This is a genomic window from Candidatus Hadarchaeales archaeon, from assembly GCA_038823825.1.
Classification (GTDB): domain Archaea; phylum Hadarchaeota; class Hadarchaeia; order Hadarchaeales; family Hadarchaeaceae; genus JAVZGN01.
The window spans coordinates 169,816-225,711 of record JAWBCC010000002.1 but is presented as its reverse complement, the minus strand read 5'-3'; the positions used below and the strand labels follow the sequence as shown (position 1 = coordinate 225,711).

Below are 55,896 nucleotides of genomic sequence, written 5' to 3'. Positions count from 1 at the left end.
AAAGCCATTTTTTTGGCGAAGCCTCGAGCGTTGTCAAACCGAAATATCCGGCTGAATCCGTAGGTTTGAGAGCACAAGCGGCTCTGCATAGGAAAGCCTTGAGCCCAGAAACCGTCTCGAGCGGGTCTGTGACAAAAACATCGAACTTCCGTCTCAAATCTTTTGGAAGAGGCTCCGCGACATCATGATGTATAAACTCCACCGACTTTACCCCATCCTCACGCAAAGCCTTCCGCATGAATTCTCCCAATCTCTCATCAATATCCAACACAACGATTCTCTCTGGGAGTCCCGTCAGGGCCAGGGCCAAGCTCACAAGGTCGTCATCTCCGATCAGGATTATTGACTTTCCCTCCACGTCACCATACATATCCATCAAAGCAATTCGGGCTAGAACATCCTCGGGGCGCATATATCCTTGGAAAAACTTGACCTCCGGTTTAGGCCTATCCCTGAGCAACCGTTTAAATCTTTTCTCTATAAAAACATGATTTTTTGGAAGAACACGTCTTCCATCACATTTCGGGCACACAATCGAGCTAAAACCATCTGCCCCAATTTTTTCCTTGAGATATATATACTTCCCATCCGTCGAGATCTTCCCCTCGTCATAGAGTCTGTTTATATCAGAGATGAAGTCTCGCAGAGTCCAATGATACGACGCGAGAAGCTCCCAAAGAGTCTTCTTACCTCCCGCCAGCTCTCGCAGAATTTTCTTTTCTCTCGAGTAGCTTCTCATACTCAAGCCTCCCTATGATCTTCATCTTCACCTTTTTCGGAGAAAACTCCTTTCTCAACAACTCGAGCGTCTCCTTTGCTTTCCGATTTTTCCCACATGTAAAGATATCCACAGCCATGTAGCAAACTTCTGGCCAAGTGTGAATCGCCAGATGCGATTCCATCAAAAGATAAACGCAGGTGACTCCATACGGCTTAAACTGATGATATGCCGAAGAAACCACGTTTAAACCGCTTTTCTTCACTACTCTCTCTACTATCGGCTTCAATTGCTTTATTGTTGCAATTTTCTCCTCTTTCACCCCTAAGAATTCGGCGATAATGTGGAGCCCCATGCCCACCACCCCACATTACCGCTTTCACGCCATCACGCCAAAATTATTTTATTTTCGCGAAACTTAAAAAGATTTTCTCAATAAACCAAAAAAGAAAGAAAAACTAGAATATTTCCTGACCTATTCTGATAATTTTTGCCCATAAGCGACATCTGTGGCTTTCAACATTTGTGTTTGGAAAAACAGGATATGCAAAGCCTTTTTCCGCATCCAGAGCAAGTTGTTATTTTCTCCGGATCCTTCACGTTTTTCCCGCAAGCAGAGCACTTCGGCACCCTCCTCACCCCATATTTTTCTCCGCAGAAAATCTAAAATAAAAAGCTAATATGATTTGAGCGACGGGCCACACCGACTCGGCTGGAGGTGACTCTTCCTCGACAAGCAAAAGAGTCTCGGCTTTTAAATTCTCCTCATCGTCTCGGCTCGCCGCTCTATTAGCGTGACCGCCCCAATAATAATTAAACACGAACGGGCTTATATAGCTGCCGGAGAAAAGTCAAACGATGGGATCCGTGGAATCGCAAGTTGGAAGGGAAGAAGTAATCGTCCAATCCGTCCAGAGGTGGTTAAACAATCCCCTTTCCAGATTTGCCCTACGATTCGTTTGCGGCAAAAGTAGAAAAGGTGGTAGTAGGCTGGACAAGGCTATCAGAGCATACATTGGTGAGAAAACAGACGCAGACATCCGCGACAGGCTGGCATCGATTGTTGTAAAAACCGTCATAAAGAGAGGAGCCACAGCTTTCGGATATCCGGAGGAAGAGCTCAAAAAACATCTCAGAGACCCCGTGATAAGACGGGGGATGGTGAACGTTCTCGAGGGAATAGCGAAATTTGGAGCAGAGCGCCCCTTCACATCTGCTTCCCCGTTTCTTGTCGTTTGGAACTACACGCGCGCCTGTAACCTCTGGTGTAAGCACTGCTATGAGAACGCGGGAGGAGGTCAAGCGAGCGATGAGCTGACGACAGAGGAAGCAAAACGAGTGATCGATCAGTTTGAGGAAGCCGGAGTCGTTGCCATAGCATTTTCCGGTGGAGAACCACTCGTTCGCAAGGATATCTGGGAGGTAGCTGGCTACGCGAAGGAAAAGGGATTTTTCGTCTCTATGGCAACGAACGGAACTCTGATAACGCCGGACGTTGCAAAAAAAGTCAAAGAAATCTTTGACTACGTGGAGATTTCGCTTGATGGGATAGAGAAGACCCACGACGAGTTCCGCGGAATTCCAGGCGTTTGGAGGAAGACATGCGAGGGTATAAAAAATTGTGTGGCGGAGGGCATTGACACCTGCGTAGCTATCACGGCAACGAAAATGAACTATCGGGAGATCCCCCAGCTCGTTGATTTCGCAGAAAAGGAGCTGGGCGTGAAAAGGGTGATAATATTTAACTATGTCCCGGTTGGCAGAGGAAAAGAAATCGTGGAGCAGGACCTCGAACCGGAAGAAAGGGAAGAACTCCTAAAGTTCCTCTACCTGAAGATGATAAACAGCAATGGTGGACTCATTTGCTACTCAACCGCACCACAGTACTCCGTCGTCTCTCTAAAATTTGCTTGCGGACTCTACGGAAATGTTGTTTCAGCATATGGAGGGATCGTCGCAACCCACTTCACATCAGAAGGACTCTTACAAGCTCTGCGCGGAAAAACCGAAAGCCTCGCAGACTTCCTCGGAGGATGTGGAGCAGGGAGACTTTACTGCGGGCTAGAGCCGAACGGAGATATTACCCCTTGTGTTTTCATGCCAATCAAGCTTGGAAACATAAAAACTGACGATTTGAAGGAGATTTGGGAAAAATCCGAAGTCTTGTGGAAACTCAGGAATAGAAATGCCCTTTTAGGATGTGGAAACTGCGAGTATAGGTTTGTCTGCGGTGGATGTCGGGCAAGAGCGTACGGATATTACGGAGACGTTAGCGGGCCCGATCCGGGATGCGTATATAATCTGTACTACTGGAATTCGTTAAAGAGCGAGACGAGCAAACAAAAGGAAACCGCTCAGGGATGAAAAATGGAGGAAATCGCGAAAGGAGAACTTTGTGGCGACCGCGTGATCGTTGCGGATAACCTCGCGGCAAACAGGATATATCAGAAGGGATTCTTCGGAAAACTTCTTGGAGATGGAAAATTACAGCTCGCGCCTGTTGAAACCCTATTCCTCGTTGAGAAGGGAAAGCTCGAAGTTTACGAACGCGGAGAGAAGTTAGATTTCAATCAGCTGATGGCTAAATTTTCGAAAAAAGACAAACTACTTCCACTTAAGTACGCGGCATACTCAGACTTGCGCGGCAGAGGATACATAGTAAGAACAGGCTTAAAGTTTGGAGCACACTTCAGAGTTTATGAGAAAGGAGAAAAACCGCCGGAATCTCACTCGAAATTCTTGGTGAGAGTAGTCCCGGAGCACGCCAGGTTTAGTGTAAGCGATATCTCTGGCGACGTCAGAGTGGCGCAAAGCGTGCGTAAAAAAATATTATATGCCATCGTCGATGATGAGGGAGACGTAACATACTATTCGTTAAACAGGGAGCGGCTCTGAATGCCGGTCAGAATCGATCCTTGGCAGGCCACACTTCCGGAGAACTATGCGAGGCTAATGGAGGAGTTTGGAATATCCCCATTTGAGGAACTCCTTCCAGATATCCCAAACCCAATGACTATAATGAGGAGAAAGATAATTTTCGGCCACAGAGATTTTCGAAGAATTTTGGAAAAAATCTTACGCGGAGAAGAGTTCGCGGTCATGACGGGTCTGATGCCGAGCGGAAAGATGCACCTCGGCCACAAAATGGTGATAGATCAGCTCATCTGGTACTCGAAGATAAAAGGTTCAAAGATATTTCTCTGTGTCGCCGATTTAGAGGCATATTCTGCGAGAGATCTATCGCTTGAGGAAGCTAGAAAAATAGCGATCGAAGAATATCTGGCCAACTACGATGCTTTAGGACTTGATCTCTCGAGATGCCGCGTTTACTTTCAGTCAACGGATGAGCATGTCAAGAAACTCGCCTTCCTCCTCTCCAAAAAAGTCAACTTCAGCGAGTTAAGGGCGATCTACGGATTTTCCGGAGAATCCAGCCTTTCCTCGATATACTATCCGATCATCGACGTGGCGGACATCCTTCACCCCCAACTACCCGAATTCTGCGGACCGATACCGACGGTCATTCCGGTCGGAATCGATCAAGACCCACACATAAGACTGGCGAGAGATATAGCAAATAGATTCCAGAGAGATTTTGGATTCATTCCTCCATCAGCAACCTATCACAAACTCTTGCCGGGGCTGATCGAGGAGAAAATGTCAAGCAGTAAACCAGAAAGCGCTGTGTTTCTCACAGACGACGACGAAACCGTGAGGAGAAAGATCATGAATGCGTTCACCGGTGGAAAGCCAACGGCCAGAGAACAAAGAGAAAAAGGAGGAAATCCGGACATATGTAGAGTTTTCGATCTATATTTCTATCACTTGATACCCAGCGATGAGAAACTTCTTGAAATCAGAGAGATGTGCATGAACGGGAAAATGATCTGCGGGGAATGCAAGCAGATGGCTATAGAACTCCTCCTCGACTTTCTGAAGGAGCACAGAAAGAGATATGCGAGTTCTCTTGAACGTGTTGCCAAACTGATCGAAAACATCGAATGAAAGGGATAAAATCTGGAAAATCGAAATTTAAGTGCGCGATGAGGAACTTGGCTTGTCTGATCCAGATGATGAAGATCTTGAGTTCTGAGCGCTTTCTTCAAACCTGTGAAGATACTTCTTCCTGAGTTCTGGGTCTATCCTTTTGAGTTCGCTCTCAGGCAATAGGCGAAGGAGTTCCCAGCCGAGATCTAGAGTCACTTCGATCGGTCTGTTCTCATAAACTCCCTGATTAACGAATTTCCTCTCGAAGTTATCCGCAAACTGAAGATATTTTCTATCTCTGTCCGTCAAGGCTTCCTCCCCGACAATTGCCACGAAAGATCTTATGTCTCTTCCTTCCGCGTAGGCCGCGTATAGCTGACTTGAGAGATCTGCGTGATCTTCTCTTGTTTTACCCTTACCAATTCCATCCTTCATCAACCTCGAAAGAGAGGGAAGAACGTTTATTGGGGGGTATATCCCTTTATGGTGAAGTTCTCTGTCAAAAACTATTTGGCCCTCCGTGATGTATCCAGTCAGATCTGGGATTGGATGGGTTATGTCATCACCAGGCATCGTGAGGATGGGGAGCTGGGTCACAGAACCTTTTCTTCCTCTTATCCTTCCTGCCCTTTCGTAAATTGACGCCAAGTCTGTGTACATATACCCTGGATACCCCCTTCTCCCAGGGACCTCATGCCTTGCCGCGGAAATTTCACGAAGAGCCTCACAATAGTTTGTGATGTTTGTAAGAATCACTAAAACATGCATTTGTTGCTTGAAAGCAAGATATTCTGCGGCGGTCAAAGCAAGTCTCGGTGTTAAAATACGCTCAATCGCCGGATCATTCGCTAAATTCAGAAAAACCACAGATCTCTCGAGACTAGTTTGGAGCTCTTTGATGAAGAAGGCTGCCTCTTCATGAGTGATCCCTATCCCGCAGAAAACTACGGCGAATCTCTCTTCCTCTCCCAAAACTCTGGCCTGCCTGGCTATCTGCGCTGCAAGTTGGTTGTGCGGTAAACCGGAACCCGAAAAAATTGGCAACTTTTGTCCTCTGACCAGAGTGTTCATCCCGTCTATTGCGGAGATTCCGGTTTGAATGAATTCGCTCGGATATTCGCGTGAGGCCGGATTCATGGGTGGAGCGTAGACATCCCACACATCCTCAGCGATTGGCCTCGGGCCACCGTCTATCGGGTCTCCTCTTCCGTTAAAGATTCTTCCCAAGAGTTCGAGACCCACACCGAGTTTAATCGTTTCCCCTGTAAATCTCACCCTCGTTTTAACCGTGTCTATTCCGGAGGTTCCTTCGTAAACCTGAACAACTGCTCTGTCACTGTATGAATCGAGAACCTGTCCGCGTTTCACCTCACCAGATGGCGTTACGATCTCAACGACTTCTCCGTAAGCCGCGCCCTTGATTCCCTCTACGACTATCAGAGGACCGGAAACTTCCCTGACGGTTGCATACTCAATGCTTCTCAAGATTTCACACCCTCAAACAGACTGTTGAACTGCTCTTTAACTTCTCTTTCAATCTTCCTGAACTCTGTCTCCCATTTGTCAATCGGTATCCTCTTCATATCTGCGATTCTCAAACGCACGGGAAGAGATGATATTTTTTCCAACGGAATTCCGCGTGAAACCGCATCAAGGCTCAAACGATGGAACATGAGAATTATTTTGAACATTCCGATTTGCTTCTCCGGCATACAGAAGCTGTCTACTTCGTGAAAAGCGAATTGTTGAAGGAAATCCTCCCTCAACATTCTTGCAGACTCGAGAAGAGCTCTATCGTGTTCGGGCAGAGCGTCCGGGCCAACAAGCCTAACGATCTCTTGGAGTTCCGCCTCCTTCTGAAGAAGCGCCATTGCTTCCTCTCTCATGACTCTCCAATCCTCCCCGAAGTTTTTCTTCCACCAGTCTGCCACTTGGTCAACATAGAAAGAATAGCTCCTCAGCCAATGAACAGCGGGGAAGTGCCTCCTGTCGGCAAGAGAAGCGTCCAGAGCCCAAAGAACCTTTACGATTCTGAGCGTATTCTGGGTGACTGGCTCGGAGAAGTCACCACCAGGCGGGGAAACCGCGCCGAGAACCGTGACAGAGCCCTCTATATCGGAGAGTGTTATCACGCGTCCGGCTCTCTCGTAGAATTCTGCAAGACGGGAAGCCAGATAAGCTGGATATCCCTCTTCTCCAGGCATTTCCTCAAGCCTACCTGATATCTCCCTCATCGCCTCCGCCCATCGTGAGGTCGAGTCTGCCATCAGAACAACATCGTAGCCCATGTCTCGGAAATATTCGGCTATCGTTATTCCGGTATACACGCTTGCCTCTCTAGCGGCGACCGGCATGTTTGAGGTGTTCGCAACAAGAATCGTCCGCTCCATTAGAGATCTCCCGCTTCTCGGATCTTTCAGTTTTGGAAAGTGAACTAAAACATCACACATCTCGTTTCCCCTCTCACCACAACCAACGTAAACAACTATGTCGGCGGCGGCCCACTTCGCCACTTGATGAAGAAACACAGTTTTGCCCGTCCCAAAACCTCCTGGAACCGCAACGGTGCCTCCCTTGGCTACGGGGAAGAAAATGTCTGCAACTCTCTGACCAGTTATCAACGGTTCTTCCGGTTCGAGTTTCTTCTTGTAGGGTCTCGGTCTCCTGACTGGCCATTTTTGCATCATTTTAAGCTCTGTCTCCCCTTCTGTTGTCTTCAAAATGCAAATGGGCTCTTCCACGCTAAAACGTCCATCATATATCTCCCTGACGGTGCCGCTTATCCCGGGTGGAACGAGAATTCTGTGCTCAACGATTTCTGTTTCCTTTACGGTTCCGATTATAAAACCCTCTTTTATTTCTTGACCTTTTTTCACTTTAGGCACGAATTCCCATTTCTTATCCCGCGGAAGAGCTGGAGCTGAAACTCCCCGAACGATGAAATCTCCGACCTGGGATTTGATGACCTCCAGCGGTCTTTGTATGCCGTCGTATATTGAACTAGCGAGTCCAGGACCCAGTTCTACCGAGAGCGGTGAGCCGGTTCCTTCAACCTTTTCACCCGGTCGGATGCCGGTAGTCTCCTCATAAACCTGAATAACCGCCTTTCCGCCCTGAAGACCGATTATTTCTCCTATCAAACCCTCCTCACCCACCCTGACCATTTCATACATCTTTGAACCTTCCATGCCTTCTGCGATGACAACTGGTCCGGTTATTCTGAGGATTTTTCCCATCATGTTCACCCTGATTTATCAAATCTTAATATTCGAGGGACGCATTATATAGGGTTGAGGTAGAAATGGAATACCTCGAAAAAATTTTGAAAGCTGAGAAAGAAGCCAGAGAATTAGTGGAAGAAGCAGAGGTCGAGGCAAAAAAAATCGTTGAAGAGGCGAGAAAGCGAGCTGATGAAATCCGACAAAACGCTCATAGAGAAGTCAAAAAAGCTGAAGAAAACTTGAGGAAAAAATATGAAAAAGAAGTGGAAGAAGAAGTTTCGAAAATCAAAAAAGATTTTGAACGAGAGTTGAAAAAACTCAGAGAGATTGCTGAAAAAAGAAGCGAGGAAATAGCAGAGCTCATCGTAAAGGAAATTTTGGAGGGCTTGAATGCTTAGGCCAAAAAGAATGAGCAAACTCTTCGCGATTTACCCCGCAAGATATCACAATAGGGTGATCTTGGAGCTCCACGAAAGAGGAATCGTGGAGCTTAAGGAAACAGAAGATAAAAGACTTGCAAAGAAAATCGCACAGGAAGAAATAGAAAAGTTGAGAGATCTCGCCAAAAGGCTGTCCAAATTGAGGGAATTCTTGGGAGAGATTTCCGCAAAAAAGATGTCGATCAGGAATGAAAGTTTTGACTACGTGATAAAAAGAGCGGAAAAAATACTTGGAAGAATTGAACCTATTACCTCTGAACTTGCCGAAAGACTGGAGAGAATTGAGAGCAAAAAAGAGGAGATTTTAAACATTATCGAAAAGTTAAAGTTGCTTGGTGAGATATGCCCGGAGTGTGACCTGAGTCTTTTGCGCTCCACAGAATACTTCAGAGCTTTCTTTGGAAGAATCCCGGAGGAAAAACTGAAATCCTTTGGGGAGGATTTGCGTGAAACTTTCGCCGGTAAAATCTTTATCTTGGCTTCAAAAGCCGGAGAAAGGAGAAACGTTCTTGTTCTTGTCCCCTCTGAAGAGTCCCAAAAACTTCTTCCGATCTTTTACAGGCACGAGTTCGAGCTAATCGAAATCCCACCACTCGAGGGTAAAATAGACGAAAACTTGAAGAGACTCGAAGAGGAGCTTGAAAAGTTAAATGACGAAAAAGAGAAACTTGAACGCACGAAACAAACCTTGGCTAAAAAATCTTCTCCGGAAATCTGCGCGGTCGAGGAAATGGTTGTGAACGTCTTGGAAAGAGCAGAAACAAACAATTTACTCGGATTCACAGAAGCAACGGTTGTGATGGAGGGATGGATTCCTCGCGGAAAAATACGGATGCTTGAAAAAACCTTAAAAACGGCGACGGATGGCATATGTATCCTGAGAGAAGAAGAAAGTCAAGAAGCACCTACCGAGCTAGAAAATCCAAAAATCGTCAAAGATTTCGAACTTCTTACAGAAATGTACGGCGTCCCAAGATATGATGAGGTGGATCCTACACCATTCCTCTCCCTAACTTTTCCGATATTTTTCGCAATAACCCTATCAGATGCAGGCTATGGACTCGCGCTTGCAGCTTTCTTACTTTCTGGCGTCTGGATAGCCAAAATCTTTCCAACAAACGTTCGCCGGATGCTTGCAGTCTGCAGTCTAACAGGAGTGATCGTTGGGATTTTCGTTGGAGGGTGTTTTGGATTTGGAGGCGGATTTTGGGTGAATCCGATTGAGAATCCGATACCTTTTCTAAAACTCGTTGTTCTTATCGGGATTCTACACATACTGTTTGGACTGGGAATTGCCGGTGTGATCAAAGATCTCCTCAGAAAAGATTGGAGATCTCTACTCTTTGAGCGGATTTCGAGGGTTTTGATTGTTCTCGGTTTTTTCGGCTTAGCTTTCTGCATTATCGGTGTAAGTTTCCGAGATTTGGGGATTGCATACACTTTTCCAAAGATAGAAATGTTCGAGGCGTTCAATCCGTTTGCCACGTCACCTAAACCCGTCGGAATTTTGAGAGCTATTTTCTACTGTGGGGTCCTGTTAGGTGTTGTAGGGGCTCTGCTAAAGGGAGAAACCATTCGATCAAAAATCGGAGAAGCCATTAACACAGTCTACGGAATAACGAGCTTTGTTGCGGATGTAGCATCCTACACCCGACTAATGGCACTCGCAATAGCAAGTGGTGTTATAGCATTTTCCATAAATTTCATAGTTTCGGTCTTCTGGGGATGGATGGTTACCCCTTTCGCTAATAGTTTTCCGAACATCCTAGTCGCTGCAATTTCCGCCTGTCTTCTGGCATTCATCTTCTTCGTTGCTCATTGTTTTAATATATTCATAAATACGTTGGGTGGTTTCATACACACAATGCGTTTACATTTCATGGAATTTTTCGGGAAATTTTATGAAGGCGATGGAAGAAAGTTTTCCCCCTTCAAGGCAAAAAGGAAATACACAAAACTAAAAAAAGGGAAGTGAATAGTAAAAGAAGGTGGGATAACAGTGGTAAATGACTTGGCTTTGGTGGTGCTTGCCGCTGGACTTGCTGTAGCAATTCCTGGGATAATGTCTGCAATAGGAGTAGCGATGGCTGGAATGGCCGCAGCTGCAGCCACTGCCGAAGATCCCAAAAAATTCTCCAAGCTTTTCATTCTAGAGGTCTTACCCGGAACCCAAGGCATATATGGATTCATCGCGGGATTTATGATACTCATTTTTACCGGAGTTTTGGGCACTGGTTTAAAGGCCGGAGTTGTCGGATTCGCTATCCTGGCCGCTGCACTCCCGGCGATATTGCAAGGTTTCACAGCGATATTTCAGGGAAAAGTCGCGACTGCAAGCGTGGCAGCGGTCGCAAAAAAACCTGAGGTGTTCACGGCGGGTATGATGTACACAGTGATGGTAGAACTCTACGCGATTCTGGGTTTGCTGGCAACAATTTTGATGCTGACGAGCAAAGCGATAATTCCCTAAGTCTCCTCGGAGGTGTGGCAAACGGAGAAAAAAGATATCGAAAGCGTAGTGAAGGATATTTTAGACCAAGCCAAGAAGAAGGCAAACGAGATAATCGAAAAAGCAGAAAAGGAAGCCGAAGCCATTTTGAGCACGGCGAAAATCCAAACTGAGAAGGAGAAAATTGCAAAGCTGAGAAAAGCCGAAGAAGAGGGAAAGTCTCTAAAAGAAAAAATGATTGCTGAGGAGAAATTCAAAGCAAGAATGAACTTTTTCTCGGAAAGGGAAAAAATAATTGACGAAATTTTCAAACAAATCGTGAAAAAAATGGAAAAACTTTGTGAAAGATCGGAATATCAAAAATGGCTTTTAGAGATCTCCATAAAATCCTGCGCGGATTTCGAAGATGGGAGCGTCGTTTTACGCGCCAATCGACGAGATCTAAAATTCCTCAACACTAAAGTTGGTGAAATCTCTAAAAAGAGTGGAAAAGCTGTGATGCTCGGGAATCCAATCCAAGCAATAGGCGGCATAAGAATAGAATCCGAAAATGGAAAAGTTGCGGTTGATCAAACGATTGAAAGCATAATTGAACGAAACAGAGAAAAAATCAGAATGAAGATCGCTCAACTCTTAAGAGGGTAGGCATGAACATTTTGATTTTACTCATCCTCTCAGCTGCGGGCATATTGGTTTTTCTGATATGGTTCGGCAGATGGGTAAGCAAGATTATGTCATATGCTTTCTGCAACACGGTTGTGAGCAGCAGAGAAACGACTCTCCTGACGGGAGAAAAGCTCATCGAGTTCGTCAGAGCTCCGGATGTTACAAATGTAGTCAAACAACTCGAGGAAATTGGACGTAAAATCACATTAGAACCAGACGGTAGCTTAGATTGGTTGAAGACCGAAAAGGAAATGCACGAGAATGTCTGCAGGGAGTTTTCGGAGATATTGGAGATTATACCAAGATCTACAAAACCAATCATCAAGAGACTTTTGGGCTATCGAGCCATGCTGAACTTAAAAACTGTGATTCTCGGGATACACGATGGAATCCCAAAAGAGGAGATAGTGACTCGACTTTTGCCATGTCCGACAGAGAATCTTCAAAGGTTCGAATTGCTCGCTTCAGCGCAATCGATCGAGAGCCTTTTGGAGTTTCTGAAAGGAGAAGAATACTACGATCTTATTGTTAAGGCTATGGATGATTATGGACGATATGGCGTCGTGGCACTCATCTCGGCAGTCGAGAAGCATTACTGGGACTCTCTTTGGAAAACCGTTAACCAGACAAAGGAGGACAGGAAGCTTTTACGCGAGATTTTTGGATTTTGGATAGATTCCATCAACCTCGTCATTTCCCTTAGGATGAAGAGATCCGGGCTTTCATATTATGAGATCGAAAGGTATCTGATTTTGCCTAGCCATGAACTCACACCGGAGATGTTCAGAGCAGTTGTGCTAGCCGAAGATTTGAAATCGGCTATACATGCGATAAGAATAACCGCTGTTGGTGAGACTCTTCAAAAACAGCTTGAGAGAATAAGAGATGTGGAAGATGTGGAGAAAATTCTAAAAAGTGCACTCATAACTAAAACCAAGTGGATGGCGATGAAAAACTTCTTCTCGATATGCCCAATCATTGTGTATATCCTTATGAAAGAAAGAGAGCTGGAGAATCTTCGTGTGCTACTTAGGATGAAGAGCGCCGGATTTACGCAGGATGAAATAAACAAGATTCTCGCCACAGAGGCGATGATGTGAGGCAAAAGGTTGGCGTAATCGGAGATCTCGAAACTATTATCGGCTTCGGATTGGCTGGGGTTGGGGAACTCTACACAGCTGGAACTATGGAGGAAAACCTAGCAAATCTGAAGAAAATGATGGAAGACCCCGAGATGGGGATAATATTCGTTACCGCCTCTGTGGCCGAAGAACTCGAACTAGACAGGATGAAAAAAGAAGTTTTCCCAATAGTAATTCCTATACCGGACAGCAAGGGTAGAAAACCAAAAGTTGATCTCACAGAAAAAGCCGTCACCAGAACACTTGGAACTAAGGTTGTGATAAGGAGGGAGGAATGAAATGGCAATGCCTTCAGCGACTTCTCAAACTAGAATGGAATTGATAAATCTCAGAAAAAAGCTTGTCTTGGCCCAGAGAGGAAAAGATTTGCTTCAGGAGAAGATGGATGCACTAGTCATGGAATTCTTCTACATCGCAAGAGAGGTAACGTATGCAAAAAAAGTTGCATTTAAAAGCCTAGAAGAAGCTCACAGACTGCTTACCGTTTGTCTTGGTGTTAACGGTACTTTAGAAACACTTCAGCATATGAGGGAGGTGAGGAAAGATTTCAAGGTAGAAATCTCAAGCAAGTTGATCATGGGTGTGGAAACTCCGCTCGTAACCGTTCATGCGAGGGAGAAAAAGGTTACAGAGAGAGGTTATGGGCTCTACACGAGTAATCCGTTGCTCGACAAAGTTGCAGAAAAGTTTGAAGAGACCTTAAAGTATCTCTGCAAGCTTGCAGAGCTAGAATCTTCCCTTCTAGCGATCGCAGAGGAGCTTGAAAAGACAAAAAGAAGAGTAAACGCGCTCGAACACGTCATAATTCCCGAAGTAAGGGAGACTATAAGAATGATAGAGATGAAACTCGGCGAGATTGAAAGAGATAACTTTGTCAGATTGAAAAGAATGAAAACCCTGAGGGAGAGAAGATGAATGAAGAGCTCGTAAAAGTAGAGTTAAACAGGCTCAACATGCACTTGCCAAGAAACAGAATCTCGCTAATGGATGCTCTCCGCAGCGAAAACCCATTTGTCATAACCAAAAGCGGGAAAATCCATTCATTTGACAGGAAAGAGTTAGAGGAGCTGGCGAAGTTGGTTGATGATAAAGAGGCTGAGAAGCTCATGCTTCCCATATTGATCGAGATAAATCCTAGTTTGGGGAGAGGGACAGCAAGGATTTCTGGGAGCCTGGAGTCCAAGGTTATCAGCAGTATCTTGAAGAGGGAACCTGCAAATGAATTGTTAATCTACCGTCCGGAAATCGCGGAGCTGAGAAGAAGATTTCCGACCACAACTTGTTACGTCTTCATAAGCGGGATAACATGAGAAAAAATCTGGCAATTCTAATGATTATTTTATATCCGGTCTGTATACTTCTTTTAGCCGCCGGGTTCTTAGCCTTCGTGCTTTCGATACTAAAAGTCGGAGTTTTGGAAATCTCCTGCGTGGTGTGGTGGTTTCTCTTTGCAGGTCTCCTTCTTCTTTTCCATGCCGGCAGAAAGATCCTGCAAAAATTAGAGTTAGAGTTTATTTTCATTGCTTTCTTGGTGATCACGGGAATATTTGGTGTTTTAAGTCTTCTCCTTCTTTAAAGTCGTTGCCCGCTCAATCATTGAGGCTAAAACTGGAAGTCCGAATGTGGATAAAATTATCAGCCAGAGAAGGCACGAAATGGAAAAAGGTAGGAGAAATCTAAAACCAGATAAAGAAACTACTATCAATGCTAGTGAGATGATCAGAGCCCAGAGATAAACCGGAGCTAAGGCTTTTTCTTTCCTCCACCCGATCTGAACTCCCTCTGCTAGTTTGAAGCCTCCAAGCATCTCGAAGAGTATTTGCAGCGAACATGTAATCGAAAGAGAAACTATTATCACTCCTGCAATCAGCGACTCTGGAGTGAGGCGCATTCCTAGGAGTGAGAAGAGACCCAGCGATATTATGAGCATGCAGAAATTGAAGATGAAAAATATTGATGTCAACCTTAGAGATCTCGAGAGAAAGAGAACGACAAGAGAAAACAGCGCAATTGGAGCAAAACATGCAAAGAAGTATTTATTGGGAGTAAGGACTTTCTCCTCTTCAACAGTTCCGATAGAGGAAAGATGGACAACGGCTGGCAGAGGATTCAGAAGTATGTGTCTGAGGTCTACTGCCTTCGACATCCCGGCCGGGACTGGTAGATTTATTCCCGAACCTTCGGCGACGCCATTCTCTGCTAAGGAGCTACTAACCGGGACTCCGATCAAGAAACCCAGAGCCCTCCTCAGCCATTCATCCGACGTTTCACCATTCCTTCTCTCCAAAAACTCGATCCGGTAAGATGATGGAATCCTCATCAGAAATTCGTCCGAGAATTCCTCTCTGCTCCCCAAAAGAATGACTCTCACCTTTTCACCAAAGTGACTGACTAGATAATCCGCAAGGTTGTCGCTCATCCAATCCTTTGGACTTGGAAAAGCTTGAACCCTTATCGCAACTTTTGAGGTATTTTCCACGAAAAATCCGCTCTCATTGTCAAAGAAAAATTCCTCCAAGTCGGTCAAGTCTTCGGGGTCGAAAATCACAATTCCATCGTGTGGTCTATCAAGGAAAAAGAAAATGTATGAATATCGTCTGCCAATTACGAAGGAGTTAAAGTTCTTTCTGCCATCTGATGTGAAGTAAACTGGAATCAAACCGACACTGCCTTCATGAGACGTCTTGCCGAATCCCAAAATGTCCGCAGGTGTGGCCGCTAGGTCTTCATCCACGAATATTTCGAGCCTTCCCCTTGCTGTGAGCAACTCTGGCTTTATTTCTCTGCTAGTCTCGATCAATATGAGATTATCACCTGCCCATCTGATCCTTTCTCCGAGAAGACCGTATGGATCTAAACGGCGCTCCAAAATCTTGATGATTCTTTCCGTTAACCTTTCTGATTTCCCACTTTTGATCTCTAGAATTTCTCCGTTAGGCAGCATGTTCCTGAGCTGTGTGGAGGTAACGGCAGACCCCACTTCAAAGGTTATCGTGTTGTTCTCCTGGTTCATTGAAATCAGTGAAACTCCCCACTGTTTTGAGAGTTCCTTCGAAATCTTGTCCCACACGCTCTTCAAATTGTTGTCATAAGAACGGAATGTCACAATCGAAGTTTCTGACTCGAGAATAATCAAAAAGTAGGATTTTGTGCCAACCCCTGATTGAAGACCTCTCACCTGCGGCGAGAGCCCCGTCCATGGTCGCCAGACTGGAAGCAGAAAGACAAAAACCACCAGCGAAAAGATGAGAAGATTTCTAGAAGCTGACATAATAAGTCACGGCCTCCTTTGGAGCCGGCTGGAAAAGCAGGCCGCCGGCGAGCCAGTACAGGTTCACTATCCCCACCACGACTCCGAGAACCAGAGCAATGAGAGAGTTTCCAAGAGTACCGACCATCAAGGAAAGCGTGGAGAGAGATGCTGCTGCTGCGATTATTCCGGCAAAGAATATAAGAGCCGAAATCTTCAGCTTGCGCATCCCTTCTTGAGATTTGATAGGATTAAGGAGGAAAATTCCCGACGTGAGAGGAAAGAGAACAGCTATCAACACAGAGGTGAGCAGCACCTCTGGATCTATGGGAATCCAGAGCGAGAGAATCCCAACAGTTTCGATAAACGTCAATAAGGACACCAGCGGAAAAAGAATGATCGTTCTTTTCCTTCTGCTCACAATGAAGGCTACTATTCCGGTTAAAATGAAGGAAACTATTCCACAAATCAGCACTCGACCAAAAGATAAAGAGAACACTGCTGAAACTGGAAAGATCTCTACAGAACCGACTCCCAAGTCGGAGAATGACTGCCGTAGGGTCTCCGCTAAGTTTTCAGAATATGGCTTTGAAATCTCGAGAAGCAGGAAATTTTCAGATTTAAGCAAAACTTTGGGACTTCCTGCAACGGACTTGACCATAGATAATAGTTCATCCATTGAAGCCCCTTCCGGCTCAACAACGCGGATTATCGTCTTCTGTGAGAAATCTCCTCCGAAATTTAGCGGAGCGACTGGTGTTACCGCTAAGCAACAGATAGCCAAGACCGCCAAGATTATCCCTATGAGCGATGTGAGCTTCATTCGCCTCCCTCACCTTTTTTATGCTCGCCATATATAACAACACGATGGGGAGAATGTTTTCTCTGGGAGAATATATCATCCTTCTGGATGAAAAAGACCGGAAATACCTAGTAAAGCTCGAAAACAGAAAGTTCAGCACAGATCTTGGGATTCTCGATTTGGGGGAGATCGTGGGGAAAGAGCCTGGCGTAAGAGTCAGAACACACCTGAACAAGGAATTTATTGCTCTGCGCCCCTCAAGGGTTGACTTCTTAGAGAAGATAAGAAGAGCTCCGCAGATCATTCTCACAAAGGACGCCGCACAGATAGTTGGAATGACCGGCATAGGACCGGGCAGTATCGTGGTTGACTGCGGAACGGGTTCCGGCGCCCTTGCGATATTCTTAGGATCTCTTGTGAAGCCAGATGGACACGTCTACTCTTATGAGAATCGTGAAGAGTTCGTTAATCTGGCCCGGAGAAATGTGGAAATCGCCGGATTGAGCGAAATCGTGACCGTGAAGCTAAAGGATGTCATAACTGATGGGATCGACGAACGGGGTGTGGATCTTGTTACGATTGACATGGGCGGACCCGAGCTCGTGGTTCCAAAAGCGGAAGAAGCTTTAAAGGTGGGAGGATACATCGCGATTTTCTCGCCTTGCATAGAACCAGTCCAAAAAGTTTACGAAGCTCTTCGGTCGAATGGATTCCGCGAGATGAAAACAGTCGAATGTTTGGTCAGAAACATTGAAGTTCGTCCAGGTGCTACCCGTCCAAGCACGAGAGTTATCGGGCATACGGGTTATATAACTGTGGCTAGAAAAGTCTAAAGCACTCGCCTTACCTTATAACCGTAATATATGACGCCGTCTTCTCCCTCTTCCCTCATTTTTCTAAAAACCACTTCGACTTCGTCTCCTATACGGACTTCAGAGGGATCACAATCTGTAACCTGTGCGGTTATTCTTGGTCCATCTTCGAGCTCCACAATCGCAAGCACGTAAGGGACTTGATCCTCAAAACCTTCTGCGGCGCTGTAAACGACTGTATAACTCAGGATTTTTCCTCTTCTGCTGAGCTTATATGGTTCCAGCTTACCCGTTCTCCTGCAATATGGACATATCGAACGAGGTGGGAAAATTACCTTATTGCAGTTGAGACATTTGACACCAATCAGATTGTACCTGCTAGGAATTTCTCTCCAAAATCTAGCTACTGCCATCAGTCACCCCTCCTCAGTATGTGAACCACAGCTGTTCCCCCAGATCCTCCAACGTTATGTGTCAAGGCAATTTCCGCACCATCTACTTGTCTTTTTCCAGCTTCTCCTCTAAGCTGTAGAACTGCTTCAACTATTTGGGCAACACCTGTAGCCCCCACTGGATGTCCCTTTCCCTTCAGACCACCGCTCGGGTTTACCGGTATTTTCCCTCCAATCTGCGTGACTCCTTCCTCCGTGAATTTTCCACCTTCTCCTTTCTTACAGAAGCCGAGATCTTCGATCGCCATTATTTCCGCAATTGTAAAGCAGTCGTGGACTTCGGCCAAATCGACATCCTCGGGCTCTATTCCGGCCATTTTGTACGCCATTCTCGCCGCCTCCGTCGTGGCTTTCAGACCAGTGAGAGACTCCCTACTGTGTAGGGATATCCTGTCACTGCTCTGACCACTTCCGGCAACGACTATCGGAATATCCGTAAACTCGCGGGCTCTCTCAAGGGGCGCAAGAATCACGCAGGCTGCGCCATCCGTTATCGGGGAACAATCGAGAAGTTTCAGAGGAGTGGCGACTGGAGGAGATTTCAGCACGGCCTCTACACTTACTTTTGTATGATATTGAGCACACGGGTTTAAACATGCGTTGGCGTGATTTTTTACAGCCACCATTGCCATTTGCTCTTCTGTTGTTCCGAACTCATACATGTGACGTCTGGCCATCAAAGCGTAAAGGGCGGGAAAGGTTACACCTTGATACACCTCCCACTCCTGATCCGCTGCTGTGGCAAGCGCTCCAACAACTTCGGCGGTCAGCAAATCCGTCATTTTCTCTATACCTGCGGCAACAACGAAGTCATGGAATCCGGACGCGACGGCCATAACAGCCTGCCTAAAGGCAAGACCACCTGACGCGCATGCCGCCTCAACCCTTGTGGAGGGAATCGGACAAAGACCGGCATGATCCGCGACAAGAGATGCTATGTGTTCTTGCTGGATAAACTGACCTCCAGACATGTTTCCGACATAAATCCCGTCTATGAGCTTTCCATCTATTCCGGCGTCCTCGATAGCCCTTATGCCGGCCTCAAGCATCATTTCACGGAATGAAACATCCCAAAGCTCGCCAAACTTCGTCAGTCCAACACCGATTACCGCAACCTTTCTCATCTCAGCAGCAACCTCCTGAACTTTAAATACATAGCATAGCTCACATATTTCTTTCTTTCGAGATAATATGCAACGCTTGGCGCAAGCTCTCTCTTCCTATCGATCGCGTCCGTAACAACGATGCTGAACGCATCGCTTCCGGCTCCGGATCCGAAAGAAACAACAAGAATTCTCTCGCCCGGCTTTGCTTGATCTAGAACCGCCGCCAGCCCCAGCATTGAGGCCCCAGAGTAAGTGTTACCTATTTTAGGGGTCAGAAGACCAGGCATAACTTGTTTTTTATCAAAACCTAGCTCCTCTGCCGCCTGAAGTGGGAACTTTCCGTTCGGCTGATGGAAGACAGCGTAAGTGAAATCTTGAGGTGTGAGCTTAAGACTGCGGAGGAGTCCGTTCGCCGCCGAAATAACATGTTTGAAATATGCGGGTCTTCCTGTAAATCTGCCGGCATGTCTCGGGTATGGTCTCATGTTCCTACGCCAAAAATCCGGTGTATCAGTTGTAAACGAGAAAGTCCCTTCAAAGACTGCTATAGTTTCCCCGTTAGCTGGTCCTATGATGAACGCTGCCCCTCCTGCTGCAGCAGTGTACTCAAGAGCATCACCCGGAGCTCCTTGCGCAGTGTCCGCACCAATAGCCATACCATATTTTATGATGCTGCTCTTCACCAAGCCTATGCACGCTTGCATCGCTGCTGTCCCGGCCTTACATGCGAATTCCCAATCGGCGGCAGTTAAGTTTGGAGTAGCCTCTATCGCCTCTGCGACGATTGTCGCCGTTGGCTTCACCGCATAAGGATGCGATTCAGAACCCACATAAATCGCACCTATTTCTCTTGGATTTATCCCGGCTCTGGCGACAGCATTTCTAGCAGCCTCAACCGCAATTGTTGCCGTGTCTTCGTCTGGCCCGGGAACCGATTTTTCTTCAAGCAAAAGACTTCTCTTTATTTGAGACGCGTCTGCACCCCAGACGCTCGCGATTTCCTCCACCTTTATGCGATAGCGCGGTATGTAGACTCCATAGCCCGTTATTCCCACTCCTAGATGGCTCATCGGTTAAGGTAAAAAACTCACGGCTTTTAAAATTTTGCCTGTTGACGTTTGCCCTTTCGACACTTGTCGACTATTTCAGGCTTCTGAATGCTTTTATCAAATCTTCCGTGGTTGACAGACGGGAAACTACGAGAGGAATTCTTAGAGTCTGCGCTATCCTGATGGCAAGCTCGTCGGGCTGTTTGAGAGATCCGTGAAGAACGATGAGACTTGGAGTTATGCCGATAACCTTCACCGCGACCATTGGAGACCGTCCGGTTGAGACTTGTGTGAAAGCGAGTGCTCGCTCTGTGCTCAATCCATATAGATAACGGAACTCGTCCGGTGAAAGCGAGAGAATCGCCTGTATGCTGTCGATTACCGTATGTCCGAATATCTTCTGTCCAAGCAGATCTTCATTCGCAAAAACTTCTCCTTTCACTGCCTCAACAATCTCACGCGCCTCGATCGGCTTAGAATACTCCTTTATCTCTAGAACCACATTCGATGAAAATCTCCCTTTGAAGAGGTGGGAGAGACTCTTTAACATCACGTTTCCTCTTTCCTCGTCTATGGCAAAGAAAGCCTCCACGATTTTCCTTATCATTGGAAGACCTGGAGATTTTCTGCGGCCAGACTCGTAGTCGCTTATGACGGAGGGTGTGATTCCTAACCTTTTAGCCAGCTCGGCTTGCCCAATCCCAAACCTTTCCCTCCAAGTGCGCAGACTATTCGGAAGATCTGGGGAAAAGGCGATTTCACCCAGGACCCACTTCATTGCGCGCTCTTTCAGCTCATCTACTTCCATCACATTCACGTTCTCGTCAAAAGTTTAAAGAGGTCTGCCTTAGTTATTATCCCAACTATTTTATCCCTCTCCGCCGTTAGTACCGCTGGGCTGTGTTCAAGAAGAGAAATAACAGAAGTGACTGGAACAGATGAATCAACAATTGGGAATGGCTCACCCATTATAGAAGAAATCCTTTTGCTCAGGATTGAAAGGGGATTGGAACTCGAAGAGAGAAGCCTGAGAACAATCCCCTCCGATATCGAGCCTAGTTGCTTCCCTTTTTCGATCACGGGAAGCTGAGAAATTCCCTTCTTTTCCATCAGCTTTATTGCCTTACTCACTCTATCGGATGGTCTAACGGAGATTACGGGAATCGTTGCTATTTCTTTCGCCGATTTAGAAACCCCGCTGCTGACAGACTCAAGAGCCCGTGCAATTTTTTGAAGGGCTGAAAATTTTGGATCCGCTTTCCCTCCTTCTATCTTCGCTATGTATGCCTGAGAAACTCCGGCAAGTCTAGCCAGCTCTAGTTGAGTTATCCTGAGTTTTTTCCTCATCCGTTTTATCTCTTCTGGTGTTAGAATCGGCATATTCTCCCCAGTTATTTTTGTAATAAGATTTAATAAGGGCAAAAAAAGAAAAGACGGGGGGCATGAGCGCGAGAAACATAATAGTTGAGGAATTCAAACAGGAGCCACTTGAGGAACAAAAGCTGGAAATCGTGGAGAGAAAAGGAATCGGTCATCCGGACACGATTTGTGATGCCATACTCGATAGAGTATCTGTCGAGCTGAGCAGAGAATACCTCAGAAGATTTAACACAATCCTTCATCACAACGCTGACAAGTCTCTCCTAGTTGCTGGAGAGGTGGAGACAAGATTTGGAGGGGGAACCATCAAGCGGCCAATGCTCTTGATATTCGGAGATAGAGCCACGGATAGAGTAGGAGATGAGATCATACCGGTCAAAGAAATCGCAATAGAAGCCGCCAAGAAATGGATAAAAGAAAATCTGAGATTTGTTGATCCAGAAAAACACATCAGATATCAAGTCGAGTTCAAACCTGGTTCCGCTGCTCTGACTGACATATTCAGAAGGGGCGGTGAGGTTCTGAGCGCAAACGACACCTCTGCGGCGGTTGGTTACGCCCCTATGACTAGAACGGAAAAGATAGTCCTCGAAGTCGAACGCTTCATGAATTCTAAAAAATTCAAGAAAGAGTTTCCCGAGGTTGGAGAAGATATAAAGGTTATGGGGTTCAGAATAAACAACAACCTTTCCCTGACTATAGGGGCCGCCTTCGTTGACAGATTCATCGAAATCGAACAAGAGTATTTCAGGAGAAAAGAGGAGGTTTTCGAAGAAGTTAAAAAATTTGTGACAGAAAAAACTGATCTCAAGTTCGACATCAAACTTAACACACTGGACGTGCCTGGAAGGGGCGTCGACGGGATATATCTAACAGTCTTAGGAACCAGCGCGGATGGAGCAGACTCGGGGCAAGTCGGCAGGGGAAACAGACCAAATGGTGTGATTCCGTTAAACCGACACGTTGGATCAGAGGCAGCGGCCGGCAAAAATCCTGTTAGCCATGTCGGAAAGATTTACAACATACTTACCCACAAAATCGCTGGGGAGATATATGAGAAGATTAACGGATTGAAAGAGGTTTACGTCTGGCTGGTGAGCCAAATTGGAAAACCAATCAACCTGCCAGCGCTTGCAGCCGCCAGGGTAATCCCGGATAGAGGAGTCTCCATCTCAGACATCAGAGAGAAAATCGTTGACGTCATCGAGTCAGAGCTCGACAATATAAAAGAGTTCTGCATGGAGCTGGCTGAAGGTAAATACTCCGTGTGCTGATTTTTCTTCACAAACTCAGATAATTTAGGGTGCTAGATGAGCGAGATTGGATGCTTTGAGATCATACAACGAGATGGGCTGGCAAGGATAGGCAAATTTTACACTAGACATGGGAAGGTCGTGACACCTTCCCTCATGCCTGTCATAAATCCCATCGACATCTTTCTGTCTCCCTCTGAGATGGTAAAATGTGGAGCAGAGATTTTCATAACAAATGCCTATCTCATGAAAAAACATTACGGAGAGAAAGCCGCAGAGTTGGGTGTTCACAAAGTAATCGGTTACGATGGACCGATAATGACGGACAGCGGGGGCTATCAGATTTTGAGATATGGCGTCATCGATACAACACAGGAAGAGATCGTCAGATATCAGGAGGCGATTGGAAGCGACATCGCAACAATTCTAGACGTTCCGACCGGTGCAAATGCGACGAGAAGAATGGCTGAGGAAACCGTGAAAATCACAATTGAAAGAGCCGAACAATTGATGAAAATCAAGAGCCGAGACGACATTCTTTGGTGTTGTCCCGTTCAGGGTGGACTCTTTACAGATCTCGTGAGGGAGTGTGCAAGGAAAATGGCAGATCTCGACTTCGCTGTGTATGCCATTGGCAGTCCGGTCGAACTGCTCGAAACCTACAGATTTGCTGAGGTTGTTGAACTGACGATGAATGCGAAGATGAACCTTCCCTTCGGTAAACCGGTGCATCTTTTTGGCGTGGGACATCCAATGGTTCTCGGACTGGCAGTGGCGATGGGCTGTGATTTGTTTGATTCTGCAGCCTATGCGCTCTATGCCCGCGATGATAGATATCTGACAGAGAACGGAACCATTAGAGTTGAAAATCTAGAGCATTTGCCCTGCAGCTGCCCGGCGTGTTCAGATTTAAACGCTCGAGATTTGAAAGAAATGGAGAAAAATGATAGAATGCTTTTTTTAACTCGTCACAATCTGTATGTGACTTTTGAGGAGATAAAAAGAATAAGACAGGCAATTGCAGAGGGTTGGCTTTTTGACCTCATCCAGCAGAGATGTCGTGCGCATCCAAAACTACTTGAAGGATTGAGAAAATTTTTGAAATACAAAGATTTCGTGGAGAGATTTGACCCAGCCACAAAAAAATCCGCATTTTTCTACCTCGGTTCCGAATCGGCACACAGACCAGAAGTTGTCAGACATCATATGAGAATCAAAAGGATTTCTCCACCACCAGCAAAGGTTCTTGTGCTGCTACCATTCTACTTGACTGAAAAATTTGAGAGAGATGAGCTTGAGGAACCAAGTTATGTTGTCAAAATCCTTCCCCCGTTTGGTCCGGTGCCAGAGGATCTGGAGGAAATCTTTCCCCTCATGCAAAACGAGATTCCGCCAGAGGTGGATGCAGAGGGTCTCGAGATCGCAATGACGGCTGTTAAAGAGTTTTTAAAAAGGCATGCCGGAAATTACGAAAAAATCATACTTTTCGACGATGGAAAGTGGGGGGATGTCCTTAAAAAAGCGTGTGAAATCGTCGGTGAAAAGCTTAAAGTCTTGAATTACTCCGAATCCGTTGCCTAGTTTGGATCAAAACAAACTTTTTAAGTCTTGGAAGAAAACCTTAAGAAAGAGCCCATGAATGATGATGGTGAAACCTGAAGGAGGTGCGAAAATGGCAAAACCCATCCACGTAAAGTTTGAGGTACCGCAAGACCTAGCGGAGAAGACTTACATATTAGTCGAAAGAGCACGGGAGAATGGAAAAATCAAAAGGGGAACAAATGAGGTTACAAAAGCGGTGGAGAGAAAGCAGCCAAAACTTGTGATAATAGCGGAGGATGTTGACCCACCGGAAATCGTTGCCCACTTACCACCATTGTGCGAGGAAAAGAACATCCCGTATACCTACGTTCCTAACAAGAAAGACCTTGGAACTGCCGCCGGGTTACAAGTGGCAGCCGCTTCCGTTGCTGTGTTGGAGCCTGGAGACGATAGTCTTCTCCGCGAAATCTTGGAAAAAATCAAAGAGATCAAGAAGTGATTGCGATGCCGGAGGAGGAGGGACCCGGCTATCCGGCCGAGGTCATCGAGATAAGGGGTAGAACTGGTGTCACTGGTGAGATTCTACAAGTGAAATGCAGGATCCTTGAGGGGAGAGATAAAGGAAGGATTATAATAAGAAATGTGAAGGGGCCCGTGCAGATCGGAGACATTCTGATTTTAAGAGAAACGGAGAGAGAAGCTAGAGAGATAAAGGTGCCGTGAAATGCCTATTATCAGAAAATGCAGCTTCTGCGGCGGGAAACTCGAACCAGGGACTGGAGTGATGTTCGTCAAAAATGATGGAATGGTGCTCTTTTTCTGCTCAAGCAAATGTGAAAGAAATCATAAATTGGGGAGAAAGCCTCAGAAAGTTAGATGGACGGAGAAATCGATAAAGGCTCGTGGGAAACAATAACTAAACCACACAATCAAGCCGATTTTCAAAATAAATATTCCTTTAACATAATGTTAATTCGGAAGAGATGGAGTGGACATGTCTGATAGTAAAGCCAGATGGTGTCATGCGTGGCTTGGTTGAGGAAGTCAAAAGAAGAATTGAAAAAAGTGGGCTCAAAATCGTGAAGGAAAAGAGAATGCGTCTGACGCGGGAGAAAGCTGAGGCTCTTTATGAGGTTCACCGTGGAAAGGACTTTTTCGGGCCTCTTATCAACTTCATGATTTCTGGAGACATCGTTGCGATGATCGTTGAAGGGGAAAACGCCATCCAGATTGTTCGTCAGCTAGTCGGTCCAACCAACCCATCAAACGCGCCAAAAGGAACCATAAGGGGCGACTTCGGGACCTCAACAAGAGAAAACGTTGTCCACGCTTCCGAATCCCCAGAGTCCGCGAGATACGAAATATCCCTTCTTTTTCCGGAAAATCCAAAGTTATGAGGACATAGAAACTAGTATTTTTTTGGGTATGCATGCCACAAATAAGACAGCCAATCATAGCAGTACTCGGCCATGTTGACCATGGAAAAACCACACTTCTGGACAGGATAAGGGGAACTTCTGTGGCTGCCAGAGAGGCCGGAGCTATAACGCAACACGTGGGGGCAACGGAGGTTCCAGCAGATGTCGTGAAAAAAATCTGCGAACCTCTACTCAAAAAGTTTAAGATCGACCTGAAACTGCCAGGAGTCCTTTTTGTAGACACTCCCGGACATGAAGCTTTCACAAATCTCAGAAAGCGTGGAGGAGCTTTAGCCGATCTCGTGACGCTCGTCATCGACATCAGAGAAGGCTTTATGCCACAAACCCTTGAGTCCATAACTATCCTGAAAAGTTACAAAACCCCTTTTCTTGTGGCGGCAAACAAAATCGACCTGATTCCTGGATGGCAACCTTTTAATACTCCTTGTTTTCTTGAAAGCTGTTCTAAGCAGACGACACGCGCGTTGCAGGTTTTGGACGAGAAAATCTACGAAATCGTTGGAAAGCTTCAAGAGCTCGGATTCGAGTCGGAACGGTTTGATAGAATCACGGATTTTCGAAGACAAGTTTGTATAGTTCCCGTGAGCGCAAAGACTGGAGAAGGAATAGCCGAGCTACTGGCGCTTCTCTTCGGGCTGGCTCAAAGGTTTTTGGAAGAGCATCTCAGACTGGAGGTCTCCGGGAATGCGCGAGGAACCGTTCTCGAAGTGAAGGAGGAAATCGGGCTTGGAAAAACGCTTGATGTTATTCTCTATGACGGCAGTCTGCGGGTTGGCGACTGGTTTTTAGTTGGTGGCGTGGGCAGACCGATAATCTCAAGGGTTCGGGCAATTCTCAGACCGAAACCTCTCGACGAGATCCGAGATCCGGAAGACAAGTTTAGAAGTGTGAAGGAGGTTCACGCGGCGGCTGGTATAAAAATCGCGGCTCCTGGTCTGGAAGATGCCATTGCAGGTGTGCCCTTTGTTGGACTGTCTACGCCTCAAGAAGCCGAAAAAGTCTGGAAAGAGATCGAACAGGAAATAGAAAAAATAAGGATAAGAAAGGACACCGTTGGATTGGTCGTTAAAGCGGATGCGCTTGGATCTCTGGAAGCAATTGAAAATGTTTTGGGTCAGAAAAACGTTCCAATAAGAATTGCCGATATAGGAGAAGTCTCGAGAAGGGATGTAATCGAAGCATCATCAGTTCAACAGACCCATCCGCTGTTCGGAGTAATTCTGGCTTTTAATGTGAGAGTTCTCGAGGAAGCGAGAGAAGCCGCGCTCAACCTTGGTGTTGATATCATCGAAGAAAACGTGATTTATCGTCTGATTGAGAAGTACGATGAGTGGTGTGCTAAGAAAAAAGAGGAAATAAAAAGAAAACAACTGGAGGGTTTTGTCAGACCCGCCAAGTTCGTTGTTAAAGCTGGCTATGTTTTTAGAAGGAGCGAACCGGCGATCGTTGGGATTTCCGTTCTCGGTGGAGTTCTTCTGCCGAAATCTCCGGTTATGCGCCAAGATGGTAAACATGTTGGAAGGATAAAAGAGCTCCAGAAGGAAAAACAGCAGCTCTCTGAAGCGAAGATGGGGGATGAGCTGGCAGTTTCCATCGAAGGGGGAATCGTTGGACGAAACTTCGATGAGGGTGACGTGCTATATACAGAAATACCTGCAGAACAAGTTCTCAGGCTAAAAAGTGATCTGAAGGACCTTCTCTCAGGCGACGAATTGGCTGTTCTGGAAGAGATAATCGCGATAAAGCAGAAAATAGACAAAACTTACGGCGTGATGTAATAAATATAAAAACTTGGAGGTTCAAGAACGGAGAGAAGCTATGAAAATCGTCATATCTGATCCAAAAACTGGCAAGAGCTACCAGATTGAGCTTGGAGAGGCGGAGAGCAAAAAGTTGATCGGAATGAAGATAGGTGATAAAATAGACGGGAATCTGCTTGGTTTACCAGGTTATGAGTTGCAGATTACCGGTGGCTCCGACAAAGACGGGTTCCCGATGAGACGAGATGTTACGGGAGCTGGGAGAAAAAAAGTTTTGCTCTCGGGCCCGCCAGGATTTCGACCTAAGAAAAAAGGTGAAAGAAGAAGGAAATATGTCCGAGGGAACCAGATCTCTGAGGCAATCGTCCAAGTGAACACAAAAATCACAAAATATGGAGAGAAACCCTTGGACGAAATATTCAAACCAAAAGAGGGATAACATCTTGCTTTTTTGGATAGCTCAAGCGTATTGTTAAAGGGGAAGGTAAATGCCGCAGGCTAAGGTAAACATAGGGATGGTTGGACACATAGACCATGGCAAAACAACGCTGACGGAGGCGCTCACAGGAATATGGACGGATACTCACAGTGAAGAGTTGAAGAGGGGAATAACGATAAAGCTCGGATACGCGGATACCATTTTCTACTTTTGTCTGGCCTGTGAGCGGTATTCTACGAGCAAAATCTGCCCATATTGCGGGAAAAAGACTGTTGAGAAACGTAGAGTTTCCTTCGTTGACGCTCCAGGTCACGAGATGTTGATGGCGACGATGCTATCTGGAGCCGCGATAGTTGACGGAGCGGTTTTGGTGATCGCTGCAAACGAGAAATGTCCTCAACCACAGACCAAAGAACATCTCATGGCTCTGAAAATTATAGGAGTAAAAAATGTAGTTGTGGCACAGAACAAAATCGAGCTTGTGCCAAAAGAAAAGGTCATAGAGAATTACCAGCAAATAAGAAAATTCCTAGACGAGATGGGATATTCGGAAGCCCCAGTAATTCCAGTTTCCGCCATACACAAGGCGAATATCGATAAGCTCATTGAGGCAATAGAAAAATATATACCAACTCCACAGCGAGACCCAACTAAGCCTCCGCTGATGTTTGTGGCAAGATCATTTGATGTCAACAAACCTGGTACACCACCGGAGAAATTGGTTGGTGGGATTGTCGGAGGAAGTCTTACCCAAGGAAAGCTAAAAATTGGAGACGAAATAAAGATCGCCCCAGGTATTGAAATAACCAAGAGTGGAAAAACATACTGGCAGCCGCTTGAGACAAATGTCGTAAGTCTTCAGGCGATGGGTGAACCACTTGAAGAAGCGGGGCCTGGTGGGCTTATTGGAGTTGGAACCGATTTGGATCCTTCACTGACAAAAGCTGATGCTTTGGTGGGGTCTGTCCTTGGATCTCGCGAACACTTGCCTGAAGTTTTGGATAAAATCGAATTCGAAGTCAAGTTGCTTGAAAGAGTTGTTGGGTTGTCGGAGGAGATGGAGGTCAAACCACTGACGATGAACGAGCCTTTGATGGTGAACATCGGAACTGCCACTAGGAGTGGTATAATAACACACATCAAAGGAGAAAGGATCACCGTCAGTCTGAAATATCCGGTATGCGCGGAAAGAGGATGGAGAGTAGCAATCAGCAGAAGAGTTGCAAACAAGTGGCGTTTGATAGGGTATGGCGTCATTATCTAACAAAAGGAAGATCGAGGTCGTTGCTGACACGAGCTTTTTGATGATTCCGGGAATGTATGGGGTGAACATAATCGATGAACTTGAAAGAGTGACAGAGGGCAAGTTTGTACTCTTGGTTCCGACAGCGGTGGTCGGAGAGTTGGAGAGAATCGCTGAAAAGAAGAGCGCTAAAGAAAGAGCCGCAGCAAGAATCGCTCTGGAAATCGTGAAAAAGTGGGGAAAGGTGATAAAGGCTGACGGTCCGGCGGATGAGGTCATAATCAAACTAGCCGCTAAAAGAGCGGTAGGTACTGGAGACAGAGAACTCAGAAAAAAATTGAGAAGAATGGGTATTCCTACAATATTTTTACGCCAGAGGAACCATTTAGAAGTTGAAGGTTATATGGAGGGATGAAATTTGGATTACATTCTTCTCTCCGTTCTAACTGGGGTTGTTGCTTTGGTTTATGCAACTATACGGGCGTTGATCATTCTCAAACACAAAGTTGAAAACTGGAAAATGCGGGAAATCTCCGAGATAATCTATAGAGGAGCGCTCACTTTCCTTAATCAAGAATATAAAATAATCGTTGCTTACGCGATTGTGGTTTTTGCTGTTTTGACATGGATAGACATAAAAATTGCCATGAGTTTTTTGCTTGGCGGCCTTTGCTCTGCCTTGGCCGGGAATATAGGAATGAGAATAGCAACGAAAGCTAACGCGAGAACAACAGAAGCCTCAAAAAGAAGCATCGGAGAAGGATTAAGCATGGCTTTTGCAAGTGGACTCGTCATGGGTATGTGTGTTGTAGGACTTGGGTTAACTGGGTTAGGCATCATCTATCTCCTAACTAAAAATGTGAGCACTGCCGTTGGATTTGGATTTGGAGCCAGCTCGATTGCTCTTTTCGCCCGTGTTGGCGGAGGCATATACACCAAATCGGCAGATATGGGCGCCGATCTCGTTGGAAAAATCGAAAAAAAGATTCCTGAAGATGATCCAAGAAATCCTGCAGTCATCGCAGATAATGTTGGAGACAACGTTGGGGATGTTGCCGGAATGGGGGCAGACCTCTTTGAGTCTTATGTAGGGTCCATCATAAGTGCGATAACGCTTGGGTTTGTGTTGGGGCACGAGTATGTATCGCTTCCCTTCCTCTATGCGGCTGTCGGAATAATATGCTCGATCATCGGCTCATTTCTCGTGAGGGGAGGAAAAAAAGCAGATATAGGGGCTCTACATTCAGCGATGAACAGAGGTATCTTCACAGCCGCTATCTTAACATCTGCTATTGCTTTTCTCCTCACTCTGAGAATCGTGGAAAACGTTCGGCCTTTCTTTCCGTTTCTTAGCGGGATAATTGCTGGAATAATCGTCGGATTGACGGCCGAATATTACACTGAAAGCAGATTTGGTCCGACCAGACGCATAGCAGAAGCTTCCAAAACTGGGGCTGCAACAAACCTTCTGACCGGTTTCTCCACGGGAATGATGAGCGTTTTCATTCCCGTGATAACGATATCCGCCGCGCTGCTCATCTCTTATCAATATCAAGAGCTTTACGGGATCGCGATCGCCGGTGTTGGCATGCTCAGCACCCTCGGAATCACGCTAGCAGCAGACTGCTACGGTCCCGTTGCAGACAATGCTGCTGGAATTGCTCAGATGACCGGAGCCGGACAAGAGGTGAGAGAGAGAACGGAAAAGCTTGACGCCGTTGGGAACACAACGGCAGCGATAGGAAAGGGATTCGCGATAGGATCCGCCGCCCTCACGGCTCTCGCTCTCTTCGCCGCATATGTTCACACGATGAGGGAAAAAGGGTTCCAGTTGGCTTTGACAATAACAGAACCGAATGTGGTAGCTGGACTCTTCATTGGCGGAGCCCTGCCTTTCCTCTTCTGCGCGCTCACAATGTCTGCTGTTGGTAAAGGAGCATATATGATGGTTGAAGAAGTGCGAAGACAGTTCAGAGATCCGGCTATTATGAGTGGAAAGAAGAAACCAGACTATAACCGATGCATAACGATCAGCACTCGTGTGGCTCTTAGAAACATGGCGCTTCCAGCTTCCATCGCCGTACTTTCGCCCATCATACTTGGTCTCCTTCTAGGACCGGAATCCGTGGCTGGGCTGTTGGCTGGGAGCACGACGGTGGGACTCATGCTCGCCTTAACCCTCGCAAACTCCGGCGGAGCATGGGACAACGCGAAAAAATACATTGAAGAGGGAAACTTTGGAGGAAAGGGAAGCGATGCCCACGCTGCCGCCGTGGTCGGAGATACCGTTGGGGATCCTTTCAAAGATACTGCTGGACCATCTTTAAACATTCTGATAAAGCTAATGGCTATGACCGCCCTTCTCTTTCTACCTCACATCCTTTGATCGCGTTTAACCTCCGGAAATCATGAAAGCCCTTAGCCTAAGCAGATGAAGGAGAATCCTTATGCCACTGGCGATGGTCGTCCCTTTCTTCTTGGAATATTCAGAAAACCTGCATATCGCTGGGACTTCGGATATTCGAAGCCCAGACTTTCTTGCCCTTATCAGGATTTCGGAAGATACTGCATATCTTTCGCAGGTTATCTTTATCTTTTGAAGAGCCCGCCTGTTCAAGGCACGCAAACCAGACTGCGAATCCGTGAAGGGTCCCCCAAGCACTCTCGTGACAACGTTTAAAACGAAGTTTCCAATCTTCTTGTTCAACGGGATGTCTATCATCCGTCTATAACCTATGACGAGATCTGCATGATTCGCTGCTTCCACCAGCTTTTTCACATCTGATACGTCATGCTGACCATCGGCGTCAAAGGTCACGGCGATATCCGCACCTAATTCAAGTGCCTTAGATAGACCGGACCTCAAGGCTGCCCCGAGTCCCATATTCTTAGGATGTGAGATAACAACTGCTTCTTTCGATTTTGCAATTTCGGCGGTACGGTCTTTTGAACCATCGTTCACCACTATTATATTCTTCCAACCCTTTTCCTTCAGAGAATCTATCACATCTCCAATCGTCTTCTCTTCGTTGTAAGCTGGAATGACTATCCAGATATTCACAAACAAACCTCCCGGAGGAAGCGGCGAACACCATCTTCAATTTCGATTTCCGGTTTAAAACCCAACAATTCGGAAGCCTTCGAAATATCTGCCCAGCTATGTCTTATGTCCATAGGACGAGGAGGAGCGTGAATCGGTTTGAGGTTTTCCTTGCCTGACAACTTAAGAAAGATGCGACACAACTCGTTTATCGTTGTCGCCTTTCCGCTTCCGATGTTTATTATTTCTCCTTTCGGCATTTTGTCAAACGCCATAAGTGTTGCACGAACCACATCTGAAACAAAAATGAAATCTCTTGTTTGTTTACCATCCCCATAAATCACGGGTGGTTCTCCGGCTTTTATTTTTTCTGCAAACTTCACCATAACTCCTGCATATTCGCCGGGTGGCTGACGTGGCCCGTAAACGTTGAAATAACGAAGAATTACAACTGGTAAACCGCCCTTGCTGAAATTTATACAGAGCCTCTCCCCTTCTAATTTTGTTTTTGCATAGGGGGATAGCGGAGATGGTGGTTTAGATTCGGGAATCGGTAGGTTTGGAGATTCTCCGTAAACTGCACAAGAGGATATAAAAACAAACTTTTCAACACCCTCGACTGCGGCTTCCTCCAGAACATTGCGGGTGCCCTCGACATTGACATCCCACGACACTTCCGGATTTTCTACCGAGAATGGGACACTCACAATCGCTGCTGTGTGAATAACCCCGAAAACTCCCCCCATTGCTCTTCTCACATCCAACCGATTTCTGACATCTCCTCGAATGATTCGAAGTTTATCCTCACCGATGTTAACTGGAAGGTTTGAGATCTTTCCTGATGAAAAATCGTCTAAGACAACAACCTCGTATCCCCTACTCAACAAACCCTCGACGAGATGGGAACCTATAAACCCCGCGCCACCAGTGACCAATACTTTCATCCACCCCTCCCCTCCTCTTTAAGGATTAAATAAGATACGAGCATTTTTCGTTTTGAGTGGCATGAAGGTGTGGCATAAAGAATTTTCATTTAGAACCAGAGAAAGGCGGGAAATTGTTGACATAACCCACGAAATCGTGAAACTCGTAAAAGAATCTGGAATAAAAAACGGACTGTTGATAGTCCAGCTTCCTCACGCAACGGCATCACTCGTCCTCAACGAGAGTGAAAGTGGACTTGAGCAGGACATTCTCAACCAGCTGGACGAGATCGTGCCCGTAAGAGGCGACTACTTACACGACAGAATAGATGACAACGCTCATGCGCATATAAAATCTGCCTTGATTGGCTCGTCCAAGATTCTTCCAGTGATCAACGGAGAGATTGTCAGAGGAACTTGGCAAAACTTTCTAGTGATCGAGGAAGACGGACCAAGAACCAGAAGATGTGTTGTTATGGTCATAGGAGAATGAGATGATGAAGACTCTTTATCTTGACATCGAGACTACTTCGCGGAAAGCCGATGAAGGGATGATCATAGCCATAGGGGTTTTGACCGGAGACGAACCAGAAGTTGTGTTTGCGGAGACTCTAGAAGAAGAGAAAAGAATTTTGCTTTGGTTAAAGGATAAGCTGAAAGACTGTGAGCTGATCATCACTTGGTATGGCTCTGGATTTGACATCCCATTCTTGATAACCCGCGGGATTGTGCACGGTCTAGACATGAGCCAGCTTGAGGAGATCCCAATGCTTGATCTTTGCGAGTGGTGCAAGGCGAAACTCCTGCTCTCAAGCAATAGTCTGCAGGCTGTGGCAAAGTTTCTCGGAGTTTGGGAAGCGGGTAACTTCTCAGGGGCAGACGTTGGGACACTCTTCAAAATGTCAAGTAGGGGAAATTTCGAGGCCCGCAGACAGATCGTTCAGCATTGCAGAGAGGATCTTTTGGCTCTTAAACGCGTTCACGGAAAGCTTGAGCAGATCTTCGGGGGATTCCTACGGAAGAACTCGAACAAAGAATGAAAAACTGCAGACTCTGCAGGCTTCACAAAACAAGAACAAACGTAGTTCCAGGAGAAGGCCCGATCAACACCAAGATAATGCTGGTAGGAGAAGCACCCGGGTTCAATGAAGATAAACAAGGAAGACCATTTGTCGGGGCTGCCGGACAGCTGCTCACGGAGCTCCTCAAACTCGCCGGGATAGAACGGAGTTCCGTTTACATCACGAATGTCGTAAAGTGCAGACCTCCGGGAAATCGCGAGCCTATGACAGACGAGATCGACGTGTGTACAAAAGAATATCTGGAAAAACAATTTGCGATAATAAGACCTGAGCTTGTGATAAGCCTCGGGAGAATCTCTGCTTCTGAACTCCTGGGATATCCAGTCAGCATAAGTAAAGAACACGGAAAAATCGTCAGATGCAAATACGCCGGAGTCGATTTCAAACTCTTTCTCTCTTATCATCCCGCCGCAGGACTTTACGGAGCTCAGATTAGATCTGAGCTTGAAGAAGATTTTAAAAAATTATCAAAAACGCTTGACAAGTATCTTGCGGTATGAAGATATTGCCGCGAGAATTTTACGAGAGGAAAACTCCGGAAGTCGCAAGGGGATTGCTTGGAAAACTTCTCCTTCATCGTGACGATGAAGGAGAAACTGGAGGAATAATCGTGGAAACTGAAGCTTATTTGGGAAAGGGAGATCCGGCCTCGAGAGCTTCGAAAAAGAAAACAAAACTGAACGAGATAATGTGGAGCAGGGGAGGGTTAGCGTTTATTTATATGGTTCATGGAAAATGGCTTTTCAACATAACGACAGAAAAACCGGGTATCCCCGGAGCAGTTCTCATAAGGGCAATCGAACCTACAATCGGTATCGAATTGATGATTAAGAGAAGACAAGTACAAAACATTTTGGAACTCACATCAGGACCAGGAAAACTCACTGAGGCGATGAAAATAACGAAAGAACTTCATGGAGTGGATTTAACTTTGCCTGAAAGTCCGCTGATTGTTTGCGAAATCGGCTTGAAGAACCTTGAAATCTGTTCGTCCCATAGAATCGGTGTGAAGAAAGATTTGCAGAGAAAACTCAGATTTTTTGTATGTGGGAATCCCTATATCTCCAAACAAAAGCCATTCAAAAGAGCTCTATGAAATTAATAAATGGATCGCGGGGCTTGTTTTCAAAACGCAAATATATACCCGTTTTGTGTCAAAAAACATATTGATGGTTGTTAGAGCACATTTATATATCTCTGGAAGAGTTCAGGGGGTCTTTTTTAGAGATAGTGTTCAAAGGCTCGCGAGGAAGCTAAAAGTAGTCGGCTGGGTAAGGAATCTGCCCGATGGAAGAGTAGAAGCTGTTTTCGAGGGTGATGAGGAAAATGTAAAAAGAATGATCGAATTTTGCAAGAGAGGTCCGCCCGCTGCAAGGGTCGACGATGTCAAAGTGATATGGGAAAAGCCCAGTGGAGAATTTGATGATTTTGAAATTAGGTGGTGAGATAAGGAAAGGGTGATTAACTGACTGGTCCAGCTCCAGGAAAGATACCTTTGGACTGTAAGGTTCTATTGAAGAACGAAAAAACCTTAGAACTAGAAGACGCCGAAGTATATATACATGTCAAAGGATATTCGCTCGCCAGAGTCACCCATCTCGACATAGAGCATGAGAAACTGAACGAACTTCTGCCGGCGGAAAGCGGAAAATTTTTGAACATAACGGGAACAACCGAGGGGATAGTGATAAAATTCGAAGGAACAAAAGAAAAATTCCTCATCATTGAATGCGAACTCCTTAAAGAGGTACTTGCATCCGGCGAAAAAACTAGAACTTGGGTTGGCGGAAAAGAAGGCGGAATATACATAGGCTTTAGAAAAGCCGAGGTCGAGAAACTTGAGAAAATTGCATCAAAGAGGTTTGGAATCGAACCTAGAAAGTATGTCGATTAACTCGAAAAGAGATTTTATGCCTTTCTTTCCATCTCTGTCTATCAGAATAGCGTGGATGCCGGCTTCTCTGGCAGCTATGACATCATGCTCCAAATGATCTCCAACATGCAAAAGTTCACTCGGTTTCACGCCAATCTTCTCACAAACTTTTCTGAAAAACTCCGGCGTTTTTCCGATTTGACCGAAATCTGAAATTGATGAAAATACACCAGATATCAACCTCATCATCGGTTTACCGTTCAGAGCCATATTAGCGAATTCTTTGGCGGCCGCCGTGGCAATGATAAGCTTGTATTTCCCGGCAAGTCTCTGCAAAACCGGTTCAACATCTGGATATAGCTGTGCTCTATTTCTATACTCCGCAAGTACTTCATCCCATTTATTCCCCAAATCAAATCTCCTAAACCAATACTTTATGTCATACCACTCAAGTCTCCTCGGGCCGACCTCATCGTATGCCCTCTTGATCTTCTCTACTGCGACTTCAAAGGGAACTTTCCACCTCTGAGAATACAGTTTCGGAATTGCCTCAAACCATACAGAGTTGGCGAAATTTTTGTTCACAATTGTGCCATCCATGTCGAAGGAAACAGCCCTGATCATTCACAGACCTCCGAAAACTCACAATCTTTGACAGTAAACCTGACCAGAACGAACAACTTCCTTCAGGATATCTGGACTTAATTGGGAGATGAGTCTGTCTATTTCTTCCCTAGTTCCGGAAATCTCCGCTATTATCGCACCATCTTTTGCCTCTATTATTTTCCCTCCAGCCTTCTCTATTCGCTCGACAACTCTCCAGTGATCCTCCCCGGAGAGTTTCACCGTCTTCAGTAAGGCGATTTCCCTTACAACACTATTCTCAGGATCTATCTCCTCCACAGACTCTATGGGTTCAAGCCTCATCAAAACTTTCCGCATCAAGTTTGCCGTTCGGTCGTCCGCGTTGAAAAGTAAAATTATTCTCGCCAAACCAGATGGCTCTATCCCAACCGTTATCGAGTCCAAGTTCACCTGCTTGCGTGTGAAAGCTCTGGTTATTCTCATCATAACCCCTGGAACATTCTGACAAAGAATGGAAAAGATGTGCTGTTTCATTTTTCCACCTCACGTTAGGATCGGCTCATCCAATCTGCCTCCGGCTGGAACCATGGGCAGTACATGCTCATCAGGATCTATGATTATGTCTATGACGGCTGGCTTTCCGCTTTCTATCGCTTGCCTTAGAGCTGGAGCAATCTCGCTTGGTCTGGTCACCTTTAAGCCTAGGGCTCCGTACGCCTCAGCCAACTTTGCAAAATCAGGGGATTCACCGAGATATACCTGTGATCTACGCTTGCCATAAAAGAGGTCCTGCCACTGTTTGACCATTCCGAGATACCTGTTGTTGAATATGCAAGCTATAACGTCTATGTCGTTCACAACAGCAGTTGCGAGTTCCTGTGAATTCATGAGAAAACTTCCATCACCGGCTATATCCACGACGACATGGTCTGGTTTGGCGACCTTCGCCCCGATCGCGGCTGGAAATCCGAACCCCATTGTTCCCAAACCTCCTGAGCTTATGAAATGCCTCGGCTTCTTGACCTCGTAAAAGTGAGCTGCCCACATCTGACACTGCCCAACCTCCGTTACAACTATACCATCAGGTCCAAGAACGTTCATTATCTCTTTGATTGCTCTTTGTGGCTTAATCGGGACTTCGTCGTAATCCATCTTCGGAGCTAGATCTTTTTTCATTTTTTTGATGCGCGATAACCATTCGCTGGTTCTATCTTTTCTTACATGATCCTTGAGAGCTCCCAATATGGCCCGTAGGGTCTTTTTAGCATCAGCAATTATCGCGTGGTGAACCCTCACGTTCTTCCCGACTTCAACCGGATCAATATCAACATGAATTATCTTCGCGCGAGGAGCGAAATAACGAACGTCGCCTGTAGCTCTATCGCTGAATCTTACGCCCACAGCAAAGAGAAGGTCGCATTCGTTCACAGCGAGATTGGCTGCCATCCTTCCATGCATTCCGAGCATGCCAAGCGAGAGCGGATGATCCTCTGGAATTGCCCCCTTTCCCATGAGTGATGTAACAACCGGAGCCATCAACGTCTCCGCGAGGGCTACAAGCTCCTCAGATGCTCCAGACCAGATGATCCCTCCTCCCGCGTAAATGACTGGTTGCTTCGCATGCACAAGCATTTCCACGGCAAGCTGTATCTCCGACGGTGTTGGATCAATCTTCATATATTTTTTGTAGGGAGGGTCTCTAGTGAGATCGATATTCGCGCTGCTCTGCTGAACATCTTTGGGAATGTCTACGTGAACTGGACCGGGTCTCCCCGTCGTGGCGATTTTAAATGCGAGTTTGATTACCAATGGCAATTCCTCGACGGAGCGGACAAAAAAGTTATGCTTGGTTATCGGTAGCATTATGCTCAACATATCTGCCTCTTGGAAGGCATCCGTGCCGATGCTCGACTTGGAAACTTGACCAGATATTGCGATGACCGGTGAGCTATCCATATAAGCGTTTAAAATACCAGTGACTAAATTCGTCCCTCCGGGACCGGAAGTCGTTACACAAACGCCTGGTTTACCCAGAACTCTGGCGTAACCATCGGCCGCATGAGCAGCCGCCTGTTCATGTCTCGTGAGTATGTGTTGGATCTCGGTCTCGTCATATAAAGCATCGTACATGGGAATAACAGCACCTCCTGGGATTCCGAAAACATGCTTAACCCCATGGAACTTCAGGCACTCCCAAACAGCCTTTGCACCGGTCATTTCGGGCATTCTGACCCTCTCTTATTCTCCTGAAAGACTTATAACGTATTTTCTCGGATGGGTTTAAAAACGGACGAGAAAGGTTACACGGTATCTCTTTTTTCCGTCCTTCGTTTGACTGATCAACTTTGAAGTAGAAGTTATTCTCGCACCCATTCCTTTAAAAACGGACGAAAGCCTCCTGCCGAGCGAAATATTGCTCACGTATATGTCTGCCCCGTTTTCAAGCGGAACAAATTCCGAGATGAAATCTTCTTCGGAAATCAAAAGATCGTCTTTCGACTTTCGCAGAATTTTTGATATCTCTTGAGATGGAATTCCTCTAACTTGAACGATTGCCTCATAATATCCTGCTTTCCTGAGCGAGCAAAGTTTACAAGTCATGAATCTTTCCTCTATCTTCACAGGTTTCTCGATTTCTATGGGGATTTTTCGCGGTTCTCCCACACTACCAAAGACGCAAATCATTTCTGTACCATCTTTCGTCTTCACTTCAAACTTTAGACCATCTGGTAGACGCATTTTTTTGTTCAACTCCGCCATAACCGCTTCTTCTTTTGTGACTTTCATCCACTCGCCGCGGATCAAAAAGGAGCCGCAGATTTTGCATGAAGTCAGCTCCACCTTATCCGGGAGTTCTAATCTAAAGCTCTCCCTGAAGCAGCGCTGACAGAGGCCCTCAACAAGAGGTCCAGCGTCTTTTTCCAATGCCCCGCACTTATAGCAGAACCTCCTCACAGATATACTTCTTACCTCAAGGATTAAACGACCATGAAAAGAGTTTTGGAGATGATGAGATGAGGCTGCTACTCATCCACGCGGATTATCTAGAATTCGAAGCGAAAGAACCGACACCGATAGCTGAGGAACTTCCAGAGGAGCTAAGATCCAAGAGGTTTGAAGAACCACTGGTAGTTTTCACGGCCGTTGAGGAAGAGGATATAGAAAATGTTCAAGAGATCGTGAAGAAAGCCGCGGATGAGATCTCGGATGTTAAAGAAAAGGTTAACGCAAAACTTGTTGTAATATATCCATACGCCCATCTCAGTTCTTCCCTTGCCCCGGCGGAAAGTGCAGTGGAGACTCTTAAAATGCTGGCTAATGAGCTGAGATCTAGAGGAATTGAAACAGAACGTCTACCTTTTGGATGGTATAAAAGCTTTAAAATCAGCTGTAAGGGACATCCACTGAGTGAACTCTCCCGGCAGATTTCTCCAACCGTTGGTGTCACCGAAGCCGTAACTAAAGAGGAAACCATAAAATCTCGCTGGTTTATTCTCGAACCTGATGGAAAACTTCATGAAATAACAATGGAAGATGGAGAAATTCGGGGCTATGATTTTTCCAGATATCCTGAGCTGAAACTCTTTGCCATCCATGAGATTTCGAGAAGCAGAGAGGCAAAGGAGGAACCTCCTCACATCCAGCTAATGCGTAGATTGGAACTCGTGGATTATGAACCGGGGAGCGATTCGGGCAATTTCCGCTTTTATCCGAAAGGTAGATTCATGAAATTCCTGCTGGAGAGGTGGGTAAGCCAGAGGGCAAAAGAATACGGAGCGATGGAGATAGAGACTCCCATAATGTATGATTATGATCATCCGGCGCTTAAGAGCTATTTAGAAAGGTTTCCGGCAAGACAGTATACTCTGAAATCCGGGAAGAGGAGATTTTTCCTCAGGTTTTCCGCTTGCTTCGGACAGTTTCTCCTAGCATCTTCAGCGGTTATCTCTTACAGGAACCTTCCACTGAGACTCTACGAGATTACACATTACTCTTTCAGGTTGGAGAAAAGCGGAGAGCTTTCGGGCCTGCGCAGGCTGAGAACCTTCACTATGCCAGACATGCACACAATTTGCGCGGACATCGAGCAAGCAAAAGAAGAATTTAAAAAACAGTTTAAACTCTGCATGAGATGCCTGAGAGATCTGGGAATCAAAAACTACGAAACTGGAATAAGAATGACCGAAGATTTTCTCGAGAAAAACAAGGAATTCATCATCTCTCTCGCAAAACTCGTGCGTAAACCAGTATTGCTAGAAGTGTGGAGCCAGCGGTATGCTTACTTTGATCCGAAATTCGAATTTAACTTCGTGGATACAACAGGCAAAGCTTCTGCGCTCTCTACCGTTCAGATGGACCATGAAAACGCGGTAAGATATGGAATAACCTACGTGGATGAGAACGGATGCAAAAAACATCCCATAATTCTGCACTGCTCACCTTCGGGTAGTCTAGAGAGAGTCATATACGCGCTGCTTGAGCAGGCGTACAAGGATATGCAGAATGGGAAGACTCCCTGCCTCCCACTATGGCTTTCGCCCACCCAGGTTAGGATAATACCAGTGGCGGATAGACATAAAAAGTTCTGCGAAAGGCTTGCCCAAGAAATCGAAAAAGAAGGCATAAGGGTTGATCTGGACGACAGAGGAGAAACTGTTGGCAAAAAGATTAGGGACGCGGAAAGAGAATGGATTCCATACATTCTCGTAGTCGGAGATGAGGAGATGAAAACCAAAAAGTTAAAAGTTAGAATAAGAGGGAAAAAGAGACTAAAGAGCCTTGCTCTCAAAAAACTCTGTACCGAAATAAAGAGAAAGACGGTTGGTTTTCCGCAAGAGCCGTTGCCGCTTCCGAGAAAACTTTCGGCGCGACCGATATTTTTCGGTGGTTAAATGAGAAAAGCATATACAGCGCTAATTGCGCTTGGTTTAGTCAGTCTCCTGGGCGATGTTGTTTATGAGGGATCGAGAGGAGCTGTGCCGGCTTTCCTTCGCGGGTTGGGCGCATCCGCTTTTGTTGTTGGAGCAATCTCCGGAGTTGGTGAAGCTTTTAACCTGATTCTAAGATTCGTAAGCGGAGACGTGGCTGACAGAACCGGAGCATATTGGTCACTAACAATAATCGGTTATGTTTTGATTGTTTCCATACCTCTGCTAGCCTTCACTGGACGTTGGGAAATAGCCGCGATTTTGATTCTCACAGAACGTTTAGGAAAAGCTCTCAGATCTCCAGCTAGAGACGTCATCCTTTCAGAGTGCTGTAAGGAAATAGGAAGAGGAAAGGCTTTTGGAATTCACGAGTTTCTTGACCAAATAGGCGCGGTTTTGGGACCGGTTTTGATATCGGCTGTTCTTTTAATATCTAACGGTAATTATCGCTTCGCGTTTTCCGTCATGTTCATACCTTTCTTTGCGATGTTGTTTTTCCTTGCCAGAGCACGTAGACTTTTGGGAGAAGTTGAAAAGAGAGCCGAGAAAAAGGAAGAGAAATTCAGTTCCAGAGAGTTTACGATGTACGTCTCAGCGGTCGGCTTAAACACTCTCTCGCTAATCCCTGCCTCTCTAATTCTTTATCAGATATCTGGAGAGGTTGGGGCTTGGGCCGTGGCGCTAGTTTACGCATTGATCCAGTTAGTCGACGCCCCCTCCGCACTGCTTGCTGGACACGTTTACGATAAAATAAGGCAAAAGATGCTGATTATTCCCTTCGTTTTATCTATTCTTCCTGCGCCCCTTACCCTTTTGGGTGGGAAAATCAATCTTATTGCAGCTGCCATCATATTTGGATTCATTCTAGGAATGCAGGAATCTGTCTACAGAGCATTCGTCGCAGACATCGTACCCCTCGAGAGAAGAGGTAGAGCGTACGGAATTTTCAACTCCGTTTATGGATTCTCTGCTCTAGGAAGCGGTTTGATCTTTGGAGCCCTACTCCAAGCAGGGGCATACTGGCTAGCGGTTTTTGCTTATTCTTTCTTTCTAAACGTTATTGGAATCGTTTTACTTAACGAAAGTTGGAGAAAATCAAAGCCGAGAGATAAATAATCGCATCAAATCTGGGCCATAAATAAAGCCAAGGGACCCCTTTCTCGCCTCCGTCTCGGAGAATCGAAGCCCGTCCCCTTTCTTTTTCGGAGAATAAACAACCACTGGAACCGGGTCTGGCATGTGCATTCTCCTCTCAATTGGTGTCGGATGATCCGGCAGAAGCATGATCTTCACGTTTTCCATGTCAACCCTGTTCAGAATCCTCCCCAAAAGCCTTTTATCCAGATCCTCGATGGTTCGGACCTTTTGATCAAAGTCTCCGGCATGACCAGCCTCATCCGGCGCCTCCACATGAATGTAAATCAAATCTAGTCCCTCCTCCAGTGCTTTCAGAGCATAGTCGGCCTTTCCCTCATAGTTTGTGTCATAATAGCCGGTAGCACCCGGGACTTCTATAACTCTCATCTTCGCATAATTTCCTATTCCTTTGATGAGAATGATGCCCGAAATCACGCCTCCTTTTAAACCATATTTCTGTTCAAAGGGCTCAAGCTTTGGCTTCTTTCCCGGCCCCCAAAGCCAAATCATGTTCGCCGGATTTTTTCCCTCACGCTCTCGCCTAAGGTTTATAGGATGTTTTGACAAAATTTCGTAAGACTTCAGCATAAGTTCATTGAGTTTTTTCCCGATTTCTCCGCCGTCCGGGCCAATCATGTGTTCCTTAATTGGTTGACCTGTTATGCTGTGTGGTGGACTGCAGCCGACATTTATCTCCTGATTTTTGAGCAAGAATATGTGTCTATAACTGACGCCAACAAAATACTCTCCAACACCAAGTTGGGAAACTGCGTTCAAAAGTTCCCTAGCCTCTTCATTCGTCACGTGCCCTGCTGAATAGTCTACGAGAATGCCATCCTTGACCGTGACAAGGTTGCATCGGAAAATTATGTCATTATCCCCGACCGGAACGTTGAACGCTCCAGCTTCAAGTGGACCTCTCCCAGTGAAATACAAGACGGGGTCATAACCAAGAATAGAAAGGTTCGCCACACCGGAATCCGGGGGCATACCATCGGGGACTGTTTTTATGATACCAAGTCTTCCGAGCTTCGCAAGCATGTCTATATTCGGTTTGTTCGCTGTTTCAAGCGGAGTTTTTCCACCGTGTTTTTCCACCGGATAATCAGCCATCCCGTCGCCGACAATCACAATGTACTTCATTTGCCCACCACTTTCGTCTTCTAAATTTTTTGTTTGGGGGTAATTTAAACAACACCCCCTGATGAAAAATGATGCCTGCCCAGCATTCGGGCAGGCAAGATAAACTAATCTCTTATTCCTTCTGGCGTTATTCTTATCGTTGTAGACTCTGGGGGAAGACAGGGATGATCCACAAGTTTTGCTATCCTCGCGTCGTCTTTCGCTTTTTTGAGGTATATTCTCACAGTGACCGCATGACCTAAAACATGACCACCAACTGGCCTAGTCGGATCTCCGAACATCACGTCAGGTCTTGCCTGCACTTGGTTCGTAACAAAGACAACAACATTGTGTCTTTCTGCGATGTTGTGGAGTGCGGCGATATGGCGTCCAAGCTTTTGCTGTCGCTCAGCAAGAGTGCCTCTCCCACAAAACTCCGTTCGGAAGAGCGCAGAAACCGAATCAACAACCAAGAGTCTAACGGGTTCTTTTCTGCAGATTTCTCCGATTCTTTCAACTAGAAGAATCTGGTGGTCTGTCGTGAGAGCTCTGGCTGCGTGGATCTTCTCCAAGACTCCCGCTGGATCCAGCCCGAGGGCTGAAGCCATCTGAGCAATTCTCTCCGGGCGAAACGTACCCTCAGTGTCGATGTAGATAGCGTTACCCTCGAGACCTCCTCGTTCGCGCGGAAGCTGAACATTCACACAGAGCTGGTGGGCAAGTTGAGATTTTCCGCTACCAAATTCTCCAAAGACTTCTGTAACGGAGCCGGATTCTAGTCCTCCTCCAAGGATTTTATCAAGAGCTGTACTCCCTGTCGTGAGCCTGTCAATGTTCTTTCTCCTCTCGTATAGCTCGCTCGCCAGCTGGTAGTCTAGCTTGATCGCATCCCTCGCCGAGTTTATAATCTTAATCGCTGAACGCATGCTTATCTCAGCTGCATGCATGAGCTCGGTGGCGGTTGCGGTTGCAAGCTGGGATATTGTTGAAAAACCGGCCGCTCTAAGCTTTTCTGCCACAGAAGGGCTTAAACTTTGCAGTTCTTCTATCTCCATTTGAATCGATGTACTGTTGAAAGCAGCACATATAAAAATCTGAACAAGTGTTTCTACTTTAATCCGAACCTGCGGCTTTTGAGTTTCCCAATAAAACTCGATGTTGCAAACGCTACAATTCGACGTCGAGATTTAATTTCTCCGCTAATTCCTTGTACCTATTTCTCACCGTGACTTCCGTGACCCTCGCAACCTCTGCCACATCCCTTTGTGTTCTTCTCTCACCACAAAGAACGCTGGCTATGTAAACTGCTGCCGCTGCAACCCCCGTCGGACCTCTTCCAGACGTTATTCCCTTCGCCTGTGCTTCCTTTAGGATCTCTATCGCCTTCGTCTGAACCTCGCCGCTGAGACCAAGCTCTGCAACGAAACGTGGGACATAGTCGATCGGACTTGTCGGTCTCAAATGGATAAGCAATTCCCTGGCTATGAATCTATAACAGCGCCCGATCTCTTTTTTACCCACTCGGGCTACTTCCGCGATTTCGTCGAGAGTTCTGGGAATCTTACATTCTCTACATGCGGCGTATAGGGCGGCGGCGGCCACGCCCTCGATAGACCTCCCTCTTATGAGGCGCTCCTCAACCGCCTTCCTGTAGATTAGCGAAGCCGTCTCACGGACGTTCTTCGGCAGAGCTAGCTGGGAAGCCATCCTGTCTATCTCCGAGAGAGCAAAAGCCAAGTTACGCTCCATTGCATCCGAAACCCTTATTCTTCTCTGCCATTTCCTAAGACGATAAATCTGGGCCCTTCTCTTCGGTGTTAAAGATTTCCCGTGAGAATCTTTGTCCCTCCAGTCAATCATGGTCGAAAGCCCCTTGTCATGGATCGTCAAAGTCATTGGAGCCCCCGTTCTCCCCCTCTTTTCCCTCTGCTCCTCATCGAAAGCCCTCCACTCCGGTCCGAGATCCACGAGCTTTTCCTCTATCACACAACCGCAATTTGCGCAGACGATCTCCCCGCGATTATAATCCCGGATATTCTTTTTCGAACCACAGGCGGGGCATGGGATTATTTCCTCCGTTTTTCCACCCCCTCTTCCTCATAATATATTGTTGAACCGAGAAGATTTGAAGGATCGATTTCTGAAGCTGTTTTAATGACGGCGTATGGCTCTGTGGTAGGTCCGAATATGTCGCTAATCTCGCCTACCCGCCTCTTTCTGCCATCGAAAACCGGTTTGCCGAGCTTTGGAACGAACGTGCATTTGATTATCAGACCTTTAGATCCCTTATGCAGAACTTTTCCTAAAATCTTCATGGTATAAAAATGTTGATTTAACACTAGTATAAATACTTTTTGGTTGGAGAGAAATATATCCTCAGATCTTCTTAAAAGATTTTCCCCAACTTGTCGGTAAAAATCATGCTTTTATATCGCTTTCAATTCTGTATCCACTGAGGTAAACCATGGCGAAGAAAAAGAAAAAGGAGAAAGAGGAAACAGAAGAGATTCTTTGAGCAAGCTTTTTGATTTTTCTTGGGGGGATTTCTCCCCCTTTTTTCTTCCTATCGGTCTGACAAATCATCTCATTGATTTCCTCTTTCCGCACCTCTCCTGCCAGCATTCCTCACAGTTCACCGTTATCTCGGGGAAACGAATCTTCCCTTTTATATTCTCCACAATCTTTTGAAGTTTGACGATTTGCTCCTCTGAGCCAGAAACGAGCAAGGTGACACTTCCCTCTGCGCCACTCAAACCACCCGCGCCCATCACTTTCGCATCCGCTCCCGTCAGAATTTTCACGGCCTCAATCTCCGTAACTACGCGCCCGGATATGGGGATTAAACCAACGGGGACTCCCGTGCTGTAGTCGAATCCGAATATCCCTGTCTCCGGAGCAACTTCTTTTATCGAGCTTGGTATGAACTTCTCGAGACCAACTGGGATTATTAGTTTCACCCCTCTTGAGCTGACGATTCCGAGGATCTTCCCGATGGTTCCTCCCGTCTCGGAAGCTAGAAAAATCCCAGCTGTCCAGCTTGGGTCCAGCGCATTCGCTCCCTTTATCACAACATCTGATGGGCCAAGTTTCGGAAGAACATCGTCCAAACCCATTTCCGTCAGTTTTCCCTTGACAAATACGAACTCTTTCATCCTTCGCTCTTTTGGGATAACACATGTTCCTTGCGGGAGAATAACTCCTGCTGCAAACCTGCTCGGGTCCACGGATTTTTTGCAGAGCTCTTGAGCGACAAAAGCGTTCGTCGTGCCCAAACAGACAACAACAATCCCCTCTTTCAGCGCTTTTTTCACCTCAGACAATCTGACAACTGCCATTGCGATTAAGCGCTTGGACTCGGGCGGTGTGAGGGTTATCTGAGCCTTCGCCATCAAAGAAATAACTGCCTAGGGAGTTATTAATGGAATGAGTAAAGAGATGAAAATATACGCGCTTGGCTACGGCAGACTCTCCTTTGAAGATTTTCTGGAGATCTTGAAGGAGAAAGGAATCAAAATTGTCATCGATGTCAGAAGATTTCCAACCTCTAAGATCCCAGATTTCTGTAAAGAGCGCCTATCTGAAAAACTGAAAGAGTTTGGGATCGCATACGCACACATCGAAGAACTCGGAGGTTTTCGAGGAGGTTACGAGCGCCACATGAAAAGCGAAGAATTCAAAAAGGGTATGAGAAAACTGAAGAAACTGGCCGAGAGAAAGACTTCCGTCATAATTTGCGTGGAGGAAAATCCAGCTTGGTGCCACAGAAGATACATAGCGAAAGAACTCAAGCGAGAGGGATGGGAGGTTATTCACATCAAGCCTCGGAGACTTGCTCGATCAAAATCGCATTGACAACGCCATTCTGGCCTGGTCTGCTTGTCACCCTCGCCCTGCCTATTTCAGTCTCTATTATAGCTCCTTTTGTTAGGATGTTTCTTCTGGAGAAGTGCGGATTTGCAGGATTTTCTACAACGGAGATTATTTTGACCTTACTCGCCTTCCCCGTCCTCGGATCAAAAACGTTGGCATAGTCTGCAGAGAGAAGCCTGAGTTTATAGTTCCCTCCTCTAACTCTTACTTTTATGAGCTTTCTCGGACCAATCGTGGGTTCTAAAAACTCTCGGCCGATTTCTCTCTTTCTCTTCTTTCTGCTCATCCTGCGGATTCCGCCCGTCGGCTTCTTTAAGGATCTTCCATGCCAAACGACCATCTTCTTCCCAAAAGAAAGAATCCACTGGATATAAAAGTCTTGGGTACCTATTTCAGCAGTTCCTCTAGTTTTTCTCTTATCAAATCCATGTCATCCTCGAGGCCAAAATAACTCGCAAACTTTTTGGTCGTGCGAAGCACGCGTGTCTTTCCAAGAGGTTTGGACTCGACGAAGCCAGCCGCGACGAGCTGTCTCACATGTTCGTAAGCTCTGTTCCCCCTCACTTCTGCGAGTTTAGCAAGCGTTATATTTTGTTTATATGCGATCAACGCGAGTGTTCTCAGCGCACCAGTCGAGATCTTTATCTTTGGCATTAGAGGGGCAACTTTTTCTTTAACCCTTCCTTTCAGCTTTATAGCGTAAGCATTTCCCAACTTCTGAAGCTCAAAGGGAGAATCCACCTTTTTGTGCTTCTGCTCTATCTTTTCCAAAAGCTGTATAACATACGTGTCCGATTCTGTGCTCAGAATTTTTTTGATCTCATCGATTGTAAGAGGATGATCGCTTGCATAAAGCGCGCCTTCAAGAACCACTAGATCCTCCCGTATTCCCATCTTTTTCACCATCCAGAAGTTCGATCTTTATATCTGTGAAAGGTTCCGACTGCTCCAATCTTATCTTTCCGTCTGAACTCAGAAAAATCAGGGTTAGAAAAACCCTAACGAACTCCACGCGAGATTTCTCAGAGAGTAGGGAGAAAAAGGTGGGAGTCTTTCCCTCATTGACTATCTTTTTTATCTTGAGTAAGAGATCTTCCATCCACCTCAAAAGCATCGCATCTATGTCCCTTTGAATATCAACTTTGAGCTCCTCTCTTTTCACCGGTTTCTTTTCCTTGGTCTCAGGGATGGTTGCCAAAACCTCGCGGAGACTACCCAAAAGGTCTTCCAAGGTTATCCTCTGGGGAGCAAAGAATTCTATCGTGAGCTCGCCAAGCTCCGGTAACTCTATGTTTAACATCTCTTCGATTTCCTCGCTCGTCACCTCGGACTCGCCACGGACTGCTATTTCCGACTTTATTTTCAAAAGAGTTGCCGAAGAATGTACTACTCTGCTCGGAACTCGAAGATCTACTTCGTTTGTTTGCTTGAGTTTTGCTCTGTAGATTGATATGAGCTTTGAAATATCAACATCCCAGGGACTCAATTTGTGCAATCGAACGAGCTCCACGAGTTCCTGAACTGGCTGGTCACTGAGGTTCATCTGCTACCTCCTCCCTTAACATTGAAAGGTCTGCAGAAAACACCCTTGAAACCTTATCTTCCTTGACGACTCCGAATATTCTGTCCGCAACCTCTGCCATAGAAGTATGAAGCGTGATGACGATCATTTGAGATTCTCTTGAGAACTTCTTCAGAAGTCGGGCGACTCTTTGGCGGTTAAAAGGATCCAAGCTTTCGTCAATCTCATCCATGACGTAAAAGGTTGACGGACGACATCTTTGAAGAGCTAGCAAAAATGTGACCGCGGTTAATGTTTTCTGTCCGCCGGAAAGCATTCTCGTCTTCTCGCCAAAGTCTACATCAAAATCTAGCCCACCCTCAAATGGGTTCTCGGGATTCGTCAAGATGAGTTTTCCATCCGCTCCTCCAGAAATTTCCCTGAAAATTTCTGAAAAAGCCTGCGACGCGACGTTAAATACTTTGAAGAAAGCGTCTTTTTTCTTTTGATCGAGTTCTGCCATGAACGAGAGTATCTGTTGTCTTTCCTCCTCGAGTCTGCGGTATTTTTCCTCCTCCTCAGAAAGCTTTTTCTCTTCCTGTTGGAGTTCCTCCGGTGCTTTTGGGTTCACCTCACCTATCTGCGATTTACGCTCAAAAAGTTCTGCTTCCATCCTCCTAAGGGTTTCAAGCTTTTTCACGAGAAGGTGACTGTAGTCGACCTTGATTTTTGATAGTTCTTCCTGCAGCTTGACTATCTCCTGTTGTGCGGAAACCTTGCGACTTTCGAGAGTACCTTTCTTTTCCGCAATCGCTGATTGCTTGTCGCGGATGTTTTCATTCTGTGCGTTTAGTATCCTCATCTTTTCCTCAATCTCACTTAAACGCTTCTTCAGCCGCTCGATCGTTTTTTCCGTTTTCTCCTTAGCAGATTTCATCGACTCGAGCTTTCTTATGTTGCCGTCTATCTCACTTTTTATCCTCTCCTCCTCTCCCCTATATGCGGAAAGCTTACCCTGAAGGTTAAGAACTTGTCTAGCCAACTCGGAGCTTTCTGAAGTGACGGAGGGGATCTCCGACAAAACTTCTTCAAGCAATCTGTCAATTTGATTGAGCACGTTAGAAATCTGATTTAGGGTCTCTTTGATACAAGTGAGCTCAGATTGTCCGGAGAGTTCTGAAAGGAGTTGCTTGAATTTGTCGTACAACTCGCGCACATTTTTTATGCTGGAAGCAAATGAATCTGCCCTTGCGTTTAACTCTTCCTCCAGCCTGCGTAACTCCTCCTCTGCGTTGCGACTTTTTCTAGATATTTCCTCAAGCTGACGCTTTTGTTCTTCGATTTTTATCTCAAGTTCCTTGAACCTCGCAAGTACTCCACGGTGCTCGAGCTCATCGAGTTTCGCTTGAATTCTGGATTTTTCTCTCTCCAGCTCACTCAATTTTTTCTTTATTTTGTTTAGCTTGTTTCTGCTTTCTCTGTCTGCAGAGGATATTTTACGCAGAGAGGATTCCAGCCTCTTTAACTCCCTCTCCTTTTCTTTCAATTCTTTAAACAGAAGCGCGCCACGAACCTGCTGAAGCTCGCGGTCTATCGATTTTGCCGCTATGCAGTCTTGAGCCTGTTTTCTGAGTGTTTCCACCCTAGATCGAATTTCCTTGATGCGAATATCAAGCACGCGCATATTGTTCTCAACATCCAAGAGTTCCTTCTCTGCCTTCTCCCTCCGTTCGTTGTACTCTTTTACACCGGCAAGATCTTCTATGATTTCCCTGCGCTCCTCCGGCGTGAGAGAAAATATCCTCTTAACTTGGTCTTGAAGGACGAAGTTCATCCCGTCGGGGGATCCCATCACTGGAGATAAAATATCCACGATTTCATGGCGATCGGCTCGCTTTCCATTTATCCGATAAACACATTTACCGGATTTGTCGACCCTTCTGGATATTTCGACCATCTTGGACATTATGGGGAGCGCACCGTCGGAGTTGTCGATTACCAGTGTGACCTCAGCGTATGGGGCGATTATCTTGCCATCCCTCATATAAAGGAAATCTTGAAAACGTTCCGCTCTCATCATCGTTGTGCTCCTTCCTCCGAAGGCGAAGACGATGGCGTCAGCGATGTTGCTCTTGCCATGACCATTCCTGCCGACTATGACATTGAGGCCACGAGCAAGAGGAATAACTACCTTGTTAACGCCAAAGGACTTGAAGCCTTTCATCTGAATTTCTTTTATGTACGCCAACTTCCGACCCTCGGGATTACCCCTCGGGTCTAGCCTCAAATAAGTGATGGTTTAGGTGAGGATTAAAGCCTTCCGATGCCGATTCCAATCTGGTTGGAGATCGGAATGAAGCTCAGTGGTATGAAATGTCCGAAGTGCGGAAGAGGTAGGCTCAAAAGATGGGTGGAAGGTGATGAAATCGCTTCAGACGCAACATGGATAGCTTATCGCTGCGATAGCTGCGACTACGTTCTTAAAATCAAGCATGTTGATTAGAATTCTTCGCGTAAACCGTTTTGAGGAAAAATGGTGTGAGAAGGCTTGTCACAAGAATCGTCACGATTGTCATGGAGAAGAGGTCCGGACCAACCGCTCCGATCTTTATACCGATCGAGGCGATGATGAGAGCAACCTCCGCTCTAGGCAACATGCCGATTCCTATCCCCAGACCGTCCTTTTTGCCTAAACCGCCCACCATCGCACCTAATCCACAACCGACTATTTTGCTCACAAAGGCCGCAAGCAAGAAAAGCAAAACTGCTGGCCCTATTTTACCCAGCACCCATATGTCCATCCGGAGACCTGTTTCGAAGAAAAACAGGGGGATGAGGAATCCGTAACCTAGGGTGGAAACTATATCTTTGAGCGGGCGGGAGACTGGAGTTCTGCCTATGAAAAGGCCTGTTAAAAAAGCCCCTGTTATCGCTGCGATTTGGACCTTTTGTGCTATGCCCGATATCAGAAAGATGAGGACTAGTGCCAGAGAAAGAGACATTTCAGGTTGATACGTCAGAGAAACCCGCGAGAAAATTTTGGGAATGATTTTCAGACCAAAAATGATAACGGCAACAAAAAATATAATCATTAGAAGAAGTGTCTCGAAAACCCCAACGACAGACAGAGTTCCCAAGGCGATCCCTGAAAGAACGCTCAAGAAGATTATTCCGATGATATCGTCTATGACTGCTGCTCCCAAAATTGTTACGCCGCTGCGTGAGTGTAGTTTTCCCAGCTCCATTAGAGTCTCGACGGTTATTCCGACACTCGTTGCCACCAAGATCCCTCCAGCAAAAGCAGCTGTAAGAAATGACCATCCCAAAACGTGGATCGTTGCAAAACCCAATAGAAAGGCCCAGAGAGCCCCAAAGACAGCCGTTGTGAGAGAGGGCCTAGCGTATTTCTTTATTTCCCTCAATTCAAGCGAAAGACCTGCAAGAAAAAGAAGAATTAAGGCTCCTATTTCTGCCAGAGAAGAAATCCATTCGCCCGCCGGGCTTTGCAGATCTATACATAGTCTTGTGCCGATGAGGTGAGAAGAAATTAGACCGGAGACCGATGGTCCAGCGATAATCCCTGCACATATTTCTCCTAGGAGGCTAGGTTGCCGCAATTTGGTGGCTAGAATTCCTCCAATCCTAGCTAGGAGCAAACACATGGCTAAGTAAAACAAAAGGATGGAGAGATCCAAGATCCATCACCTTTTAAATCTTCTTTAGGATGTCTCTGAGAGAGAGAACACCCACGATCTTGCCTTTTTTAACAACGGGGAGATGTCTGAACTTATAAAACGCCATCAACTGTATCGCTTCAAGTAGTGTGCTTTCTGGGTCTATTGAGATTGGCTTTTTCGTCATCACATCATCAGCGGTCTGCACCACGCTTATCTCTTTGATTTCTGGTGCGCCAACTGTAGCTATCCTGCGTCGAGGCATGAAAAGTCTAAAAATATCGCTTTCGCTAAGAACCCCCAGCAATCTTTTCTCTTTATCGACGACGGGGAAAAACTCCTTACCCCTGCGGATATGAGCCATCACTTTCTTAAGCGGTGTTTCTGGTGTGATTAGAATGGGCGATCTGTCCATCACGTCTCCAACCTTTGTTTTCCTAAGAATGTCCAACTGGTTCAACTTTCTTTTTTGAGCCATCACTACTGGCTTGATTGTTTCTTAAATTAAGCTTGTGGAAAGGGCATACGGCTCAAAAACAGATTGATGCTAAAAAACTGAAAACTCAAAAAATGTTCATTGGTGATCGTCCCAACCTCCTCAAATGCTGGTGCGGGGGGAGGGATTCGAACCCTCGAGGGCCCTACGGCCACAGGATCTTAAGTCCTGCCCTTTCGCCTCTCAGGCACCCCCGCCAAATAAAAATCACCCCATACCGACTATTATTGGCTTCTGCAGCCATCACATGCCACAGCAATTGAACATTCATTACATTCTAGATTTTTTCCACATGCTTTTAAAGTTAAGGTGATGTCGTGAAATGTAGATTTCAGACATGGGATAAACTTATTTTGGAGGTGTGCTCTAGCATAGCGGGGTACGTGAGTGAGACTGTGGTCTATTCACCCTAAGTATCTGGACAGAGTAGGCTTAATTGCTCTCTGGAGAGAAGGTCTTCTAGCTCAGAAGGTTCTTAGCGGACATACTAAAGGTTATACGAACCACCCACAGCTAATCAGATTTAAAAAAAGCGTTCGACCCCATGCTTGCTATTGGAACCTATCTCTACTACGTCTATCTCGAGGGTCGTGACAGAGGATATAGATTTAACCTCGGCAAGATCAAGGTGTACAATATCTCTAGCATCGACTTAATACCTGTGACGTCGGGACAGATAAAGTATGAGTACAAACTACTCCTACACAAGCTCTCGACCAGAGACCCTGAGTGGTGGCATCGGATAAGAGGTCTGGAGGACGTAGAACCAAACCCAGTCTTCTACATTGTCGATGGTCCGGTAGCAGAGTGGGAGAAACCAAAGAATTTCCTGCTATCTGATTCAGAGGATAATCTTCAGGAGTCCGGTTCTTCTTGCATCTCATAACCCACGAATCTTGTTGAACAGCTTCGAAGTTTGCATGAGTTAATGGAATACATAGAGAAGAAACACGAAAAAGTTGAAAAATTCTGAAAAGAAATTGAAGAAAGCAAGTTTTTAATTCGAAAATGGTGCTCCGGCCGGGATTTGAACCCGGGGCGCGAGCTCGAGAGGCTCGCATGTTTGACCGGGCTACACCACCGGAGCTCAAGAAAAATTAACAAAATAAGTAAGATAAGCTTTATCAACTTCTCAAACTCAGTCGAAAACCACCTTTTGAACTTTTCTGTTCATTGTGTGAGACTTTAAAAACATTGAAAATCAATTTTTATCCGTGAGGGAGAAATCGAAGATAAATGACAACCTCAGAAGCATCGTCAACTCACTTGTGTCTCTCTGTCCGGCCTATAACCCCGTGAGCTACTGGTTGCGGAGTCTCAAAAATATTTCAATAGCAGACGCGATAACATACCACTCCGAGTTGCTCAAATATGGTCCCCTCCGAGTGCTCATCGAGCTCTTCGGAATTGAACTACGTGATACGGTTGACTATAAAAGGGACTGCTTGGGAGAAACATTTCTCAAGTTGGTCGATACCATCGAAGAAACTTTTGAAAATGAGAAGGTGAGGAAGACTCTCGAAGAAGCACTCGAGATCAGACTTGAAAAAACTCCTGCACAGGAATACGTTGAAATGTGCATGGAAACACTTAGCAACGACAAAGTGGCTATTAGAATTCTACAAGAAATCGCGCGATCGGGACCGATAGGAGTAGACGACCTTCAAATCTACCTCGATAAAAGGTATTCTATGAAATGTACTAGAGAAGAGATTTTAGAAAAATTGAGAAAGATAAGGATTTTTAGTCTCCTCTCTGTTTCCGAAAATTCAAAAATCGATATTATAAAGAGATACAAGAAATACATTATTTCCACAGGCTCTTTTCAGGGGATATAAATGAAGAGACAAAAGAAAAATAATCCCGATTTTTTAAACTTCCGCAGTCCTCGGATCGAGCTTGTAAACAAAAAACATCAACACAACAAAAATATCACATCGAGATTTAGGACACCCGGACTTCGGATTTCTCGAGTTCCGTCCTCGCCTCAGACAAAAAAGAAAGAAAACAACAAAACTGTTTTTTATTCGCTGGCCGGTGGAGTCTGCGCGGGACTCGGACTGCTTCAAAATCCGGTGTGGTTCTTCTTGGCGTTTGCTATGGGTGTGTTCGCCCTTTTTGAGCTTTTTGGAACCTAACCTTAATTCCTAGCGGGCCCGCCGGGATTTGAACCCGGGACTTGCAGCTTAGGAGGCTGCCGCCATATCCTGGCTAGGCCACGGGCCCATCATGAAAAAAGTATTTAATAGGAAAATAAATGATATGACGAGGTGAACACTGTGGGAAAGGGTAAGGTCTTAGGAGTTCTCCTCTGCATAGTCGGCGCTATCGTTTTCGCCCTTTATGTGGGTTTTGTATTAGCAAAAGTAGGGTGGTTGGAAATCGGTCTATTTGACTACGCTAGAACTACTTCGTGGTTCATTGTACTGCCGGTAGCAATCGGAGTCTGGGTGGTCTCGGCGCTGGGTGTCTGGCTTGGGTGGATAATGGCAACTACAAAAGAAGTGACGTCTCC

At 46.0% G+C, this 55,896-nt stretch carries 64 protein-coding genes and 3 tRNA genes (2 of these 67 cut by a window edge); 36 read left to right on the top strand and 31 right to left on the bottom strand.

The window, feature by feature from the left end; genetic code table 11:
* Both QXF64_03715 and speD read right to left on the bottom strand, forming a co-directional pair.
* Positions 1 to 739, bottom strand: partial view of a bis-aminopropyl spermidine synthase family protein gene (locus tag QXF64_03715; protein ID MEM1689592.1) — the 5' portion only. The gene continues 278 nt to the left of window position 1, outside the view; only the first 739 of its 1,017 coding nucleotides appear in the window; it begins with the start codon at positions 737 to 739; its stop codon lies off the left edge, out of view.
* Positions 687 to 1,073, bottom strand: coding sequence for an adenosylmethionine decarboxylase (gene speD / locus QXF64_03710; GenBank protein ID MEM1689591.1), 387 nt, complete (start codon positions 1,071 to 1,073; stop codon positions 687 to 689). The genes QXF64_03715 and speD overlap by 53 nt, the downstream gene beginning before the upstream one ends.
* A gap of 503 nt (positions 1,074 to 1,576) precedes the next feature.
* Between speD and QXF64_03705 the strand changes: the two genes are divergently transcribed.
* The 3 genes from QXF64_03705 to QXF64_03695 are packed head-to-tail and all read left to right on the top strand — an operon-like array spanning position 1,577 to position 4,723.
* A complete protein-coding gene (locus QXF64_03705) occupies positions 1,577 to 3,082 on the top strand; it encodes a radical SAM protein (GenBank protein ID MEM1689590.1) in 1,506 nt (501 codons plus the stop codon).
* Between the two features lie 3 nt (positions 3,083 to 3,085).
* A complete protein-coding gene (gene endA / locus QXF64_03700) occupies positions 3,086 to 3,613 on the top strand; it encodes a tRNA-intron lyase (GenBank protein ID MEM1689589.1) in 528 nt (175 codons plus the stop codon).
* On the top strand, positions 3,614 to 4,723 hold the full coding sequence (locus tag QXF64_03695) for a tryptophan--tRNA ligase (protein ID MEM1689588.1): 1,110 nt from the start codon (positions 3,614 to 3,616) through the stop codon (positions 4,721 to 4,723).
* Positions 4,724 to 4,750: 27 nt separating this feature from the next.
* Here QXF64_03695 and QXF64_03690 read toward each other — a convergent pair whose 3' ends face one another.
* Entirely contained in the window at positions 4,751 to 6,190 is a 1,440-nt protein-coding gene (locus QXF64_03690) for a V-type ATP synthase subunit B (GenBank protein ID MEM1689587.1), read from the bottom strand.
* Positions 6,187 to 7,944, bottom strand: a complete 1,758-nt coding sequence (locus tag QXF64_03685; GenBank protein ID MEM1689586.1) for an ATP synthase subunit A — start codon at positions 7,942 to 7,944, stop codon at positions 6,187 to 6,189. The genes QXF64_03690 and QXF64_03685 overlap by 4 nt, the downstream gene beginning before the upstream one ends.
* Positions 7,945 to 8,006: 62 nt before the next feature.
* Between QXF64_03685 and QXF64_03680 the strand changes: the two genes are divergently transcribed.
* Genes QXF64_03680 through QXF64_03640 form a run of 9 tightly spaced genes read left to right on the top strand, consistent with a single transcriptional unit; the run spans position 8,007 to position 14,199 of the window.
* On the top strand, positions 8,007 to 8,324 hold the full coding sequence (locus tag QXF64_03680; protein MEM1689585.1) for a hypothetical protein: 318 nt from the start codon (positions 8,007 to 8,009) through the stop codon (positions 8,322 to 8,324).
* Positions 8,317 to 10,341 carry a V-type ATP synthase subunit I gene (locus QXF64_03675; GenBank protein MEM1689584.1) on the top strand — a complete coding sequence of 675 codons (2,025 nt, stop codon included), beginning with the start codon at positions 8,317 to 8,319 and terminating at the stop codon, positions 10,339 to 10,341. The genes QXF64_03680 and QXF64_03675 overlap by 8 nt, the downstream gene beginning before the upstream one ends.
* Positions 10,342 to 10,365: 24 nt before the next feature.
* The gene (locus QXF64_03670; GenBank protein MEM1689583.1) at positions 10,366 to 10,836 is read left to right on the top strand and encodes a V-type ATP synthase subunit K; all 471 of its coding nucleotides are present in this window, start codon (positions 10,366 to 10,368) and stop codon (positions 10,834 to 10,836) included.
* Between the two features lie 12 nt (positions 10,837 to 10,848).
* Positions 10,849 to 11,460, top strand: a complete 612-nt coding sequence (locus QXF64_03665; GenBank protein MEM1689582.1) for a V-type ATP synthase subunit E family protein — start codon at positions 10,849 to 10,851, stop codon at positions 11,458 to 11,460.
* Positions 11,461 to 11,462: 2 nt separating this feature from the next.
* Positions 11,463 to 12,581, top strand: a complete 1,119-nt coding sequence (locus QXF64_03660) for a V-type ATPase subunit (protein ID MEM1689581.1) — start codon at positions 11,463 to 11,465, stop codon at positions 12,579 to 12,581.
* Positions 12,578 to 12,901: a V-type ATP synthase subunit F gene (locus QXF64_03655; GenBank protein MEM1689580.1), complete on the top strand. Its 324-nt coding sequence runs from the start codon at positions 12,578 to 12,580 to the stop codon at positions 12,899 to 12,901. Before QXF64_03660 ends, QXF64_03655 begins: the two co-directional genes overlap by 4 nt.
* 1 nt (position 12,902) lies before the next feature.
* Positions 12,903 to 13,538 (top strand): V-type ATP synthase subunit D, encoded by a 636-nt coding sequence (locus QXF64_03650; protein MEM1689579.1) that lies wholly within the window; start codon positions 12,903 to 12,905, stop codon positions 13,536 to 13,538.
* Entirely contained in the window at positions 13,535 to 13,933 is a 399-nt protein-coding gene (locus QXF64_03645; GenBank protein ID MEM1689578.1) for a DUF61 family protein, read from the top strand. The genes QXF64_03650 and QXF64_03645 overlap by 4 nt, the downstream gene beginning before the upstream one ends.
* Entirely contained in the window at positions 13,930 to 14,199 is a 270-nt protein-coding gene (locus QXF64_03640; protein MEM1689577.1) for a hypothetical protein, read from the top strand. Before QXF64_03645 ends, QXF64_03640 begins: the two co-directional genes overlap by 4 nt.
* Here QXF64_03640 and QXF64_03635 read toward each other — a convergent pair.
* A complete protein-coding gene (locus QXF64_03635) occupies positions 14,179 to 15,894 on the bottom strand; it encodes a hypothetical protein (protein ID MEM1689576.1) in 1,716 nt (571 codons plus the stop codon). The genes QXF64_03640 and QXF64_03635 overlap by 21 nt on opposite strands.
* Positions 15,881 to 16,696, bottom strand: coding sequence for a hypothetical protein (locus tag QXF64_03630; GenBank protein ID MEM1689575.1), 816 nt, complete (start codon positions 16,694 to 16,696; stop codon positions 15,881 to 15,883). Before QXF64_03630 ends, QXF64_03635 begins: the two co-directional genes overlap by 14 nt.
* Positions 16,697 to 16,740: 44 nt before the next feature.
* Between QXF64_03630 and QXF64_03625 the strand changes: the two genes are divergently transcribed.
* Positions 16,741 to 17,508 carry a tRNA (adenine-N1)-methyltransferase gene (locus QXF64_03625; GenBank protein MEM1689574.1) on the top strand — a complete coding sequence of 256 codons (768 nt, stop codon included), beginning with the start codon at positions 16,741 to 16,743 and terminating at the stop codon, positions 17,506 to 17,508.
* On the opposite strand, the gene QXF64_03620 is transcribed toward QXF64_03625, so the two are convergent.
* From QXF64_03620 to QXF64_03600, 5 genes are all read right to left on the bottom strand, one after another.
* Entirely contained in the window at positions 17,505 to 17,900 is a 396-nt protein-coding gene (locus QXF64_03620; GenBank protein MEM1689573.1) for a Zn-ribbon domain-containing OB-fold protein, read from the bottom strand. The genes QXF64_03625 and QXF64_03620 overlap by 4 nt on opposite strands.
* On the bottom strand, positions 17,900 to 19,063 hold the full coding sequence (locus QXF64_03615; protein ID MEM1689572.1) for a thiolase domain-containing protein: 1,164 nt from the start codon (positions 19,061 to 19,063) through the stop codon (positions 17,900 to 17,902). Before QXF64_03615 ends, QXF64_03620 begins: the two co-directional genes overlap by 1 nt.
* Positions 19,060 to 20,115, bottom strand: a complete 1,056-nt coding sequence (locus QXF64_03610; protein MEM1689571.1) for a hydroxymethylglutaryl-CoA synthase — start codon at positions 20,113 to 20,115, stop codon at positions 19,060 to 19,062. Before QXF64_03610 ends, QXF64_03615 begins: the two co-directional genes overlap by 4 nt.
* A gap of 70 nt (positions 20,116 to 20,185) precedes the next feature.
* The gene (locus tag QXF64_03605; protein ID MEM1689570.1) at positions 20,186 to 20,902 is read right to left on the bottom strand and encodes a helix-turn-helix domain-containing protein; all 717 of its coding nucleotides are present in this window, start codon (positions 20,900 to 20,902) and stop codon (positions 20,186 to 20,188) included.
* Between the two features lie 5 nt (positions 20,903 to 20,907).
* Positions 20,908 to 21,474 carry a CBS domain-containing protein gene (locus QXF64_03600; GenBank protein MEM1689569.1) on the bottom strand — a complete coding sequence of 189 codons (567 nt, stop codon included), beginning with the start codon at positions 21,472 to 21,474 and terminating at the stop codon, positions 20,908 to 20,910.
* 62 nt (positions 21,475 to 21,536) lie between these two features.
* On the opposite strand from QXF64_03600, the gene QXF64_03595 reads away from it, so the two are divergent.
* From QXF64_03595 to QXF64_03550, 10 genes are all read left to right on the top strand, one after another.
* On the top strand, positions 21,537 to 22,748 hold the full coding sequence (locus QXF64_03595; GenBank protein MEM1689568.1) for a methionine adenosyltransferase: 1,212 nt from the start codon (positions 21,537 to 21,539) through the stop codon (positions 22,746 to 22,748).
* Between the two features lie 36 nt (positions 22,749 to 22,784).
* Entirely contained in the window at positions 22,785 to 24,308 is a 1,524-nt protein-coding gene (gene tgtA, locus QXF64_03590; GenBank protein ID MEM1689567.1) for a tRNA guanosine(15) transglycosylase TgtA, read from the top strand.
* Between the two features lie 58 nt (positions 24,309 to 24,366).
* Positions 24,367 to 24,768, top strand: a complete 402-nt coding sequence (gene rpl7ae, locus QXF64_03585) for a 50S ribosomal protein L7Ae (protein ID MEM1689566.1) — start codon at positions 24,367 to 24,369, stop codon at positions 24,766 to 24,768.
* Positions 24,769 to 24,773: 5 nt separating this feature from the next.
* Positions 24,774 to 24,992, top strand: coding sequence for a 30S ribosomal protein S28e (locus tag QXF64_03580; GenBank protein ID MEM1689565.1), 219 nt, complete (start codon positions 24,774 to 24,776; stop codon positions 24,990 to 24,992).
* A gap of 260 nt (positions 24,993 to 25,252) precedes the next feature.
* Entirely contained in the window at positions 25,253 to 25,666 is a 414-nt protein-coding gene (gene ndk / locus QXF64_03575) for a nucleoside-diphosphate kinase (protein ID MEM1689564.1), read from the top strand.
* A gap of 32 nt (positions 25,667 to 25,698) precedes the next feature.
* A complete protein-coding gene (infB, locus tag QXF64_03570) occupies positions 25,699 to 27,486 on the top strand; it encodes a translation initiation factor IF-2 (protein ID MEM1689563.1) in 1,788 nt (595 codons plus the stop codon).
* Positions 27,487 to 27,526: 40 nt separating this feature from the next.
* The gene (locus QXF64_03565; protein MEM1689562.1) at positions 27,527 to 27,907 is read left to right on the top strand and encodes a 30S ribosomal protein S6e; all 381 of its coding nucleotides are present in this window, start codon (positions 27,527 to 27,529) and stop codon (positions 27,905 to 27,907) included.
* Between the two features lie 49 nt (positions 27,908 to 27,956).
* Positions 27,957 to 29,171: a translation initiation factor IF-2 subunit gamma gene (locus tag QXF64_03560; GenBank protein MEM1689561.1), complete on the top strand. Its 1,215-nt coding sequence runs from the start codon at positions 27,957 to 27,959 to the stop codon at positions 29,169 to 29,171.
* On the top strand, positions 29,155 to 29,565 hold the full coding sequence (locus tag QXF64_03555; GenBank protein MEM1689560.1) for a hypothetical protein: 411 nt from the start codon (positions 29,155 to 29,157) through the stop codon (positions 29,563 to 29,565). The genes QXF64_03560 and QXF64_03555 overlap by 17 nt, the downstream gene beginning before the upstream one ends.
* Before the next feature lie 3 nt (positions 29,566 to 29,568).
* The gene (locus tag QXF64_03550) at positions 29,569 to 31,536 is read left to right on the top strand and encodes a sodium-translocating pyrophosphatase (protein ID MEM1689559.1); all 1,968 of its coding nucleotides are present in this window, start codon (positions 29,569 to 29,571) and stop codon (positions 31,534 to 31,536) included.
* A 6-nt stretch (positions 31,537 to 31,542) separates the two neighbouring features.
* On the opposite strand, the gene QXF64_03545 is transcribed toward QXF64_03550, so the two are convergent.
* Both QXF64_03545 and QXF64_03540 read right to left on the bottom strand, forming a co-directional pair.
* Positions 31,543 to 32,211: a glycosyltransferase family 2 protein gene (locus QXF64_03545; GenBank protein MEM1689558.1), complete on the bottom strand. Its 669-nt coding sequence runs from the start codon at positions 32,209 to 32,211 to the stop codon at positions 31,543 to 31,545.
* The gene (locus QXF64_03540; protein MEM1689557.1) at positions 32,208 to 33,134 is read right to left on the bottom strand and encodes an NAD-dependent epimerase/dehydratase family protein; all 927 of its coding nucleotides are present in this window, start codon (positions 33,132 to 33,134) and stop codon (positions 32,208 to 32,210) included. Before QXF64_03540 ends, QXF64_03545 begins: the two co-directional genes overlap by 4 nt.
* 61 nt (positions 33,135 to 33,195) lie before the next feature.
* Between QXF64_03540 and QXF64_03535 the strand changes: the two genes are divergently transcribed.
* From QXF64_03535 to QXF64_03510, 6 genes are all read left to right on the top strand, one after another.
* Positions 33,196 to 33,606, top strand: coding sequence for a secondary thiamine-phosphate synthase enzyme YjbQ (locus QXF64_03535; GenBank protein ID MEM1689556.1), 411 nt, complete (start codon positions 33,196 to 33,198; stop codon positions 33,604 to 33,606).
* A gap of 1 nt (position 33,607) precedes the next feature.
* Entirely contained in the window at positions 33,608 to 34,153 is a 546-nt protein-coding gene (locus QXF64_03530; GenBank protein ID MEM1689555.1) for a ribonuclease H-like domain-containing protein, read from the top strand.
* Positions 34,150 to 34,695, top strand: a complete 546-nt coding sequence (locus QXF64_03525) for a uracil-DNA glycosylase (GenBank protein ID MEM1689554.1) — start codon at positions 34,150 to 34,152, stop codon at positions 34,693 to 34,695. Before QXF64_03530 ends, QXF64_03525 begins: the two co-directional genes overlap by 4 nt.
* Positions 34,692 to 35,291: a DNA-3-methyladenine glycosylase gene (locus QXF64_03520; protein MEM1689553.1), complete on the top strand. Its 600-nt coding sequence runs from the start codon at positions 34,692 to 34,694 to the stop codon at positions 35,289 to 35,291. The genes QXF64_03525 and QXF64_03520 overlap by 4 nt, the downstream gene beginning before the upstream one ends.
* Positions 35,292 to 35,364: 73 nt before the next feature.
* Positions 35,365 to 35,640 carry an acylphosphatase gene (locus QXF64_03515; GenBank protein MEM1689552.1) on the top strand — a complete coding sequence of 92 codons (276 nt, stop codon included), beginning with the start codon at positions 35,365 to 35,367 and terminating at the stop codon, positions 35,638 to 35,640.
* 50 nt (positions 35,641 to 35,690) lie between these two features.
* Positions 35,691 to 36,089, top strand: a complete 399-nt coding sequence (locus tag QXF64_03510) for a hypothetical protein (GenBank protein MEM1689551.1) — start codon at positions 35,691 to 35,693, stop codon at positions 36,087 to 36,089.
* Here the strand turns inward: QXF64_03510 and QXF64_03505 are convergent.
* From QXF64_03505 to QXF64_03490, 4 genes are read right to left on the bottom strand one after another with little or no spacing between them, the layout of a single operon-like run.
* Positions 36,048 to 36,692: an HAD family hydrolase gene (locus tag QXF64_03505; protein MEM1689550.1), complete on the bottom strand. Its 645-nt coding sequence runs from the start codon at positions 36,690 to 36,692 to the stop codon at positions 36,048 to 36,050. The two genes, QXF64_03510 and QXF64_03505, sit on opposite strands and share 42 nt — an antisense overlap.
* A gap of 18 nt (positions 36,693 to 36,710) precedes the next feature.
* On the bottom strand, positions 36,711 to 37,187 hold the full coding sequence (gene ilvN, locus QXF64_03500; GenBank protein ID MEM1689549.1) for an acetolactate synthase small subunit: 477 nt from the start codon (positions 37,185 to 37,187) through the stop codon (positions 36,711 to 36,713).
* 9 nt (positions 37,188 to 37,196) lie between these two features.
* Positions 37,197 to 38,879, bottom strand: a complete 1,683-nt coding sequence (gene ilvB, locus QXF64_03495; protein ID MEM1689548.1) for a biosynthetic-type acetolactate synthase large subunit — start codon at positions 38,877 to 38,879, stop codon at positions 37,197 to 37,199.
* A gap of 54 nt (positions 38,880 to 38,933) precedes the next feature.
* On the bottom strand, positions 38,934 to 39,608 hold the full coding sequence (locus tag QXF64_03490) for a 60S ribosomal export protein NMD3 (protein MEM1689547.1): 675 nt from the start codon (positions 39,606 to 39,608) through the stop codon (positions 38,934 to 38,936).
* 59 nt (positions 39,609 to 39,667) lie between these two features.
* Here QXF64_03490 and QXF64_03485 point away from each other — a divergent pair, with 59 nt between their 5' ends.
* Complete coding sequence (locus QXF64_03485) at positions 39,668 to 41,545, top strand: threonine--tRNA ligase (GenBank protein MEM1689546.1); 1,878 nt, start codon at positions 39,668 to 39,670, stop codon at positions 41,543 to 41,545.
* Entirely contained in the window at positions 41,546 to 42,697 is a 1,152-nt protein-coding gene (locus QXF64_03480; protein MEM1689545.1) for an MFS transporter, read from the top strand.
* Here QXF64_03480 and QXF64_03475 read toward each other — a convergent pair.
* The 5 genes from QXF64_03475 to QXF64_03455 all read right to left on the bottom strand — a co-directional run bounded on the left by QXF64_03475 (position 42,677) and on the right by QXF64_03455 (position 47,229).
* Entirely contained in the window at positions 42,677 to 43,861 is a 1,185-nt protein-coding gene (locus QXF64_03475; GenBank protein ID MEM1689544.1) for a cofactor-independent phosphoglycerate mutase, read from the bottom strand. The two genes, QXF64_03480 and QXF64_03475, sit on opposite strands and share 21 nt — an antisense overlap.
* Positions 43,862 to 43,965: 104 nt before the next feature.
* The gene (radA, locus tag QXF64_03470) at positions 43,966 to 44,895 is read right to left on the bottom strand and encodes a DNA repair and recombination protein RadA (protein ID MEM1689543.1); all 930 of its coding nucleotides are present in this window, start codon (positions 44,893 to 44,895) and stop codon (positions 43,966 to 43,968) included.
* Positions 44,896 to 45,007: 112 nt separating this feature from the next.
* Positions 45,008 to 45,907, bottom strand: coding sequence for a transcription initiation factor IIB (locus QXF64_03465; GenBank protein MEM1689542.1), 900 nt, complete (start codon positions 45,905 to 45,907; stop codon positions 45,008 to 45,010).
* The gene (locus QXF64_03460; GenBank protein MEM1689541.1) at positions 45,907 to 46,155 is read right to left on the bottom strand and encodes a Gar1/Naf1 family protein; all 249 of its coding nucleotides are present in this window, start codon (positions 46,153 to 46,155) and stop codon (positions 45,907 to 45,909) included. The genes QXF64_03465 and QXF64_03460 overlap by 1 nt, the downstream gene beginning before the upstream one ends.
* A gap of 264 nt (positions 46,156 to 46,419) precedes the next feature.
* A complete protein-coding gene (locus tag QXF64_03455; GenBank protein ID MEM1689540.1) occupies positions 46,420 to 47,229 on the bottom strand; it encodes a hypothetical protein in 810 nt (269 codons plus the stop codon).
* A gap of 46 nt (positions 47,230 to 47,275) precedes the next feature.
* On the opposite strand from QXF64_03455, the gene QXF64_03450 reads away from it, so the two are divergent.
* Positions 47,276 to 47,692, top strand: coding sequence for a DUF488 domain-containing protein (locus QXF64_03450; GenBank protein ID MEM1689539.1), 417 nt, complete (start codon positions 47,276 to 47,278; stop codon positions 47,690 to 47,692).
* On the opposite strand, the gene QXF64_03445 is transcribed toward QXF64_03450, so the two are convergent.
* From QXF64_03445 to QXF64_03430, 4 genes are read right to left on the bottom strand one after another with little or no spacing between them, the layout of a single operon-like run.
* A complete protein-coding gene (locus QXF64_03445; GenBank protein ID MEM1689538.1) occupies positions 47,655 to 48,050 on the bottom strand; it encodes a 30S ribosomal protein S8e in 396 nt (131 codons plus the stop codon). The genes QXF64_03450 and QXF64_03445 overlap by 38 nt on opposite strands.
* Positions 48,051 to 48,097: 47 nt before the next feature.
* The gene (gene scpB, locus QXF64_03440) at positions 48,098 to 48,604 is read right to left on the bottom strand and encodes an SMC-Scp complex subunit ScpB (GenBank protein ID MEM1689537.1); all 507 of its coding nucleotides are present in this window, start codon (positions 48,602 to 48,604) and stop codon (positions 48,098 to 48,100) included.
* Entirely contained in the window at positions 48,573 to 49,253 is a 681-nt protein-coding gene (locus QXF64_03435) for a ScpA family protein (protein MEM1689536.1), read from the bottom strand. Before QXF64_03435 ends, scpB begins: the two co-directional genes overlap by 32 nt.
* Complete coding sequence (locus QXF64_03430; protein MEM1689535.1) at positions 49,240 to 51,498, bottom strand: AAA family ATPase; 2,259 nt, start codon at positions 51,496 to 51,498, stop codon at positions 49,240 to 49,242. Before QXF64_03430 ends, QXF64_03435 begins: the two co-directional genes overlap by 14 nt.
* A gap of 66 nt (positions 51,499 to 51,564) precedes the next feature.
* On the opposite strand from QXF64_03430, the gene QXF64_03425 reads away from it, so the two are divergent.
* Positions 51,565 to 51,714, top strand: coding sequence for a hypothetical protein (locus QXF64_03425; GenBank protein MEM1689534.1), 150 nt, complete (start codon positions 51,565 to 51,567; stop codon positions 51,712 to 51,714).
* On the opposite strand, the gene QXF64_03420 is transcribed toward QXF64_03425, so the two are convergent.
* The 3 genes from QXF64_03420 to QXF64_03410 all read right to left on the bottom strand — a co-directional run bounded on the left by QXF64_03420 (position 51,698) and on the right by QXF64_03410 (position 53,578).
* Positions 51,698 to 52,906, bottom strand: coding sequence for a cation:proton antiporter (locus tag QXF64_03420; GenBank protein ID MEM1689533.1), 1,209 nt, complete (start codon positions 52,904 to 52,906; stop codon positions 51,698 to 51,700). The genes QXF64_03425 and QXF64_03420 overlap by 17 nt on opposite strands.
* Positions 52,907 to 52,919: 13 nt before the next feature.
* Positions 52,920 to 53,363 (bottom strand): CBS domain-containing protein, encoded by a 444-nt coding sequence (locus QXF64_03415; GenBank protein ID MEM1689532.1) that lies wholly within the window; start codon positions 53,361 to 53,363, stop codon positions 52,920 to 52,922.
* 128 nt (positions 53,364 to 53,491) lie between these two features.
* Positions 53,492 to 53,578: transfer RNA gene (locus tag QXF64_03410), tRNA-Leu, on the bottom strand.
* A 347-nt stretch (positions 53,579 to 53,925) separates the two neighbouring features.
* On the opposite strand from QXF64_03410, the gene QXF64_03405 reads away from it, so the two are divergent.
* Positions 53,926 to 54,267 (top strand): hypothetical protein, encoded by a 342-nt coding sequence (locus QXF64_03405; protein ID MEM1689531.1) that lies wholly within the window; start codon positions 53,926 to 53,928, stop codon positions 54,265 to 54,267.
* Between the two features lie 123 nt (positions 54,268 to 54,390).
* Here the strand turns inward: QXF64_03405 and QXF64_03400 are convergent.
* Positions 54,391 to 54,468: transfer RNA gene (locus QXF64_03400), tRNA-Glu, on the bottom strand.
* 127 nt (positions 54,469 to 54,595) lie between these two features.
* Between QXF64_03400 and QXF64_03395 the strand changes: the two genes are divergently transcribed.
* Positions 54,596 to 55,219 (top strand): hypothetical protein, encoded by a 624-nt coding sequence (locus tag QXF64_03395; protein MEM1689530.1) that lies wholly within the window; start codon positions 54,596 to 54,598, stop codon positions 55,217 to 55,219.
* Positions 55,220 to 55,532: 313 nt separating this feature from the next.
* Here the strand turns inward: QXF64_03395 and QXF64_03390 are convergent.
* Positions 55,533 to 55,607: transfer RNA gene (locus tag QXF64_03390), tRNA-Arg, on the bottom strand.
* A gap of 53 nt (positions 55,608 to 55,660) precedes the next feature.
* On the opposite strand from QXF64_03390, the gene QXF64_03385 reads away from it, so the two are divergent.
* Positions 55,661 to 55,896, top strand: the 5' portion of a protein-coding gene (locus tag QXF64_03385; protein ID MEM1689529.1) for a hypothetical protein. The gene runs 49 nt beyond the window's last position; the window shows 236 of its 285 coding nt (coding positions 1-236); the start codon lies at positions 55,661 to 55,663; its stop codon lies off the right edge, out of view.

Coding starts and splice junctions, on each gene's coding strand:
- speD (MEM1689591.1), bottom strand. CDS start 1,073: ATGGGGCTCCACATTATCGCCGAATTCTTAGGGGTGAAAGAGGAGAAA.
- QXF64_03705 (MEM1689590.1), top strand. CDS start 1,577: ATGGGATCCGTGGAATCGCAAGTTGGAAGGGAAGAAGTAATCGTCCAA.
- endA (MEM1689589.1), top strand. CDS start 3,086: ATGGAGGAAATCGCGAAAGGAGAACTTTGTGGCGACCGCGTGATCGTT.
- QXF64_03695 (MEM1689588.1), top strand. CDS start 3,614: ATGCCGGTCAGAATCGATCCTTGGCAGGCCACACTTCCGGAGAACTAT.
- QXF64_03685 (MEM1689586.1), bottom strand. CDS start 7,944: ATGATGGGAAAAATCCTCAGAATAACCGGACCAGTTGTCATCGCAGAA.
- QXF64_03680 (MEM1689585.1), top strand. CDS start 8,007: ATGGAATACCTCGAAAAAATTTTGAAAGCTGAGAAAGAAGCCAGAGAA.
- QXF64_03675 (MEM1689584.1), top strand. CDS start 8,317: ATGCTTAGGCCAAAAAGAATGAGCAAACTCTTCGCGATTTACCCCGCA.
- QXF64_03660 (MEM1689581.1), top strand. CDS start 11,463: ATGAACATTTTGATTTTACTCATCCTCTCAGCTGCGGGCATATTGGTT.
- QXF64_03650 (MEM1689579.1), top strand. CDS start 12,903: ATGGCAATGCCTTCAGCGACTTCTCAAACTAGAATGGAATTGATAAAT.
- QXF64_03645 (MEM1689578.1), top strand. CDS start 13,535: ATGAATGAAGAGCTCGTAAAAGTAGAGTTAAACAGGCTCAACATGCAC.
- QXF64_03640 (MEM1689577.1), top strand. CDS start 13,930: ATGAGAAAAAATCTGGCAATTCTAATGATTATTTTATATCCGGTCTGT.
- QXF64_03635 (MEM1689576.1), bottom strand. CDS start 15,894: ATGTCAGCTTCTAGAAATCTTCTCATCTTTTCGCTGGTGGTTTTTGTC.
- QXF64_03630 (MEM1689575.1), bottom strand. CDS start 16,696: ATGAAGCTCACATCGCTCATAGGGATAATCTTGGCGGTCTTGGCTATC.
- QXF64_03625 (MEM1689574.1), top strand. CDS start 16,741: ATGGGGAGAATGTTTTCTCTGGGAGAATATATCATCCTTCTGGATGAA.
- QXF64_03620 (MEM1689573.1), bottom strand. CDS start 17,900: ATGGCAGTAGCTAGATTTTGGAGAGAAATTCCTAGCAGGTACAATCTG.
- QXF64_03615 (MEM1689572.1), bottom strand. CDS start 19,063: ATGAGAAAGGTTGCGGTAATCGGTGTTGGACTGACGAAGTTTGGCGAG.
- QXF64_03610 (MEM1689571.1), bottom strand. CDS start 20,115: ATGAGCCATCTAGGAGTGGGAATAACGGGCTATGGAGTCTACATACCG.
- QXF64_03605 (MEM1689570.1), bottom strand. CDS start 20,902: ATGGAAGTAGATGAGCTGAAAGAGCGCGCAATGAAGTGGGTCCTGGGT.
- QXF64_03600 (MEM1689569.1), bottom strand. CDS start 21,474: ATGCCGATTCTAACACCAGAAGAGATAAAACGGATGAGGAAAAAACTC.
- QXF64_03595 (MEM1689568.1), top strand. CDS start 21,537: ATGAGCGCGAGAAACATAATAGTTGAGGAATTCAAACAGGAGCCACTT.
- tgtA (MEM1689567.1), top strand. CDS start 22,785: ATGAGCGAGATTGGATGCTTTGAGATCATACAACGAGATGGGCTGGCA.
- rpl7ae (MEM1689566.1), top strand. CDS start 24,367: ATGATGATGGTGAAACCTGAAGGAGGTGCGAAAATGGCAAAACCCATC.
- QXF64_03580 (MEM1689565.1), top strand. CDS start 24,774: ATGCCGGAGGAGGAGGGACCCGGCTATCCGGCCGAGGTCATCGAGATA.
- ndk (MEM1689564.1), top strand. CDS start 25,253: ATGGAGTGGACATGTCTGATAGTAAAGCCAGATGGTGTCATGCGTGGC.
- infB (MEM1689563.1), top strand. CDS start 25,699: ATGCCACAAATAAGACAGCCAATCATAGCAGTACTCGGCCATGTTGAC.
- QXF64_03565 (MEM1689562.1), top strand. CDS start 27,527: ATGAAAATCGTCATATCTGATCCAAAAACTGGCAAGAGCTACCAGATT.
- QXF64_03560 (MEM1689561.1), top strand. CDS start 27,957: ATGCCGCAGGCTAAGGTAAACATAGGGATGGTTGGACACATAGACCAT.
- QXF64_03555 (MEM1689560.1), top strand. CDS start 29,155: ATGGCGTCATTATCTAACAAAAGGAAGATCGAGGTCGTTGCTGACACG.
- QXF64_03540 (MEM1689557.1), bottom strand. CDS start 33,134: ATGAAAGTATTGGTCACTGGTGGCGCGGGGTTTATAGGTTCCCATCTC.
- QXF64_03535 (MEM1689556.1), top strand. CDS start 33,196: ATGAAGGTGTGGCATAAAGAATTTTCATTTAGAACCAGAGAAAGGCGG.
- QXF64_03530 (MEM1689555.1), top strand. CDS start 33,608: ATGATGAAGACTCTTTATCTTGACATCGAGACTACTTCGCGGAAAGCC.
- QXF64_03525 (MEM1689554.1), top strand. CDS start 34,150: ATGAAAAACTGCAGACTCTGCAGGCTTCACAAAACAAGAACAAACGTA.
- QXF64_03520 (MEM1689553.1), top strand. CDS start 34,692: ATGAAGATATTGCCGCGAGAATTTTACGAGAGGAAAACTCCGGAAGTC.
- QXF64_03515 (MEM1689552.1), top strand. CDS start 35,365: ATGGTTGTTAGAGCACATTTATATATCTCTGGAAGAGTTCAGGGGGTC.
- QXF64_03505 (MEM1689550.1), bottom strand. CDS start 36,692: ATGATCAGGGCTGTTTCCTTCGACATGGATGGCACAATTGTGAACAAA.
- ilvN (MEM1689549.1), bottom strand. CDS start 37,187: ATGAAACAGCACATCTTTTCCATTCTTTGTCAGAATGTTCCAGGGGTT.
- ilvB (MEM1689548.1), bottom strand. CDS start 38,879: ATGCCCGAAATGACCGGTGCAAAGGCTGTTTGGGAGTGCCTGAAGTTC.
- QXF64_03485 (MEM1689546.1), top strand. CDS start 39,668: ATGAGGCTGCTACTCATCCACGCGGATTATCTAGAATTCGAAGCGAAA.
- QXF64_03480 (MEM1689545.1), top strand. CDS start 41,546: ATGAGAAAAGCATATACAGCGCTAATTGCGCTTGGTTTAGTCAGTCTC.
- QXF64_03475 (MEM1689544.1), bottom strand. CDS start 43,861: ATGAAGTACATTGTGATTGTCGGCGACGGGATGGCTGATTATCCGGTG.
- radA (MEM1689543.1), bottom strand. CDS start 44,895: ATGGAGATAGAAGAACTGCAAAGTTTAAGCCCTTCTGTGGCAGAAAAG.
- QXF64_03460 (MEM1689541.1), bottom strand. CDS start 46,155: ATGAAGATTTTAGGAAAAGTTCTGCATAAGGGATCTAAAGGTCTGATA.
- QXF64_03455 (MEM1689540.1), bottom strand. CDS start 47,229: ATGGCGAAGGCTCAGATAACCCTCACACCGCCCGAGTCCAAGCGCTTA.
- QXF64_03450 (MEM1689539.1), top strand. CDS start 47,276: ATGAAAATATACGCGCTTGGCTACGGCAGACTCTCCTTTGAAGATTTT.
- QXF64_03445 (MEM1689538.1), bottom strand. CDS start 48,050: ATGGTCGTTTGGCATGGAAGATCCTTAAAGAAGCCGACGGGCGGAATC.
- scpB (MEM1689537.1), bottom strand. CDS start 48,604: ATGGGAATACGGGAGGATCTAGTGGTTCTTGAAGGCGCGCTTTATGCA.
- QXF64_03435 (MEM1689536.1), bottom strand. CDS start 49,253: ATGAACCTCAGTGACCAGCCAGTTCAGGAACTCGTGGAGCTCGTTCGA.
- QXF64_03425 (MEM1689534.1), top strand. CDS start 51,565: ATGAAGCTCAGTGGTATGAAATGTCCGAAGTGCGGAAGAGGTAGGCTC.
- QXF64_03415 (MEM1689532.1), bottom strand. CDS start 53,363: ATGGCTCAAAAAAGAAAGTTGAACCAGTTGGACATTCTTAGGAAAACA.
- QXF64_03405 (MEM1689531.1), top strand. CDS start 53,926: ATGCTTGCTATTGGAACCTATCTCTACTACGTCTATCTCGAGGGTCGT.